Annotated in this window: 57 protein-coding genes and 3 tRNA genes (2 of these 60 only partly in view); 44 read left to right on the top strand and 16 right to left on the bottom strand. The window is 66.9% G+C overall.

From position 1 onward, the window contains the following. On the bottom strand, positions 1-97 hold the start of the coding sequence (gene hrpB, locus IHE57_RS04805) for an ATP-dependent helicase HrpB (RefSeq protein ID WP_209371237.1). Its footprint begins 2,579 nt before the window's first position; only the first 97 of its 2,676 coding nucleotides appear in the window; it begins with the start codon at positions 95-97; its stop codon lies beyond the left edge, outside the window. Between the two features lie 130 nt (positions 98-227). Between hrpB and IHE57_RS04800 the strand changes: the two genes are divergently transcribed. The 6 genes from IHE57_RS04800 to IHE57_RS04775 all read left to right on the top strand — a co-directional run bounded on the left by IHE57_RS04800 (position 228) and on the right by IHE57_RS04775 (position 4,964). Next, a complete protein-coding gene (locus tag IHE57_RS04800; RefSeq protein ID WP_366933852.1) occupies positions 228-803 on the top strand; it encodes an NADPH-dependent FMN reductase in 576 nt (191 codons plus the stop codon). 14 nt (positions 804-817) lie between these two features. Beyond that, positions 818-1,624: a fumarylacetoacetate hydrolase family protein gene (locus tag IHE57_RS04795; RefSeq protein ID WP_209371235.1), complete on the top strand. Its 807-nt coding sequence runs from the start codon at positions 818-820 to the stop codon at positions 1,622-1,624. Positions 1,625-1,861: 237 nt separating this feature from the next. Beyond that, positions 1,862-3,274 carry a glutamate--tRNA ligase gene (gene gltX / locus IHE57_RS04790; RefSeq protein WP_253719922.1) on the top strand — a complete coding sequence of 471 codons (1,413 nt, stop codon included), beginning with the start codon at positions 1,862-1,864 and terminating at the stop codon, positions 3,272-3,274. After that, positions 3,271-4,557 carry an alpha/beta fold hydrolase gene (locus IHE57_RS04785; protein ID WP_209371225.1) on the top strand — a complete coding sequence of 429 codons (1,287 nt, stop codon included), beginning with the start codon at positions 3,271-3,273 and terminating at the stop codon, positions 4,555-4,557. The genes gltX and IHE57_RS04785 overlap by 4 nt, the downstream gene beginning before the upstream one ends. A 221-nt stretch (positions 4,558-4,778) precedes the next feature. Further along, positions 4,779-4,850: transfer RNA gene (locus IHE57_RS04780), tRNA-Gln, on the top strand. Between the two features lie 41 nt (positions 4,851-4,891). Then, positions 4,892-4,964: transfer RNA gene (locus IHE57_RS04775), tRNA-Glu, on the top strand. Positions 4,965-5,118: 154 nt separating this feature from the next. On the opposite strand, the gene IHE57_RS04770 is transcribed toward IHE57_RS04775, so the two are convergent. Next, positions 5,119-5,961: a DUF4282 domain-containing protein gene (locus IHE57_RS04770; protein ID WP_209371223.1), complete on the bottom strand. Its 843-nt coding sequence runs from the start codon at positions 5,959-5,961 to the stop codon at positions 5,119-5,121. Between the two features lie 91 nt (positions 5,962-6,052). Then, positions 6,053-7,099: an aldose 1-epimerase family protein gene (locus IHE57_RS04765; RefSeq protein WP_209371221.1), complete on the bottom strand. Its 1,047-nt coding sequence runs from the start codon at positions 7,097-7,099 to the stop codon at positions 6,053-6,055. Positions 7,100-7,216: 117 nt separating this feature from the next. Between IHE57_RS04765 and galT the strand changes: the two genes are divergently transcribed. Both galT and galK read left to right on the top strand, forming a co-directional pair. Continuing rightward, positions 7,217-8,383 carry a galactose-1-phosphate uridylyltransferase gene (gene galT / locus IHE57_RS04760; RefSeq protein WP_209371219.1) on the top strand — a complete coding sequence of 389 codons (1,167 nt, stop codon included), beginning with the start codon at positions 7,217-7,219 and terminating at the stop codon, positions 8,381-8,383. Next, positions 8,380-9,690, top strand: a complete 1,311-nt coding sequence (gene galK / locus IHE57_RS04755) for a galactokinase (protein WP_209371217.1) — start codon at positions 8,380-8,382, stop codon at positions 9,688-9,690. The genes galT and galK overlap by 4 nt, the downstream gene beginning before the upstream one ends. Before the next feature lie 96 nt (positions 9,691-9,786). Here galK and IHE57_RS04750 read toward each other — a convergent pair whose 3' ends face one another. The 4 genes from IHE57_RS04750 to IHE57_RS04735 all read right to left on the bottom strand — a co-directional run bounded on the left by IHE57_RS04750 (position 9,787) and on the right by IHE57_RS04735 (position 13,488). Continuing rightward, positions 9,787-10,071: a hypothetical protein gene (locus IHE57_RS04750; protein ID WP_209371215.1), complete on the bottom strand. Its 285-nt coding sequence runs from the start codon at positions 10,069-10,071 to the stop codon at positions 9,787-9,789. A 17-nt stretch (positions 10,072-10,088) separates the two neighbouring features. Beyond that, on the bottom strand, positions 10,089-11,786 hold the full coding sequence (locus IHE57_RS04745) for a sodium:solute symporter family protein (RefSeq protein ID WP_209323333.1): 1,698 nt from the start codon (positions 11,784-11,786) through the stop codon (positions 10,089-10,091). Between the two features lie 150 nt (positions 11,787-11,936). Continuing rightward, complete coding sequence (locus IHE57_RS04740) at positions 11,937-12,695, bottom strand: DeoR/GlpR family DNA-binding transcription regulator (RefSeq protein ID WP_209371213.1); 759 nt, start codon at positions 12,693-12,695, stop codon at positions 11,937-11,939. Positions 12,696-12,771: 76 nt separating this feature from the next. Beyond that, positions 12,772-13,488, bottom strand: coding sequence for an IclR family transcriptional regulator (locus IHE57_RS04735; RefSeq protein WP_166972796.1), 717 nt, complete (start codon positions 13,486-13,488; stop codon positions 12,772-12,774). A 175-nt stretch (positions 13,489-13,663) separates the two neighbouring features. Between IHE57_RS04735 and leuC the strand changes: the two genes are divergently transcribed. From leuC to IHE57_RS04700, 7 genes are all read left to right on the top strand, one after another. Beyond that, on the top strand, positions 13,664-15,148 hold the full coding sequence (gene leuC / locus IHE57_RS04730; RefSeq protein WP_209371205.1) for a 3-isopropylmalate dehydratase large subunit: 1,485 nt from the start codon (positions 13,664-13,666) through the stop codon (positions 15,146-15,148). A 16-nt stretch (positions 15,149-15,164) separates the two neighbouring features. Next, entirely contained in the window at positions 15,165-15,764 is a 600-nt protein-coding gene (gene leuD / locus IHE57_RS04725) for a 3-isopropylmalate dehydratase small subunit (protein ID WP_209371203.1), read from the top strand. A gap of 180 nt (positions 15,765-15,944) precedes the next feature. Continuing rightward, positions 15,945-17,261, top strand: a complete 1,317-nt coding sequence (gene murA / locus IHE57_RS04720) for a UDP-N-acetylglucosamine 1-carboxyvinyltransferase (RefSeq protein WP_209323329.1) — start codon at positions 15,945-15,947, stop codon at positions 17,259-17,261. Next, positions 17,258-18,031, top strand: coding sequence for a lysophospholipid acyltransferase family protein (locus IHE57_RS04715; RefSeq protein ID WP_209371201.1), 774 nt, complete (start codon positions 17,258-17,260; stop codon positions 18,029-18,031). The genes murA and IHE57_RS04715 overlap by 4 nt, the downstream gene beginning before the upstream one ends. After that, positions 18,028-19,041 (top strand): NAD(P)H-dependent glycerol-3-phosphate dehydrogenase, encoded by a 1,014-nt coding sequence (locus tag IHE57_RS04710; RefSeq protein WP_209371199.1) that lies wholly within the window; start codon positions 18,028-18,030, stop codon positions 19,039-19,041. The genes IHE57_RS04715 and IHE57_RS04710 overlap by 4 nt, the downstream gene beginning before the upstream one ends. 9 nt (positions 19,042-19,050) lie before the next feature. Beyond that, on the top strand, positions 19,051-19,584 hold the full coding sequence (locus tag IHE57_RS04705) for a YbhB/YbcL family Raf kinase inhibitor-like protein (RefSeq protein WP_209371197.1): 534 nt from the start codon (positions 19,051-19,053) through the stop codon (positions 19,582-19,584). 92 nt (positions 19,585-19,676) lie between these two features. Beyond that, a complete protein-coding gene (locus IHE57_RS04700) occupies positions 19,677-20,792 on the top strand; it encodes a D-alanine--D-alanine ligase family protein (RefSeq protein WP_209371195.1) in 1,116 nt (371 codons plus the stop codon). 29 nt (positions 20,793-20,821) lie between these two features. Here IHE57_RS04700 and IHE57_RS04695 read toward each other — a convergent pair whose 3' ends face one another. Beyond that, the gene (locus IHE57_RS04695) at positions 20,822-21,346 is read right to left on the bottom strand and encodes a DUF3515 domain-containing protein (RefSeq protein ID WP_209323324.1); all 525 of its coding nucleotides are present in this window, start codon (positions 21,344-21,346) and stop codon (positions 20,822-20,824) included. A gap of 32 nt (positions 21,347-21,378) precedes the next feature. On the opposite strand from IHE57_RS04695, the gene IHE57_RS04690 reads away from it, so the two are divergent. Genes IHE57_RS04690 through rsmD form a run of 4 tightly spaced genes read left to right on the top strand, consistent with a single transcriptional unit; the run spans position 21,379 to position 26,935 of the window. Beyond that, positions 21,379-22,509, top strand: coding sequence for a thiamine-phosphate kinase (locus IHE57_RS04690; protein WP_209371193.1), 1,131 nt, complete (start codon positions 21,379-21,381; stop codon positions 22,507-22,509). A 1-nt stretch (position 22,510) separates the two neighbouring features. Continuing rightward, positions 22,511-24,196, top strand: coding sequence for a DAK2 domain-containing protein (locus IHE57_RS04685; protein ID WP_209371192.1), 1,686 nt, complete (start codon positions 22,511-22,513; stop codon positions 24,194-24,196). Then, entirely contained in the window at positions 24,193-26,340 is a 2,148-nt protein-coding gene (locus IHE57_RS04680) for an ATP-dependent DNA helicase RecG (RefSeq protein ID WP_209371191.1), read from the top strand. Before IHE57_RS04685 ends, IHE57_RS04680 begins: the two co-directional genes overlap by 4 nt. Before the next feature lie 10 nt (positions 26,341-26,350). Next, a complete protein-coding gene (gene rsmD, locus IHE57_RS04675) occupies positions 26,351-26,935 on the top strand; it encodes a 16S rRNA (guanine(966)-N(2))-methyltransferase RsmD (protein WP_209323320.1) in 585 nt (194 codons plus the stop codon). Positions 26,936-26,967: 32 nt separating this feature from the next. Here rsmD and ehuA read toward each other — a convergent pair whose 3' ends face one another. The 4 genes from ehuA to ehuB are packed head-to-tail and all read right to left on the bottom strand — an operon-like array spanning position 26,968 to position 30,127. Next, on the bottom strand, positions 26,968-27,789 hold the full coding sequence (ehuA, locus tag IHE57_RS04670) for an ectoine/hydroxyectoine ABC transporter ATP-binding protein EhuA (protein WP_216629904.1): 822 nt from the start codon (positions 27,787-27,789) through the stop codon (positions 26,968-26,970). Next, on the bottom strand, positions 27,776-28,435 hold the full coding sequence (ehuD, locus tag IHE57_RS04665; RefSeq protein WP_209323319.1) for an ectoine/hydroxyectoine ABC transporter permease subunit EhuD: 660 nt from the start codon (positions 28,433-28,435) through the stop codon (positions 27,776-27,778). Before ehuD ends, ehuA begins: the two co-directional genes overlap by 14 nt. Further along, on the bottom strand, positions 28,432-29,229 hold the full coding sequence (ehuC, locus tag IHE57_RS04660; protein ID WP_209371190.1) for an ectoine/hydroxyectoine ABC transporter permease subunit EhuC: 798 nt from the start codon (positions 29,227-29,229) through the stop codon (positions 28,432-28,434). Before ehuC ends, ehuD begins: the two co-directional genes overlap by 4 nt. A gap of 19 nt (positions 29,230-29,248) precedes the next feature. After that, complete coding sequence (gene ehuB, locus IHE57_RS04655; protein ID WP_209371189.1) at positions 29,249-30,127, bottom strand: ectoine/hydroxyectoine ABC transporter substrate-binding protein EhuB; 879 nt, start codon at positions 30,125-30,127, stop codon at positions 29,249-29,251. Between the two features lie 116 nt (positions 30,128-30,243). Here ehuB and IHE57_RS04650 point away from each other — a divergent pair, with 116 nt between their 5' ends. The 8 genes from IHE57_RS04650 (at position 30,244) to mutM (ending at position 35,800) form a co-directional block, all read left to right on the top strand. Next, the gene (locus IHE57_RS04650; protein ID WP_209371184.1) at positions 30,244-30,999 is read left to right on the top strand and encodes a GntR family transcriptional regulator; all 756 of its coding nucleotides are present in this window, start codon (positions 30,244-30,246) and stop codon (positions 30,997-30,999) included. Positions 31,000-31,083: 84 nt separating this feature from the next. Continuing rightward, complete coding sequence (locus IHE57_RS04645) at positions 31,084-31,545, top strand: hypothetical protein (RefSeq protein ID WP_209371183.1); 462 nt, start codon at positions 31,084-31,086, stop codon at positions 31,543-31,545. 26 nt (positions 31,546-31,571) lie between these two features. Beyond that, positions 31,572-32,081 carry a pantetheine-phosphate adenylyltransferase gene (gene coaD, locus IHE57_RS04640; RefSeq protein WP_209371180.1) on the top strand — a complete coding sequence of 170 codons (510 nt, stop codon included), beginning with the start codon at positions 31,572-31,574 and terminating at the stop codon, positions 32,079-32,081. A gap of 3 nt (positions 32,082-32,084) precedes the next feature. Beyond that, complete coding sequence (locus IHE57_RS04635; RefSeq protein WP_209371178.1) at positions 32,085-33,272, top strand: MFS transporter; 1,188 nt, start codon at positions 32,085-32,087, stop codon at positions 33,270-33,272. A gap of 119 nt (positions 33,273-33,391) precedes the next feature. Further along, the gene (locus IHE57_RS04630; protein ID WP_209323312.1) at positions 33,392-33,910 is read left to right on the top strand and encodes a YceD family protein; all 519 of its coding nucleotides are present in this window, start codon (positions 33,392-33,394) and stop codon (positions 33,908-33,910) included. Positions 33,911-33,912: 2 nt separating this feature from the next. After that, positions 33,913-34,116: a 50S ribosomal protein L32 gene (rpmF, locus tag IHE57_RS04625; RefSeq protein WP_025777330.1), complete on the top strand. Its 204-nt coding sequence runs from the start codon at positions 33,913-33,915 to the stop codon at positions 34,114-34,116. 4 nt (positions 34,117-34,120) lie between these two features. Continuing rightward, positions 34,121-34,828: a ribonuclease III gene (gene rnc / locus IHE57_RS04620; RefSeq protein WP_209371170.1), complete on the top strand. Its 708-nt coding sequence runs from the start codon at positions 34,121-34,123 to the stop codon at positions 34,826-34,828. Positions 34,829-34,861: 33 nt separating this feature from the next. After that, on the top strand, positions 34,862-35,800 hold the full coding sequence (gene mutM, locus IHE57_RS04615) for a bifunctional DNA-formamidopyrimidine glycosylase/DNA-(apurinic or apyrimidinic site) lyase (protein WP_209371168.1): 939 nt from the start codon (positions 34,862-34,864) through the stop codon (positions 35,798-35,800). A gap of 246 nt (positions 35,801-36,046) precedes the next feature. On the opposite strand, the gene IHE57_RS04610 is transcribed toward mutM, so the two are convergent. The 3 genes from IHE57_RS04610 to IHE57_RS04600 form a co-directional block, all read right to left on the bottom strand. Beyond that, positions 36,047-36,544 (bottom strand): hypothetical protein, encoded by a 498-nt coding sequence (locus IHE57_RS04610; RefSeq protein WP_209371166.1) that lies wholly within the window; start codon positions 36,542-36,544, stop codon positions 36,047-36,049. 82 nt (positions 36,545-36,626) lie between these two features. After that, positions 36,627-38,438 carry a BCCT family transporter gene (locus IHE57_RS04605; protein WP_253719908.1) on the bottom strand — a complete coding sequence of 604 codons (1,812 nt, stop codon included), beginning with the start codon at positions 38,436-38,438 and terminating at the stop codon, positions 36,627-36,629. 281 nt (positions 38,439-38,719) lie between these two features. Further along, positions 38,720-38,792, bottom strand: a tRNA-Asn gene (locus IHE57_RS04600). An 86-nt stretch (positions 38,793-38,878) separates the two neighbouring features. Between IHE57_RS04600 and smc the strand changes: the two genes are divergently transcribed. The 17 genes from smc to IHE57_RS04515 all read left to right on the top strand — a co-directional run bounded on the left by smc (position 38,879) and on the right by IHE57_RS04515 (position 56,268). Then, complete coding sequence (gene smc, locus IHE57_RS04595) at positions 38,879-42,469, top strand: chromosome segregation protein SMC (protein WP_209371164.1); 3,591 nt, start codon at positions 38,879-38,881, stop codon at positions 42,467-42,469. 219 nt (positions 42,470-42,688) lie between these two features. After that, positions 42,689-43,090 carry a hypothetical protein gene (locus IHE57_RS04590; protein ID WP_209371162.1) on the top strand — a complete coding sequence of 134 codons (402 nt, stop codon included), beginning with the start codon at positions 42,689-42,691 and terminating at the stop codon, positions 43,088-43,090. Positions 43,091-43,251: 161 nt separating this feature from the next. Then, a complete protein-coding gene (gene ftsY / locus IHE57_RS04585) occupies positions 43,252-44,394 on the top strand; it encodes a signal recognition particle-docking protein FtsY (RefSeq protein WP_209371160.1) in 1,143 nt (380 codons plus the stop codon). A 382-nt stretch (positions 44,395-44,776) separates the two neighbouring features. Then, positions 44,777-46,387 carry a signal recognition particle protein gene (gene ffh, locus IHE57_RS04580; RefSeq protein ID WP_209371158.1) on the top strand — a complete coding sequence of 537 codons (1,611 nt, stop codon included), beginning with the start codon at positions 44,777-44,779 and terminating at the stop codon, positions 46,385-46,387. A gap of 182 nt (positions 46,388-46,569) precedes the next feature. Continuing rightward, a complete protein-coding gene (gene rpsP, locus IHE57_RS04575) occupies positions 46,570-46,992 on the top strand; it encodes a 30S ribosomal protein S16 (RefSeq protein ID WP_209371156.1) in 423 nt (140 codons plus the stop codon). Between the two features lies 1 nt (position 46,993). Further along, positions 46,994-47,224: an RNA-binding protein gene (locus tag IHE57_RS04570; protein ID WP_025777320.1), complete on the top strand. Its 231-nt coding sequence runs from the start codon at positions 46,994-46,996 to the stop codon at positions 47,222-47,224. Between the two features lie 178 nt (positions 47,225-47,402). Further along, positions 47,403-47,903, top strand: a complete 501-nt coding sequence (gene rimM, locus IHE57_RS04565; protein WP_209371155.1) for a ribosome maturation factor RimM — start codon at positions 47,403-47,405, stop codon at positions 47,901-47,903. Between the two features lie 53 nt (positions 47,904-47,956). Then, complete coding sequence (gene trmD / locus IHE57_RS04560) at positions 47,957-48,721, top strand: tRNA (guanosine(37)-N1)-methyltransferase TrmD (RefSeq protein ID WP_209371328.1); 765 nt, start codon at positions 47,957-47,959, stop codon at positions 48,719-48,721. A 188-nt stretch (positions 48,722-48,909) separates the two neighbouring features. Continuing rightward, the gene (gene rplS, locus IHE57_RS04555; RefSeq protein ID WP_209323302.1) at positions 48,910-49,251 is read left to right on the top strand and encodes a 50S ribosomal protein L19; all 342 of its coding nucleotides are present in this window, start codon (positions 48,910-48,912) and stop codon (positions 49,249-49,251) included. Between the two features lie 31 nt (positions 49,252-49,282). After that, complete coding sequence (lepB, locus tag IHE57_RS04550) at positions 49,283-49,906, top strand: signal peptidase I (RefSeq protein WP_209371153.1); 624 nt, start codon at positions 49,283-49,285, stop codon at positions 49,904-49,906. A 141-nt stretch (positions 49,907-50,047) separates the two neighbouring features. Then, positions 50,048-50,752 (top strand): signal peptidase I, encoded by a 705-nt coding sequence (lepB, locus tag IHE57_RS04545; protein WP_209323300.1) that lies wholly within the window; start codon positions 50,048-50,050, stop codon positions 50,750-50,752. After that, the gene (gene rnhB, locus IHE57_RS04540; RefSeq protein ID WP_209371144.1) at positions 50,752-51,483 is read left to right on the top strand and encodes a ribonuclease HII; all 732 of its coding nucleotides are present in this window, start codon (positions 50,752-50,754) and stop codon (positions 51,481-51,483) included. Before lepB (IHE57_RS04545) ends, rnhB begins: the two co-directional genes overlap by 1 nt. Then, a complete protein-coding gene (locus IHE57_RS04535) occupies positions 51,480-51,797 on the top strand; it encodes a DUF2469 domain-containing protein (protein WP_209371142.1) in 318 nt (105 codons plus the stop codon). The genes rnhB and IHE57_RS04535 overlap by 4 nt, the downstream gene beginning before the upstream one ends. A gap of 196 nt (positions 51,798-51,993) precedes the next feature. Further along, positions 51,994-52,395, top strand: a complete 402-nt coding sequence (locus tag IHE57_RS04530) for a YraN family protein (protein ID WP_253719907.1) — start codon at positions 51,994-51,996, stop codon at positions 52,393-52,395. Then, on the top strand, positions 52,392-53,942 hold the full coding sequence (locus tag IHE57_RS04525) for a YifB family Mg chelatase-like AAA ATPase (RefSeq protein ID WP_209371140.1): 1,551 nt from the start codon (positions 52,392-52,394) through the stop codon (positions 53,940-53,942). Before IHE57_RS04530 ends, IHE57_RS04525 begins: the two co-directional genes overlap by 4 nt. Further along, on the top strand, positions 53,939-55,198 hold the full coding sequence (gene dprA, locus IHE57_RS04520) for a DNA-processing protein DprA (RefSeq protein ID WP_209371138.1): 1,260 nt from the start codon (positions 53,939-53,941) through the stop codon (positions 55,196-55,198). Before IHE57_RS04525 ends, dprA begins: the two co-directional genes overlap by 4 nt. A 32-nt stretch (positions 55,199-55,230) precedes the next feature. Continuing rightward, positions 55,231-56,268: a tyrosine recombinase XerC gene (locus tag IHE57_RS04515; RefSeq protein WP_209371137.1), complete on the top strand. Its 1,038-nt coding sequence runs from the start codon at positions 55,231-55,233 to the stop codon at positions 56,266-56,268. Between the two features lie 34 nt (positions 56,269-56,302). Here the strand turns inward: IHE57_RS04515 and IHE57_RS04510 are convergent, their stop codons facing one another. Next, positions 56,303-56,377, bottom strand: the 3' portion of a protein-coding gene (locus IHE57_RS04510; RefSeq protein WP_253719906.1) for a D-alanyl-D-alanine carboxypeptidase family protein. The gene runs 1,014 nt beyond the window's last position; 75 of the gene's 1,089 nt are visible here — the last part of the coding sequence; the start codon falls outside the window, past its right edge; its stop codon occupies positions 56,303-56,305.

The raw sequence follows: 56,377 nt of genomic DNA, 5'->3' as shown, positions 1-56,377 counted from the left end.
CACCGATGGCCGCGAGATCGAAGGTCCCGGAGGCCTCGGTCGTGGCAGGAACTCCCTCGGGGCGAGGGGGAGGAGACACATGCGACGGATTGTGCATGGTTCCAGTGTCGCAGGTGGGAGCGGACGCCCCGCGGAATAGTTCAAGATTCAACTGTGTTGGGCGAATGCCCAGCGCATCGGGACTCTGCACCCTGCAGCCTGATGCCCGACAAACAGGAGGATCTATCGTGTCGCACACCCGCCCCCGCATCAGCATCATCGTCGGCAGCACCCGAACGGTGCGCATCGGCCGGCAGCTCGCCGATTCCATCGCCGCCGTCATGTCCGAGGCCGTCGACGCGGACGTCCGGATCCTCGATCTGCGCGAGCTCGCTCTGCCGCTGCTCGACGAACCGCGGATGGCGGCTCTGCACGACTACGAGCACGCCCACACCCTGGCCTGGGCCGAGGAGATCCTCGCCTCCGATGGGCTCGTCTTCCTCACACCGCAGTACAACAGCGGCTATCCGGCGGGCCTGAAGAACGCCATCGACTACCTCTTCGTCGAATGGAAGGACCGTCCCGCGACGATCGTCAGCTACGGCGGTCACGGCGGTGCGCAGGCGGCCGCGCAGCTCGATCAGATCCTCCGCTTCGTGGGCATGGAGGTCACCGACGAACAGCCTCAGCTGCTCATCGCGCCGGACGACTACGCACCCAGCGGGTCCCTCAGCCGCCCCGCCGAGGTGGTCGCCCGCAGCCGCGAGGAACTCGAGTCCGCAGCACGCGCATTGGCCGCGGTGATCGGCGCGCCGACGCACTGACTAGACTGGGGCACATGCGTATTGCCAGATTTGTGCATCAGGATGAACCCAAGTACGGAGTCGTCGAGGGTGAGGTGCCGCCGATCACCGACGGGACCTGGGACACCTCCGGCCTCGAACTCGCCGTTCTCGACTCGGACCCGTTCTTCTCGCCGGCCCAATCGACGGGGGAGAGGCTCAAGCTCGACGATGTGCGTCTGGTCAGTCCCATCCTGCCGCGCTCGAAGGTCATCGGCGTCGGCCGCAACTTCGCCGATCACGCCGCTGAACTCGGCAATGAGGTGCCGGCCTCTCCGCTGACCTTCTTCAAGCCGAACACCTCGGTCATCGGTCCCGGCGACCCCATCCGACTGCCCGCCATCAGCGAATACGTCTCCTATGAGGCCGAGCTCGCCGTGATCATCGGACGCGTGGCCAAGGGGGTGAGGGCCGAGAACGCCATGGACCACGTCCTCGGCTTCACGGCCAGCAACGACGTCACCCTCCGCGACATCCAGAAGGCCGACAAGCAGTGGTCCAGGGCCAAGGGCTTCGACACCTCCTGCCCGCTGGGGCCCTGGATCGAAACCGACCTCGACGTCGACGATGTCAGCATCCGGTCCTGGGTCGACGGGGATCAGAAGCAGGACGGCACCACCGCTGACTTCATCTTCGACATCCCGACCCTCATCGAGCACCTGTCCGAGACGATCACGCTGCTGCCCGGCGATGTCATCCTCACCGGGACGCCGGCCGGAGTCGGCCAGATCGTCGCGGGCAACCGCGTCGACATCGCCATCGAGGGCCTCGGGGTTCTGTCGAACCCGGTCATGGACGCCTGAGGCAGGACCGCCTCGGCGAATCCGCTCCCGGCGGCACCGGCGCGGCCCGCGGCACCGGCTCGATCCGCGCCGCCGCATCCCGCCGGCTCCCATACCACGCACCACAGACTCACACAGCACACATCACAGACTCACACAGCACACATCACAGACTCACACAGCACACATCACAGAAGGACAATCGTGAGCGTCAAAGTTCGTTTCTGCCCATCACCCACCGGCACCCCTCACGTCGGCATGGTCCGCACGGCCCTGTTCAACTGGGCCTACGCCAAGCACACCGGCGGGAAGTTCGTCTTCCGCATCGAGGACACCGACGCCGCCCGCGACTCCGAGGAGAGCTTCGGGCAGGTCGTCGAAGCCCTCAAATGGCTGGGACTGGACTGGGATGAAGGCATCGAGGTCGGCGGTGACAACGGTCCCTACCGTCAGTCCCAGCGCAGTGAGATCTACGCCGAGGTCATCGAGAAGCTCAAGGCCGGCGGGCACATCTACGAGTCCTACTCGACGAACGAAGAGGTCGAAGCCCGTCACCGGGCAGCCGGGCGCGACCCGAAGCTCGGCTACGACGGGTTCGATCGCGATCTGAGCGAGGAGCAGAAAGCCGCCTTCCGCGCCGAGGGCCGCGAGCCCGTATGGCGGGTGCGCATGCCCGATGAGGACATCACCTTCACCGACCTGGTCCGCGGAGAGATCACGTTCAAGGCCGGCTCCGTACCCGACTACGTCGTCGTCCGCGCGAACGGCCAGCCGCTGTACACCCTGGTCAACCCCGTCGACGATGCGCTCATGGGCATCACCCATGTGCTGCGCGGTGAGGACATCCTGTCCTCCACCCCGCGTCAGATCGCCCTCTACGAATCACTCAAGGCCATCGGAGTCGCCGAGGCGACGCCCGAGTTCGGTCACCTGCCCTATGTCATGGGGGCAGGGAACAAGAAGCTGTCGAAGCGCGATCCCGAATCGAACCTGTTCCTCCACCGCGAGAACGGGTTCATCCCCGAGGGGCTCATCAACTACCTCGCGCTGCTGGGCTGGTCCATCGCACCTGACCGCGACGTCTTCAGCGTCGCGGAATTCACCGAGGCGTTCGACATCCACGATGTCCTGCCCAACCCGGCCCGCTTCGATGTGAAGAAGGCCACCGCCATCAATGCCGACCACATCCGCCTCCTCGAGCCCACCGACTTCCGCGACCGCCTCGTGCCCTATCTCCAGGCCGCCGAGGTGCTGCCCGCCGAACCGACGGACGCTCAGCTGGCCGTGCTCGACCAGGCGGCACCGCTCGTGCAGACCCGGATGAAGCTGCTCGCCGAAGCCCCCGATCTGCTGGCGTTCCTCTTCACCTCCGACGCGGATCTGGTCATAGCCGAGGACGGGATGAAGACGCTCAAGGACTCCGCGCCCGAGGTACTCGCCGCCTCGATCGACGTCCTCGAAGGACTGGAGGAGTGGACGACGGCGAAGCTCGAGGAGGTGCTCTCGGCGAAGCTCGTGACCGAAATGGAGATCAAACCGCGACTTGCCTACGGTCCGCTGCGCGTCGCCGTCTCCGGCCGCAAGGTCTCCCCGCCGCTGTTCGAGTCGATGGAGATCCTCGGCAAGGACTCCTCACTCAAGCGCCTCAGAGCCCTGGCCGCACAGCTGTGAGCGCGGTCGACCAGCACTCCTGGACACGCGGGGGCCTGCACTTCCGCGACGTGACCTTCGACGCCGGGTTCGACCACTTCGGACGTGCGCAGGTGAGCCTGCCGGAGACGCTCAACGTCTTCGCGCGGATCATCGCCACCGAGGCGGACAGTCAGAAGCCCTGCCTCGTCTTCCTGCAGGGCGGGCCGGGAGTCGAGGCCCCGCGTCCGGTCACGCCGGTGAGCCCCGGCAGTTGGCTCGCGCGTGCGCTCGAGGACTTCCAGGTCATCATGCTCGACCAGCGCGGCACCGGCCGGTCGAGCCCCATCGGCTCCACAGCCGGTTCCATCACCGGTCTCGAAGCGGTGGGGGAGGACCCGTCCGCGATCGCCGAGGCGCTCGCATGCTTCCGGGCCGACTCGATCGTCGAGGACGCGGAGATCCTGCGGAACCACCTCGGCGTGGACTCCTGGTCCCTGCTGGGGCAGTCCTTCGGCGGCTTCACCGCCCTGCGCTATGTCTCCGCCCATGCCTCCTCGCTCGACGAGGTGTACTTCACCGGCGGTCTGCCGGCGATCGGCATCGACCCGGCCGCCATCTACGGGCGGACCTGGCAGGGGATGATCCGCAAATCCGAGCAGCACTACCGTGCGTTCCCCGGAGACCGGGAGAGGATGGCACGACTGATCGACCTCGCCGAATCCGGAGACGGGATCGCCCTGCCCGGCGGAGCACGGGCGACCGGGGAGCGCATCCGCCTCCTCGGTCACTACCTCGGTTCCTCGGACGGGCCCGAGAAGCTGCACTACCTGCTCGACCTGGACCCGGCCTCGGCGGCGTTCCGGCACGACCTGGCGGCGGCGCTGCCGTTCTCGGGGCGAAATCCGCTCTATGCGATCGTGCACGAGTCCTGCTGGGCCGATGGGTCGACGACGAACTGGGCGGCCCGACGCGCCATGCCCGACCAGGTGCGCGAGGACCTCACCCTGCTGGCGGGAGAGCATGCGGGACCGGAGTCCCTGCACGAGGATCCCGAGCTGACTCCCTTCGCCGAGGTGGCCGAGCTCGTGGCCGGGCGTCAGTGGCCGCAGCTGTACGATGTCGCTGCGCTGCAGGCGGCCGATGTGCGCGGCGCGGCGGCAGTGTACTTCGAGGACGCCTATGTGCCCGTGGAGCATTCGCTGGCCACGGTCGAGCACCTCGGCGGGGTCGAACCGTGGGTGACGAACGAATACGAGCACAACGGCCTGCGCGCCGACGGATACCGGGTGCTCGACCGGCTCATCGGCCTCGCGCGAGGCTGAGGGGCGTGCCGACGCCGGTGATCGGCAGCCGTGCGGCTGCTGGTCACCGGCGGTTCCGGGCCTGCGCGGCTGCTGGTCACCGGCGGTTCCGGGCCCGCGCCGCGGTGTTAAGAAGGTCACACCGAAAAAGGGCTCTGGGATTTGTCGTCGGGCGGGGTGCTTGTGTAGAGTTATATCTCGTTGCTCAGGGAAATCTCCACGGGGATGGCCTTGAAAGACAGTGGGCTATGGTGTAATTGGCAGCACGAGTGATTCTGGTTCATTTAGTCTAGGTTCAAGTCCTGGTAGCCCAGCGGACATCATCCGGAGGTCGCTCCAGGTGTGTTGTTCCTAAGCCCCCGTCGTCTAGTGGCCTAGGACGCCGCCCTCTCAAGGCGGTAACGGCAGTTCGAATCTGCTCGGGGGTACGGCAGAGCCCTGCATCGATACGTCGATGTGGGGCTCGCTCTAATTCACGGGTGCTCTCCCGCGGCGGATCCGTCGACGGCCCCATCTGCGACAGACAGCTCTGGGTACATCTCGAGCTGTCTGTCGCAGACCGAGCTCTCGGCCGCAAGGGCCTCAGCGGGCGACGGAGTCGGCGATCCTCTTCGTGTTCTCGGCGGTCTTGATGTTCGAGACGATGAGTTCGAGGACGAGGCGGACTCCGATGACCCACAGTGCCGGGATGATCCAGCCGAAGAGGATCGACAGGATCAGCGGCAGCACATTGAAGCTCGGGCCGTCGGTGAAATAGCTAGCGGCGGAGCCGGCTGCGATGCCCGCGCTGATGCCGGCGACGATGGTGCCCAGGTAGGAGAGCGCGGCGACGATGATCGCGATGATGTAGATGAAGCCCGCCCACTTGACCGCGATGAAGCTGTCGAAGCGGATATCGAACAGCGACTTGAAGAAGCCCTTCTCGCCCGTCGTCGCGCCGTGGGGCTGACCATAGGCGGCTTGAGGATAGCCCTGCGGGTAGGCTGCTCCCGGCTGATAGGGACCGGGCTGAGAATAGGCACCCGGTTGGGAATAGTCCCCTAGCTGCGAATAGGCGCCTGGCTGCGAATAGGCGCCTGGCTGCGAATAGGCGCCTGGCTGGTCGTAGCCCGGGTTCTGCGCCGTCTGGCCCGGCTGGTCGTAGCCCGGGTCCTGCGCCGCCTGGCCCGGCTGGTCGTAGCCGGGGCCCTGTGCCGCCTGGCCGGGCTGATCGTAGTCGGGCTGTGCGGCCCCCGGCTGGTAGGAGCCATGGGCGTTCGGGTCATAGGTGCCCTGCTGGAAGCCGGCCTGCGGATCCTGCATGGTCGGATGCTCCTGTCCCTGGTCGCCGGAGTCGGGCTCCTGGCCGTTCGGGATCGGGTCGGCAGGATTCTGATCCTGTGCCTGGCCGTTGTCCGGGTCGTTCGGGTTCTGCGGTGTCGACATGATCGTCCCTCTCGCGGATTGGATGCAGTCACTGGCAATCTGCCTGTAACCGCAACTTATCAGGGCACCCTTGTGCGAGGAAGGATCGCTGTCAGGCGGAAGGGGGACTCGCGACTCCGTCGGCCGATGGTGAGGCGTTGCCGTCCGGTGCCAGGGAGATGCTCCACTCGACGGTCAGCGTGCCGCCGGGTTCGACGACATCGAAGTCCTCGCCCTCGACGCCGGATGCGAAGGCATTCGGCGGGCAGGTCATCGGCTCGATCGCAATCGCCCGGCGGGCCAGAGCGGCCTCGAGGCCGTCACCGGTGTACACCTGCCACGTTCGGAAACCCGGACCGATGCCGATGACGATCTCGCGGTCATCGGTGCCCCTCACACGCGCCCGCGACCAGCCGTCGACGTCGCGCCTCGGTGCGCTGAAGGAGTCATCGAGCTGCGTGGCGCCGATCGTGCGCAGCGCTCGGAAGTCCTTGCAGACGATGCAGTCGGATTCCTCGACGCCGTGGTCGACGGGGACGACCGTGCCGTCGTCGAAGGGGCGGACGCCGGTCGGGATGAGACGCTCATCGGTCTCGAGCCAGGCCGCGGCAGGAACGACCAGTTGAGCGTCGTCGACTCTATCGCAGGAATCGTCGACTCTGTCGCAGGAATCGTCGACTCTGTCAGAGGAGCCTGCATGCGCGCCGGGTGCGAACCACGGATGGAAGCCGAAGCCGAACGGGGCCCGGTGCGATCCCGTGTTGCGCGCCTCGGCGCGGATCCGCAGGCCGTCGTCGCGAAGGTCGTAAGCCATACTCAGTGCGAACGGGAATGGATGCCCCTGAGTCGGCTCCAGTGCGAGTTCGAGCCTCACCGAGGACTCATCCGCCTCGACCACGGTCCAGTCGGCTTCGGCGACGAGGCCGTGCAGGGCTGTGCGGCGTGCGGGCTCGGTGATCGGCAGCTGATGGCTGCGGCCTTCGAAGTCGTATCGGCCATCGGCGATCCGGTTGGGCCAGGGGGCGAGCACCGCGCCGTCGAAGGTGCCCATCGAAACCACAACCGCACGCTCGCCCACGGTGTAGCGGTGCAGGCTCGCGCCAGTGGGGGAGACGAGCACCGAAGAGTCCTCGCAGATGAGTTCGATGCTGGCAGTCATGCGGCTCCGGAATCGGCGGCGGTTGGGATGTCGGTTCCGAATATCCTACGCCCAGGCCCCGCTGAGGACACCAGGTGTTAGCATTATGATCGAAAATGATCAGTTTTGGGAGGTCTGATGACATCGCCACATCATCGAGCGACACTGTCCGACGGCCGTGAGGTTCTGTTCTTCCAGGACCCGGACTCGTCCGCTCCGGCGATCTTCGACGATCCCCGCCCCGGCGCACCCAGGCCCGACAGCGGCACGCTTCGCTTCGATGCGCTGACCGGCGAATGGGTGGCCGTGGCCACTCATCGGCAGACGCGCACGCATCTGCCCGCTGCTGCCGAGTGCCCGCTGTGTCCCACCTCCGACCACCGTCCCACCGAGATCCCGGCCGCCGACTTCGACGTCGTGGTCTTCGAGAACCGGTTCCCCTCGCTCGGGCCCGACCTCGGCGAGGTCCCTCCGGTCTCGGCCGAGGCTCTGTCCAGCGCTTCGCTGTCGGCGCCGGCCTTCGGTCGCTGCGAAGTCGTCGTCTTCTCCTCCCAGCACGACGGCTCCTTCGCCGGGCTCGGTCGGGTCCGTGCCCGCACCGTCATCGACGCCTGGGCGAACCGGACTGCCGAACTCTCGGCACTGCCCGGCATCGAGCAGGTCTTCGTGTTCGAGAATCGCGGCGAGGAGATCGGTGTGACGATGAACCACCCGCACGGGCAGATCTATGCTTATCCCTATGTCACCCCACACACCGCGATCACGACGGCCAGGGCGCAGCGGCATCGACGCGAGACCGGCAGGCCCCTGATGGGGGACATCCTCTCCTTCGAACGCGATTCGGGGGAGCGGATGGTCCTCGGATCCGAGCACTTCTCCGCCTTCGTGCCCTTCGCCGCGCGCTGGCCGATCGAGGTCCACATCGTCCCCCATCGGCAGGTGGCCGGCCTCGACGAACTCGACGCGGCCGAACGGGATGATCTCGCTCGTGTCTACCCCGAGGTGCTGCAGCGCATCGACGGTCTCTACCCGACGCCCACTCCCTATATCGCGGCCTGGCATCAGGCGCCGGTCAACTGCGAGGACCGGTCGGCCGAATGGATGCATCTCGAGATCACCAGCCCCAGGCGAGCCGAGAACAAGCTCAAGTTCCTCGCCGGATCCGAAGCAGCCATGGGTGCCTTCGTCGGAGACGTCTCGGCCGAGGAGACCGCGGCGAGACTCCGCGCAGTCACCCCTGCTCGAACTGCGGGAGCTTCCGTGCCAGGGTCGGCGACGTCCGCACACGAGCAGGCACAGCGATGAGCGCGGCATCGACCCCGACTGCCGCGAGCCTGGCCGACGAATTCGTCGCGCTGTTCGGCTATCCGCCGCTGGGTTGCTTTCGTGCCCCCGGACGGGTCAACCTCATCGGTGAGCATACGGATTACAACAACGGACTCGTCCTGCCGATCGCCATCGACAGGGCAGTGCATGTGGCCATCGGCCGTCGGCCCCGGAGGCAGACGCATGCCGGGGCTGCCGACGACGTTTGGGAACCGGCGATCGCGGAGCCGCCTCGGTGCGAGGAGAGCATCCGCATCGTCTCCGACCACCGGGACGGCTCCGGTCAGCGGCTGTGCGGCCAGTTCACGGCAGAGGAGCTCGTGCCCGGAGAGCTCCGCGGCTGGCTCAGCCATCCCGCGGGCGTCGTCGACGAGATCGCCAAGACGACAGGCAACGTCATCGGCGGCGTCGACCTCTACATCGAGTCGACCGTGCCCGTCGGAGCCGGACTGTCCTCTTCCCATGCCCTCGAGGTGGCGGTCCTCATCGCCCTCGACGAAGTCTTCGATCTCGGTCTCAGCCACCGGGAGAAGGTGCTGCTGACCCAGCGGGCCGAGAACGACTTCGTCGGCGCACCGACCGGCATCGTCGACCAGGCCGCCTCCATCATGACCGAAGCCGGGCATGCGCTCTTCCTCGACTGCCAAGATCTCAGCATCCGGCACGTCCCCTTCGACCTCGACGCCGAAGGGCTGCGGCTGCTCGTCATCGACACTCGTGTCTCCCACTCCCACAGCGAGAGCGGCTACGGCGACCGGAGACGGACCTGCGAGGAAGCCGCGGGGCTCTTCGGCGTCGAGAGCCTGCGCGAAGTCGACGAGGGAACCGACCTCGGCCGACTCACGGAGGAACAGCGGAAACGGGTGCGGCATGTGATGGGCGAGAACGCCCGCGTCCGGACCACAGTCGAACTCCTGGAAAGTGCCGGCGAACTCCTGGAAGGCGCCGGCGAACGTCTGGAAGGCGCCGGCGAACTCCTGGAAGGCGCCGGCGACAGGATCCGGGGGATCGGCGAGCTCCTGTGCGCCTCCCACGATTCGCTGGCCCGTGACTACGAGGTCTCATGCGCCGAGCTCGACACCGCGGTCGAGGCGGCGATGGCGGCCGGGGCGATCGGTGCCCGGATGATCGGCGGCGGCTTCGGAGGTTCGGCGATCGCCCTCATCGACGCAGACGATGCCGATGTGGTGGGTGCGGCCGTGACCGCGGCGTTCGCCGAGACCGGTTTCGCGGCCCCCGACATCTTCGCCGTCAGCGCCGGCCGCGGCGCCGGCCGAATCGGCTGAGCGCTGTCCGGCGCTGCTCAGGCCTCTCGGGCGCGGAACTTCCCGATCTCAGGCCCCTAGGGTGCTGTCCGGGGCTGCTCAGGCCTCCGGGAGGCGCTAGGCTTCCTGATCGCCGTCCAGCTCCGAAGTCGGCCCCTGAGTGTCGACGATGCGGAGCGGGCGCAGCTTGGCCCAGCCGAGGAAGGCGATCGCTGCGAGGACGAGACCGACACCGGTCCAGAGGTTCGCATCGATTCCGCCGGTCCGCCGAGCCTCGTCGGGGGTGAAGTCGACGAGGCCCGCAATCGCGAGGATGATCCCGAAGATCCCCAGCAGCACTCCGATGAAATTGCGGATGTCGAAGGCGCCCGCAGTCTTGGTCAGTTCGTTCGCATTGCTCATTGTTCTCACTTGCTCCTTCACCCGAAGCTGACGTTGAGGATGATGACCAGCACCAGTGCGAGACCCGCCACGGGCACCGGACGCTTCCAGATCGGCGGCTTCGGTTCGCCCAGATCCTCGAAGTCGGCCTTCGGCGTCTCGGAGTACACGAGCCCGCGCAGCTCATGGGCCGGCTTCGGTGCGGTCCGGAACGTGACGATCACCGAGAGGACGATGTCGACGACGAAGGCCGTGCTGGCGGCCAGGAACGCCGCGCCCTGGCCGGGCAGATCGAAGACCCCGGTCTCGGCGAGGATGAAGACGGCCACGGCCGAGAGCGTGCCTCCGACGAGACCGACCCAACCGGCGGTCGCGCTCATGCGCTTCCAGAACATGCCGAGGATGAACGTCGCGAACAGCGGGGCGTTGAAGAAGCCGAACAGCGTCTGCAGGTAGTCCATCAGGTTGGAGAAGTTGCCGGCGATGAGCGCGGTGAAGATCGCGACGACGCAGGCGCCGATGGTGGCGATGCGGCCGACCTTGAGGTAGTAGTCGTCCTCGCGGTCCTTGACCACGTACTGCTGCCACAGGTCGTAGCTGAAGACCGTGTTGAAGGCGGAGATGTTGGCGGCCATTCCGGCCATGAACGCCGCGAGGAGGCCGGCGATCGCAACTCCCAGCAGTCCGTTGGGCAGGACCTCGCGCATGAGCAGCAGGAGCGCATCGTTGTAGGTCACACCGGTCTGCGCCTGCGCGCTCGCCTCGCCGACGGACGCCGAGATCTGCTTGAACTGCGTCAGCTGGGTCACGAGCACTGCCGCGATCATTCCCGGCACGACGACGATGAACGGGATGAGCATCTTCGGGAAGGCGCCGAGGATCGGCGTCAGCCGCGCGGCGGTGATGCTCTTCGAGGCCATGGCCCGCTGGACCTCGACGAAGTTCGTCGTCCAGTAGCCGAAGGAGAGCACGAACCCGAGACCGAAGACGATCCCGACCACCGAGAGCACGGGGTTGTCGAACCCGGAGAGCTGTTCGCCCGGCCAGCTGCTCAGCTGCTCCGCGCCGAGCATCCCGTCATTGCTCACCTTCTCCACGAGGCCGTCCCACCCGCCGACGCGGTTGAGGCCGATGATCGTCAGCGGCAGCAGCGCCGCGACGATGACGAAGAACTGGAGCACCTCGTTGTAGATCGCAGCGGTCAGCCCGCCGAGCGTGATGTAGGACAGGACGATGGCGGCGGCGACGACGAGGGCGATCCACAGCGGCCAGCCGAGCAGGCGATTGACGATCGTGCCGAGCAGGAAGAGGTTGACGCCGGCGATGAGGATCTGCGCGATCGCAAACGACAGCGCATTGACGAGGTGGGCGCCGGTGCCGAAGCGCTTGCGCATGAACTCCGGCACGGATCTGACCTTCGAACCGTAGTAGAAGGGCATCATGACGACACCGAGGAAGAGCATGGCCGGGACCGCGCCGATCCAGAAATAGTGCATCGTCGGCATGCCGTACTGCGCGCCGGTGGCCGACATCCCCATGATCTCCACGGCGCCGAGGTTGGCCGAGACGAAGGCCAGCGCCGTCACCCAGGCCGGAAGGCTGCGCCCGGAGAGGAGGAACTCGATGCTCGATGAGATCCCGCGCTTGGCGAACCAGCCGATTCCGAGGACGAAGATGAAGTAGATCGCTATGAGCAGATAGTCGATCCACTGCGCGTCCAGGCGGATGTCTTCCACAGTTCCTCCAACAGCTTCGGTGAATGGCCCTTGTGGTGTGAGCCACCTCAAAGCGACACTTTAGAGGACTGAGCGTCTGATCGCCAGTGAGCGAATATGAAAAGTTTTGATCGTTTCGCGATTCTCCGGTGAGGCCGGATCGCCCGAGGCTCAGACGGCTTCGACCTCGACTCCCGCCTCGCGCAGGGCCTCGAGCTCCTTCTTCTCGCTCTTCGAGTCCGTGATCAGGTGCTGGATCTCTTCGATCGGGACCGTGAGCACGGACGAGCGGTGACCGACCTTCGTGTGGTCGACGACGGCGATGACCCGATCGGCGCCGGCGGCCATGGCGCGGTCCGTATCGGCCACGGGGAAGGCCGGAGTCGACAGGCCGAAGTCCGCGGCCAGCCCATTCCCCGACAGGAACACGGTGTCGGCGCGCAGTCCGAGGAGCTGGGAGACGGTGCCGCCGCCGACGAAGGCGCGGATGGAGTGCCTGAGGATGCCCCCGACGACGATGACCTCGTTCTCGGGGGAGGAGACCATGGCCTCGGCGACGAGGAGGGAGTTCGTGACCACTCTCAGGCCCGAGCGGGTGACGAGCTCCTTGGCCAGCAGTTCGGTCGTCGTGCCCGGCCCGAGTGCCACGACATCGCCGTTGCGCACACGTGTGGCCGCAGCGCGGGCGATCGCGGTCTTCTCGGCCAGGGCCTGTTCGAGCTTCTCCGCATAGCTCGATTCGCGAGCGCTCGAGGCCAGCACGGCACCGCCGTGGGTGCGCACGAGGCGGCCCTCATCGGCGAGCTGGTCGAGATCGCGCCGAATCGTCACTGCCGAGGTGTCGAGCTCCTCGGTCAGGGCGGTGATGGAGACGGCGCCGTCTCTCTCGATCGTGTCGAGGATGATATTGCGTCTTTGGGCGGCGATCATGGGGCCATAGTACAGACCGCGGGCGGCGGGGAAGAGGTCCCCGCCGCCCGCGGTCGCGGCCGTGATGTGCCGGAGCTCAGCCGCGCACGAGCGCTTCCGTCAGCGTCCTGGCGGCGTCGATGACGGACTTCGCGTGCAGACGTCCCGGCTGCCGGGTGAGTCGGTCGACCGGTCCGGAGATCGAGACGGCCGCCACCACGCGATTGCTCGGCCCGCGCACGGGCGCCGAGACCGAGGCGACTCCGCGCTCGCGTTCGGCGATCGACTGGGCCCAGCCTCGGCGGCGGACGCCGGAGAGCATGGTCGCGGAGAAGCGTGCACCCCGCAGACCCGTGTGCAGACGGTCGGGCTCCTCCCAGGCCAGCAGCACCTGAGCGGCCGAGCCGGCGCGCATGGACAGGGTCGCCCCGATGGGAACGGAGTCGCGCAGGCCCACGGGCCGTTCGGCCGCGGCCACGCACAGGCGCAGATCGCCCTGGCGGCGGAAGAGCTGCGCGGACTCGCCCGTCTGGTCGCGCAGCTGCCCGAGCACGGGTCCGGCGGCGGCGAGCAGGCGGTCTTCGCCGGCGGCCGAGGACAGCTCGGCCAGGCGCGGCCCCAGGACGAAGCGGCCCTGGAGGTCTCGCCCGACGATACGATGGAATTCGAGGGCGACAGCCAGGCGGTGGGCAGTGGGGCGTGCCAGTCCGGTCAGCGTCACCAGTTCGGCGAGAGAGGCGGGTCCGGCCTCAAGCGCGGAGAGAACCATTGCGGCCTTGTCGATGACCCCGACGCCGCTACCATTGCTTGTCATAGACACCATTGTGCGCGTCTCAGTGGGCGAGATGCAAGTTCGCAATGCGATACGGCCGAGTAGATTCTGACTACGCACTCACTCCAGTGCGCACAAAGCAGTTCACGGACGCACCGAACCTCGGGCGTCAGGTCTACATCGGGTGCGGGGAATCCCCGCACCGGCGGGAGGAACCATGCCACGCACATTGGCCGAGAAGGTCTGGGCCGATCACGTCGTCTCACGAGGTGAAGACGGTGCGCCGGACCTCATCTACATCGACCTCCACCTCGTCCACGAGGTCACGAGCCCGCAGGCCTTCGACGGGCTCCGACTCGCCGGGCGCCCCGTGCGCCGCCCCGACCTCACCATCGCCACCGAGGACCACAACACCCCGACCTGGGACATCGACAAGCCGATCGCCGAGCCCACTTCGCGCACGCAGATCGACACGCTGCGCAGGAACACCGAGGAATTCGGGGTCCGACTGCACAGCCTCGGCGACGCCGATCAGGGCATCGTCCACGTCGTGGGACCGCAGCTGGGACTGACCCAGCCGGGCATGACCGTCGTCTGCGGCGACTCGCACACCTCCACCCACGGGGCCTTCGGAGCTCTCGCTCTGGGCATCGGCACCTCCGAGGTCGAGCACGTGCTCGCCACTCAGACACTCAGCCTCAAGCCCTTCAAGACGATGTCGATCACCGTCGACGGCGACCTGCCCGAGGGTTCGAGCGCGAAGGACATCATCCTCGCCATCATCGCGAAGATCGGCACCGGCGGCGGACAGGGCTACGTCCTCGAATACCGCGGCTCGGCGATCCGTCAGCTGTCCATGGAGGCACGCATGACGATCTGCAATATGTCGATCGAGGCCGGCGCCCGAGCGGGCATGGTCGCCCCTGACGAGACGACCTTCGACTACGTCAAGGGCCGCCCGCACGCTCCGGAGGGCGCGGACTGGGATGCCGCAGTCGAGTACTGGAAGACCCTCTACACCGACGAGGGTGCCGAATTCGACGCCGAGGTGGTCCTCGAGGCCGCCGACATCGAACCCTTCGTCACCTGGGGCACGAACCCCGGACAGGGTCTGCCGCTGTCGGCCTCGGTGCCCAGCCCCGACGACTTCACCGACGAGAACGACAAGACCGCAGCGGCCAACGCTCTGGCCTACATGGGGCTGACCCCGGGCACTCCGCTGCGGGAGATCGCCGTCGACACCGTCTTCCTCGGCTCGTGCACGAACTCGCGCATCGAGGATCTGCGAGCCGCCGCCGAGGTGATCCGCGGTCGGAGGAAAGCCGAGAACGTCCGCTTCATGGTCGTCCCCGGATCCGCGAAGGTCCGCCTCCAGGCCGAGGACGAGGGCCTCGACCGGATCTTCAAGGACTTCGGCGGCGAATGGCGCTTCGCCGGCTGCTCGATGTGCCTGGGCATGAACCCCGACCAGCTGGCCGAAGGCGAACGCTGCGCCTCGACCTCGAACCGCAACTTCGAGGGCCGTCAGGGCAAGGGCGGACGCACCCACCTCGTCTCCCCGCTCGTGGCCGCGGCCACCGCGGTGCGAGGAACCCTGTCCTCACCCGGCGACGTCGCCGATCTGCCGCGGGATGCCGAACCCGTGGAATGGGCCGACGAGCGTCTCAGCCTCAATCTGACACCCGTCTCGGCGAACGACTGAACCAGGAGGACGAGCCATGGAAGCTTTCAGCACCCACACCGGCGTCGGCGTTCCTCTGCGCCGCTCCAATATCGACACCGACCAGATCATCCCCGCGAAGTTCCTCAAGCGGGTCACTCGCACCGGCTTCGAAGACGCGCTCTTCTACCGGTGGCGGTCCAATGACGACTTCGTGCTCAACGACCCCGACTACTCAGCCGGCTCCGTGCTCGTGGCCGGACCGGACTTCGGCACGGGGTCCTCGCGTGAGCATGCCGTCTGGGCGCTCAAGGACTTCGGCTTCCGCGTCGTGCTGTCCTCGCGCTTCGGCGACATCTTCCGCGGCAACTCCGGCAAGGAGGGGCTGCTGGCCGCGCAGCTGAGCCAAGACGACATCGAGCTGATCTGGAAGATCCTCGAGAACCATCCCGGCACCTCGATCACCGTCGATCTGAACGAGAAGACCGTGACCTGCGATACGGTCACCGTGCCCTTCCAGATCGACGACTACACGCGCTGGCGCCTGCTCGAAGGCCACGACGACATCAGTCTCACCCTGGCCAAGGAGGATGAGATCGTCACCTACGAGTCCTCGCGCTTCGGCTTCAAGCCGAAGACCCTGCCGGCGAAGGTCTGAGACCCTCCGAGGCGGCTCCGGGACACGGAACGGCCCTGCCCGGGGCTGCTCCCACTGACCCCGTCGAATCGGTGGGAGCCGACCTTCTGCGATAGTCTTAGACGGTGCCCGGACCGCCGTTCGGACACCGTCTCCGGGCATCGCAGTGCCCGGATCCGATCGTCGGAGTCAGGGAGGAACATGCTCGAAGTACGTGGGGGAAACCCGCTGGACGGCACCGTCCGAGTCCGCGGCGCCAAGAACCTGGTGCCCAAGGCGATGGTCGCCTCTCTGCTGGGAGAGACCCCGTCCGTGCTCCGGGGCGTCCCCAAGATCCGCGACGTCGAGATCGTCACCGGACTGCTCGAACTCCACGGTGTGCGGGTCAGCTCCGCCCCCGACGGGGACCAGCCCGATGGAGAACTCCATCTCGATCCTGCCGATGTCGCACAGGGATCGATCGTCGACATCGACGCCCACGCCGGGTCCTCGCGCATCCCGATCCTGTTCTGCGGGCCGCTGCTGCACAGTCTCGGGCAGGCCTTCATCCCCGACCTCGGCGGCTGCCACATCGGGGATCGCCCCATCAATTTCCATCTCGATGTGCTCCGCCAGTTCGGTGCCGAGGTCGACAAGACTCCCGGCGGCATCATGCTCAAGGCCACCAGCCGCCTGCAGGGCACGAAGGTGGAACTGCCCTATCCTTCGGTCGGAGCCACCGAACAGGTGCTGCTGACAGCCGTACGCGCCGAGGGCGTGACCGAGCTGCGCAATGCGGCCATCGAACCCGAGATCATGGATCTCATCGCGCTGCTGCAGAAGATGGGCGCGATCATCACCGTCGACACCGACCGCGTGGTCCGCATCGAGGGTGTGGACACCCTGCGCGGCTTCATCCACCGGGCTCTGCCCGATCGCAATGAGACCGCCTCCTGGGCCTCGGCGGCGCTGGCCACCGGCGGAGACATCTTCGTCGCCGGCGCCAGCCAGCCCGAACTCATCACCTTCCTCAACATCTTCCGCAAGATCGGCGGCGAGTTCGACGTCCAGGAATCCGGCATCCGCTTCCGCCACCCCGGGGGCAAGCTCAAGTCCTTCGCCCTCGAGACCGATGTCCACCCGGGCTTCATGACCGACTGGCAGCAGCCGCTGGTGGTGGCGATGACCCAGGCCGAGGGGCTGTCGATCATCCACGAGACCGTCTACGAGAACCGCTTCGGCTTCACCGATGCGCTGCGCTCCATGGGGGCGAAGATCCAGCTCTACCGCGAATGCCTGGGCGGCACCCCCTGCCGCTTCGGACGCCGCAACTACCTGCACTCGGCCGTGGTGTCCGGGCCGACTGCGCTCAAGGGCACCCGCATCGACGTGCCGGACCTGCGCGGCGGCTTCAGCCACCTGATCGCGGCGCTGGCCGCGCAGGGCACGAGCGAAGTCCACGGCATCGAGCTGATCAACCGCGGCTACGAGAACTTCCTCGACAAGCTCGTCGGTCTCGGCGCCGAGGTGACCGCATGAGGGCCGTACCCTCACCCGGGGCAGGCTCCGAGTCGAAACCCCTGGTCGCCTTCGATCCCGCCTCGGTGCGTTCGCAGAACCGGGCGGGCACGGTCGCGGCGACAGCGGCCTATGGGCTCATGCGCACGGCCACGAAGATGACCGTCCGCGGCCTCGAGCATCTCCCGCCGCAGGGCACCGGGATCATCGTCGCGGCCTACCACGCGAACCACCTCGATCCGATCCTCGTGGGCCTGGCACTCAAGCGCAACGGGCGGATGCCGCACTTCCTCGCGAAGTCCACCCTGTTCTCAGGGGCTCTCGGCGTCATCCTCAAACGCATCGGACAGATCCCCGTGCTGCGTGCCTCGGCGCAGGCCGGGGACTCCCTGGCCTATGCGAAACAGGCCCTGGCCAAGGGGCAGACCGTCGTCATCTACCCCGAGGGCACTCTGACGAAGGACCCGGAGCTGTGGCCCCAGCATTTCAAGACCGGCACCGCGCGGTTGGCCCTGGAGACCGGGGCTCCGATCATCCCCGCCGCCCACTGGGGCCTGAACACGATCTTTCCGCGGGGGCAGAAGCGCCTGCGCTTCCGACCGTGGAGCCACGATTCGACCGTGGTCTTCGGACCCCCGGTCGACTACTCCGACCTCTGGGCCCACCGGGAGGAGAGGGCGACCATGGGAGAGCTGTCCCAAAGGCTGAAGAGCACGATCGCCGCGATGGTCGCCGACCTCTCCGGCCGTGAGCTGCCGCAGCGTTTCGAACAGAAGGAGACGGGTGAATGAGTGTGGACAGGATCGCAGTCCTCGGCGCCGGTTCGTGGGGGACGACCTACGCCGCCGTCATCGCCGACGCCGGGTTCCCCGTCATCCTCTGGGCCCGCCGACCCGAGGTCGCCGCGGAGATCAACTCCTCACACACCAATGAGCGCTACCTCGGTGAGCGCGTCCTGCCCGAGGGTCTGAGCGCCACCGACGACGACATCGCCGCCGTGACCGACGCCGAGGTGATCGTGCTGGCCGTGCCCGCGCAGACTCTGCGTGAGAATCTCTCGAGATGGAAGCCGCACCTGCGCCCCGGGGTCAGACTCGTGAGCCTGATGAAGGGCATCGAGGTCGACACCGGCAAACGCATGTCCGAGGTCATCGCCGAGGTCGCCGAGGTCCCCGAGGGACAGATCGCCGTCGTCTCCGGCCCGAACCTGGCTCGCGAGATCGCCGACCGGCAGCCCACCGCCACCGTCGTCGCCTCCTCCGACATCAGCACCGCCGAGGCGGTCGCCGAGATCAGTGCGAACGGCTACTTCCGCCCGTATACGAACACCGACGTCGTCGGGGTCGAGGTCGGCGGAGCGATCAAGAACATCATCGCGCTGTCCGTGGGCATCGCCGACGGACAGAAGCTCGGTGACAACTCGAAGGCCTCGATCATCACCCGGGGATTGGCCGAGACCTCCCGCCTGGCCGCGGCGATGGGAGCCGAGGCGCACACTCTGTCGGGACTCGCCGGGCTCGGCGATCTCGTCGCCACCTGTGCCTCCCCGCTCTCGCGCAATCGCACCTTCGGGCGCCACCTCGGTGAGGGCATGAGCCTCGAGGACGTCATCGCCCACACCTCGCAGACGGCAGAGGGCGTGAAATCGGCCCCGGCGGTCCTCGCCCTCGGCCGCCGCTTCGGTGTCGATCTGCCGATCACGGAAGCGGTGTGCGCGGTGCTCTCCGGTCGGCTGCGGGTTGACGAACTCGCCGGATTGCTGTTGTCTCGGAAGCGTAAGCACGAAGGGCCACCGGCTTAAGGAGCATCCATGAGCGCCAACTCACCGTTCTTCAACCTTCCCGAACTTCCGACCTTCACCCTGACCAGCACCGACATCGAGGACGGCGGCGTGCTCAGCGGCCCCCAGCTCTCGGGTGCCATGGGCATCGACGGGGGCGAGGACAAGTCGCCGCAGCTGAGCTGGTCGGGCTTCCCGGCCGAGACCAAGGCCTTCGCGGTGACCTGCTATGACCCCGATGCCCCGACAGGATCGGGTTTCTGGCATTGGGTCGTCACCGACCTCGACGCCTCGACCACGAGCCTTGAGGCCAACGCCGGGGACCCGGCGGCCGACCTGCTGCCGTCCGGTGCCGTGACCCTGCGCAACGATGCCGGCGAACCCCGCTTCGTCGGTGCCGCCCCACCGGCCGGCCATGGCCCGCACCGCTACTTCTTCATCGTCACGGCCCTCGCCGAGCCCCTGGGCGTCGACGAATCCGCCTCACCCGCCTTCGCCGGCTTCAACATGTTCTTCAAGGGCATCGGACGGGCGTGGCTGGAGTGCACCTACGAGGCCGAGTGAGCTAGAGTTCTTCCGTCCGCGCACACGCTTCAGGCGGTGCGCACCCCGTGTCCGGTCCCAGTTCGCGGGAGTTTCGCACAGCAAGGAAACGCATGGCAGACAACGATCACCGGCCCCTCGTCGCAGTCCTCTTCGGCGGCCGTTCGAGCGAGCATTCGGTCAGCTGCGTCACCGCGGCCGGAGTGATCGGCGCCATCGATGCGCAGGCCTTCGACGTCCTGCCGATCGGCATCACGAAGACCGGCGTGTGGCGGGTCGTCGAGGACTGGGCGAGCATGCGCTTCGATCCGGACGCCATGCCGGAGGTCACCGACAACGGCACCGAGGTGATCCCGCCGATCTCCGCCGACGGGGCACCGCTGCTGCAGCGGGACGCCGAGGGCGCCTGTACGGAGCTCGGTGCCGTGGACGTCTACTTCCCGCTCCTGCACGGTCGCTTCGGCGAGGACGGGACCGTGCAGGGGCTGTTCGAACTCAGCGACACCGCATTCGTCGGCTCCGGGGTCTTCTCCTCGGCCGCGAGCATGGACAAGCACTATACGAAGTCCCTCATGGCCCAGGCCGGCATCCCGACCTGCCCCTGGGAGCTCGTCACCGAGACGATGTGGGAGACCGACCGCGCCTCGGTCGAATCCCGCGTGGCCGAACTCGGCCTGCCCGTGTTCGTCAAGCCGGCCCGAGCCGGTTCCTCGATGGGTGTGAGCCGGGTCGCCGAGGCCGCCGAACTCGAGGCGGCGCTGGCCGGGGCCTTCGCCCACGACTCCAAGGCCATCGTCGAACCGCAGGTGATCGGCCGTGAGGTCGAATGCGCCGTACTCGGATCGCTGTACGACGCCACGCTGCGCACGTCCTCACCGGGGGAGATCAGCGTCAGCGGCGACCACGCGTTCTACGACTTCGATGCCAAGTACCTCGACCTGGCCGACGCCGAGGTGACGTGCCCGGCCGTCCTCGACGAGGCGACGACGGCACGCGTTCAGGAACTGGCCGCCTCGGTGTTCCGCCTCTTCGACTGCACCGGCCTGGCCCGCGTCGACACCTTCGTCACGGACACCGGCGAGGTGCTCATCAACGAACTCAACACCCTGCCCGGGTTCACCCCCACCTCGGCGTATCCGTTCATGTGGGCGCAGTCCGGACTCGAGTACTCCGAGCTCATCAGCGAGCTCATCTCCATCGCCCTGGTCGATCACGCCCGCGCGAAGTGAGCGGGCCGGCGCCGGGGCGGTCGGCCACCTCAGCCCTCGAGGTCCTCGGAGCCCACGCACTCGGTCTCGGGCTTGATCTTCGCCAGCGCCGGTGAGACCGCGGCGAGCACGTCATTGCCGGACTCGGCCTTCCGGTTGACGAGCACCTCGACGGCCGGTGTGCGACCGTAGCTGGTGAACTTCCAGGTCGTGTCGTCGTCATCGGCCGGCTGCGAGATCCAATCGACGCCGCTCACGCTCACGCAGCGATCGGTCGTCGGCCCGGGCGGGGTCACGCCGCAGCGCAGCACCGCGATGTTCGGATCACCCCAGGCCTTCGTGCCCTGCGAGGACGTGGTGCGCGCCTGCTCACCGGAGATCTGATCGGGCAGAGTGAGCATGATGTCCGCGCACTTCGGATTGGCCGCGTCCTTGGCCGGTTCGACGATCACCGTGCGTTCGCAGCCGGCCAGGCTGACCCCTGCGAGCACGGCGGCGACGGAGGCCAGGGCGAGAGTGCGACGGCGTTGCGGCGACCGCTCGCGGCGGCGCGTCGAGGCAGGACGAGATCTCATACAACTACCGTATCTCCCGATAGCCTTGAGCCATGACCCGACTGTCCGAACTTGGCGAAGCACACGTCCTCGACCGCATCCTCACCCACCAGCGCAGCGGGGCACAGGTGATCGTCGGACCCGGGGACGATGCGGCGGTGACCGCACCCGAGGGCAGGCTCGTGTCCACGGCTGACATGCTCGTCGAGAACGAGGACTTCACCCGCGAATGGCTGGACTGGTCACGGCTGGGGCGCAAGGCCGCGGCGCAGAACCTCGCCGACGTCTGCGCCATGGGGGCGAAGCCGCACGGTCTGCTCGTGTCCCTGGCCCTGCCCGATGACACCGACATCGCCGATCTCGAGGCACTCTTCACCGGCATCATCGCCGAGGCGGGGCGGGCCGGTGCCGAACTCGGCTGCCAGGTGCCGATCATCGGCGGCGACCTGTCCTCCTCGGGCCTCGTCGTCGTCGCGATCACCGCTCTGGGCACCGTGGAGGAGGGGCCGGCCGGCGGCGCGGAGGGCAACGAGCGCAGCCCAGGTGCGCTGGGTGCGGGACCGGCAGTTCTGCGCTCGGGGGCGCGAACCGGTGACGGCCTGTATCTGGCCGGGACCGTGGGGCGGGCCGCCGCGGGTCTCGAGCTGCTCTTCGCCGGGCTGCGTCCGGAGACCGCGGCACCCGAGCTCGCCGCTCTCATCGAGACCCAGCTGGCGCCCCGCCCGGACTATGCGGCGATGCTCACGCTGCCGGCCGCCTCGGCGATGATCGACGTCTCCGACGGGCTGAGCACGGACCTCGGACGGATCGCCGCCGCCTCGGGGGTCGCCGTCGACCTCGACCGGGCAGCGCTCCAGGAGCTCATCACGCCGCTGCTGCCGGCGGCCCGACACCTGGTCCGGTCTGCGCCGGCCGGCACCGGTGGTGCGGCAGCCGGCGGTGGAGGTGCGGCAGCCGGCACCGGGAGCACGGGAGCGACCGGCGAGGCCGCCCGGACCCCGGAGGAGGTCGCTCTGCACTGGGTCCTCGACGGGGGAGAGGACCACGGCTTCGTCGCGTCGGCGGCCGACTCGGTCCAGCCTGGAGTAGGCTGGCGGAGAATCGGTCGGATCCGCACCGGTCGCGACGTCAGCCTCGACGGCACACCCGTGCCGACGAGCGGTTTCAGCCATTTCGGGAAGTGACATGAGCAACGCCATCAGCCTCAATGGCCGCCTCGCAGCCCGCTGGGCGCGCCGGGCGGTCGACCGGCTGCGCAAGGAGCGCACCGAGATCGACGAGCTCAACGTCTTCCCCGTCCCCGACGGCGACACCGGCACGAACATGTACCACACCCTGCGCAGCGCGTATCTGGCCGTCGAACAGCTCACCGGACCCGTCACCCTCCCGCAGGTCGTCGCTGCGCTGGCCGACGGTGCCGGCCGAGGCGCGCGCGGCAACTCCGGCCTCATCCTCGCCGTCGCCCTCCAGGGCGTCGCCGACGCGCTCGAGGGGATCACCGTCGCCACCGCCGATGCCATGGCCACAGCACTCGAGACCGCCTCCGACCGGGCCCGTGCCGCCGTGGCCCGCCCCGTCGACGGCACCATGCTCACCGTCCTCGACGCGATGGCCGCCGAGGCTCGGGAGTGCGCTGACGACGGGGCGGACCTGCTCGATGTCATCGCGGCCGTGCGCGAACGCTCCCGCACCGCCCTGCGCGAGACCACGGGCCAACTCACCGTTCTGCGCGAGGCCGAGGTCGTCGATGCCGGTTCGACCGGGATCGTCGAGCTCTTCGACCTCCTCTACGCCACCGTCACAGGGCGGACCCCGCAGGACTCGATGCTCAGCGAGGTGGCCCGGACCCCGACGATCGTGCACGAGGCCACGGCCGAGGAGCTCGAGATCGTCGCGATCCTCGCAGCCGATCCTGCGAGCGGACTCGCCGCGGAACTCGAAGGGCTGGGCGGGACGTCGATCGTCGTCAACGCCCGTAAGGTCCACGTCCACGTCGATGACGAAACGGCCGCCGCCGTCGTCCTCGACCACCTCGGCGCCTACGGCATCGCCCGGCTGGACATGGAGGATCTGCGTCTGCACGAACAGGAGGGGCAGACGAAGCTCATCGCCGTCGTCCAGGGCACCGGCCTGCTCATGCACGCCGCCCTCAACGGAGCCACGGCACTGACTCCGGACCACGGCGACCTCGGCGCAGCGATGAGCGAACTCATCGCGGCCGAGGACCGTGAGGTCATCGTCATCCCCAGCTCCGCCTCGGCGCTCCGGGCACTGGCCGGCCTGCCGGGGGTCGTCGATCAGGCCGCGGCCGGGGCCGGGCGGGCCCAGGTCGTGCGCTCGCGCAATGTCGCCACCATGCTCTCGGCGCTGGCCGTCTACGACCCCTTCGCCCCGGCCACGGAGATCTTCGCGGACATGAGCGAAGCCGCCGCCGGCACCCGGGTCGGCACGATCTTCTCGGCCGAGCAGCTCGCTGCGAACCCGCCCACCGGGATCCTGCCGATCATCGGAGAGGACCGGGAGCCGAGCGAAGCCGCGCACCGCGAGGCAGGCTCGGCACGGGAGGCGACGACCGCGCGGGAACACGATGTGGCCGCGGCGGCAGCGGCCCATCCGGCACAGTTCTACCGGGTGTTCATCGAAGGCAGAGCGAAGACGCAGAGCACGGAACTGACCACCCTGGTCGAGAAGCTCGCCGACCGGCTGCTCGGGGCCGGGGGAGAGCTGCTGACCGTCGTCCACGGACCCGACTGCGTCCCTGAGGTGCTCGACCATCTCCGGGAGTGGATCGCGAAATCCCACGACAGCGTCCACTTCCAGGACATCGACGCCAGAGATCCCGGGGTGCTCGTCATCATGGGGGTCGAATGACCACCCGGCTCGAGGACAATTTCGGCAAGAAGGACCGCAACGCGCTGGCCAAGCGCGGAGTGCACTCGGTGACCGACCTGTTCCGGTTCTTCCCCCGCCGCTACCTCGTCCCCGGCGAGAGCACCCGGCTGGGAGACCTGCCGCTGGGGGAGACCGCGATCATCCAGGCCGAGGTGATCAAGGTGGGCACCCGGCGCATGAAGCAGCGGCGCGGCACCATCACCGAGGTCATCGTCCACGACGGCGAGCGGTCGATGAAGATCGCCTTCTTCAACCAGCACTGGCTCGACGGTCTGCTCACCCCCGGGCTGACGGTCGTCTTCGGCGGGAAGGTCGAGTCCTACCGCGGGCAGCTGACGCTGAGCTCGCCGGTGTGGCTCAACCGCACCGAGGACGACCACGAGTGGACCCCCGACGACCTCAACTCTCCCTTCCCGATCTACCCGGCGGTCAGGGGCATCGCGCAGTCCCGGCTGTGGAATGCGATCAAGACGCTGCTGCGCGTGGCGGGATCCGATCAGTTCGAGGACCCGCTGCCCAAAGGCATGCGCGAGCAGTTCGACCTGCCGGACCTGCGGACGGCGTTCGAGGACATGCACAAGCCGCGCAGGATCGAGGACGTCGAACGGGCCCGCCTGCGGTGGAAGTGGGAGGAGGCGCTGGCGCTGCAGACCGAGTTCGCCTCGCGCAAGGCCACCTACTCCCGGCTCCAGGCGCCCCCGCTGCTGACCGTGGGAGCGAAGAGCCGCCGCTTCGACGAGTCCATGCCCTTCACGCTCACCCCGTCGCAGACTGCGGTCGGTGAGGAGATCGCCGCGGACCTGGCCGGTTCCGCGCCCATGCATCGTCTCCTCCACGGCGACGTCGGCTCCGGGAAGACCGTGGTCGCCCTGCGGGCCATGCTCACCGCCGTCGATTCGGGCTCCCAGGCCGCCATGCTCGCCCCCACCGAGGTGCTCGCGACTCAGCACTTCCACTCGATCGAGCGCCTCCTCGGCGAGCAGATGGCGCTCTCACCCCTGCTCGCCGGAGACGATCAGGTGACGGTGGCGCTGATGACCGGGTCGATGCCGGCCCGGGAGCGCCGGGAGCTCGCGCTCGACCTGGCGACCGGGAACATCGACATCGTCGTCGGCACGCACGCGCTGCTGTCGGAATCGACGATCTTCGAGAACCTCGGCCTCATCGTCGTCGACGAACAGCATCGCTTCGGCGTCGAGCAGCGTGAGGCGATGCGGGCCAAGGGGGGCGTCAACACCCCGCACACGCTCGTGATGTCGGCGACCCCGATTCCGCGCACGGTGGCGATGACGGTCTTCGCCGACCTCGACGTCTCGACCCTGACCGAGATGCCCGCCGGGCCGAAGGACATCGCCACCCACGTGGTGCCCATCGCCGACCAGCCCACCTGGTACACCCGCGTGCGGGAGCTGATGGACCAGACCGCCGAGGCGGGGCGCGGGGTCTTCGTCGTCTTCCCCCGGATCGAACCGATGGACGTCGAGGACCCCGAATCCGGCGCCGTCATCGGCCAGAAGCAGGGCATCGAGGAGATCAGCGAGAAGCTGCGCGAGGCCCCGGAACTGTCCGAGCGGAGATTCGGGCTGCTGCACGGGCGGATGCCCACGGCGGAGAAGGATCGGGTGCTCGCGGATTTCGTGTCCGGTCATATCGAGATCCTCGTCTCGACGACCGTCATCGAGGTCGGCGTCGATGTGGCGCGGGCGACCATGATGGTCATCGTCGAGGCTGAGAACTTCGGCGTCGCCCAACTCCACCAGCTGCGCGGCCGAGTCGGCCGTGACGGCAGCCCGGCGACCTGCTTCCTGCTCACCGAACTGAGTGAGACCGATGAGAGCTATGGGCGCCTGCAGGCGGTGGCCGCCACACTCGACGGGTTCGAACTGGCCGAATACGATCTCGATTCCAGGGGCGAGGGCGATGTGCTCAGCGCCTCGCAGTGGGGCGGATCCTCACTGCGGCATCTGTCGATCCTGCGCGATTCGCACATCGTCGCCGAGGCGAAGAAGATCGCCGAGCACATCGTCGCCGTCGATCCCGCACTCGAAGCCGTGCCCGCCCTGCGCGCCTTCATCAGGCGCGTCCTGCCCGAGGACGACGCCCACTTCATCGAAGCAGGCTGAGGAGGCACTCATGAGAATCATCGCCGGAGCGCACAAGGGCGCGAGGCTGAGTTCCCCGTCGGGGCCGAACACCCGGCCGACGGCCGACCGGGTCAAGGAATCGCTGTTCTCCATGCTCGACGGCTACGGAGTCTTGCCGGCCGCGAACGTCCTCGACCTCTTCGCCGGGTCCGGCGGGCTCGGCTTCGAAGCCATGTCGCGGGGAGCCGCACAGGTCGACTTCGTGGATTCCTCGCTGGCCGCGATCCGCGCGCTGCAGGCCAACGCGAAGAAACTCGGGCTCGAGCATTCGGCGACGGCGCATCCCGGTGATGTGCTCCAGTTCCTGGCCGGCTTGCCCGATCACGACGATCCCGAGTCCCGTGTCTTCGATCTCGTGTTCATGGACCCGCCCTATCCGCTGGGCGATGACGCCGTCACGCAGATCCTGCGCAGGCTCGCCGGTCATCTCGACATGGAGTCGATCGTCATCGTCGAACGCGCTTCGCGCTCGCCCGAACCGTCAATGCCCGCCGGCCTCGAGATCTTCCGGTCGAAGACCTTCGGTGAGACCGCGGTCCACTTCGTCCAGCTGGCGGGTGAGCCTGAGGGCTGACGCTGGCGGGTGAGCCCGAGGGCTGACGCGATTCAGAGCACGCTGGAGAGGAACGAACGGGTGCGCTCGTGTTCCGGGTTGTTGAAGATCTGATCCGGCGGTCCCTCTTCGAGGACCTGACCGCCGTCGAACATCATCACCCTGTGGGAGACATCGCGGGCGAACTGCATCTCGTGGGTGACCAGCAGCATCGTGATGTCCGTCGTCTCCGCGATGTCGCGCAGAACGGCGAGCACATCGCCGACCAGCTCCGGGTCGAGCGCCGAGGTGACCTCGTCGAGGAGGAGGATCTCCGGGCTCATCGCCAGCGCGCGGGCGATCGCCACACGCTGCTGCTGACCGCCGGAGAGCCGGGTCGGGTGCTCATCGGCCTTCTCTGCCAGACCGACCTTCTCCAGCAGCGCCTTCGCCTCCTTGCTCGCCTCGGCCTTGGACTTGCCGAGCACGTGCACGGGCGCCTCGATGATGTTCTCGAGCACGGTCATGTTCGGGAACAGGTTGAACTGCTGGAAGACCATCCCGATGCGCGTGGTCATCGATCGAGTGACTTTCGACGGCAGTTCGACGCGTTTTCCGTCGCGCTCGGTATGGGTCAGCGGTTTGCCGTCGATGTAGATATAGCCGCCGGTGAGCTCCTCGAGCGTCATGACGAGACGCAGGATCGTCGTCTTGCCCGAACCGCTGGGACCGATGAGCGTGACGCGCTCACCGGGTGCGACGGAGAAGTTGAGGTCCTTGAGCACCGTGGTCTTGCCGAAGCTCTTCTCGACGTCCTTGAACTCGATCGCAGGAGTCGCCGAGGCGGATGGGGCAGTCTCACCTGTGGCAGATGGAATGTTCTCAGTAGGTGGCAAGGCGCTTCTCCATTCGTTGGATGAGCAGGGACGTCGGATAGCTGGCGGCGAGGAAGATGATGCCGGCCAATGTGAAGGCTTCCGTATAGGCGAACTTCGCAGCTCCGAACTGCTGGGCGGAGGTGACGAGTTCGACCACGGAGATCGCGAAGAGGAAAGGCGTGTCCTTGAACATCGCGACCGCGTAGTTGCCCAGAGACGGAACCGTCGCACGCAGAGCCTGCGGCAGGACGACGGCGGTGAACTTGCGCACCGGCGGAAGAGACAGCGCGGTGGCGGCCTCGTGCTGGCCGGGTGGAACCGCGTCGATACCGGCCCGATAGCTTTCGGACATGTACGTCGAATAGTGGATGCCGATGACGATGAAGCCGACGACGAGTGCCGGGATGTCCACAAGACCGGGGATGCCGGCGAAGATGAAGTAGACGAACATCAGCTGCATGATCAGAGGCGTGTTGCGGACGAAGGCGACCAGCAGGCGGATGAGCCAGTTGATCCACCGCGGCAGTCCGCGGATGGCGACGGCGATGATGAGGCCGAGCACGACGGCGATGAGGGTGCCGACGGCAGTGGCGATGAGCGTGTTGACGAATCCGCGGAGCAGGATCGGCAGCGCTTCGGCGGCGAATTCCCAATTCCAGATCACAGGCCTCCTCCCGCGTTGCCGGATCCCGGTCCAGCACCGGCACCTCTGAGACGAGAATTCAGGCGATCCTGGCGAAGTGCTTCACGCGCATCTCGACGCGTCGCACGCCGATCGGTTCTGGAGTTCGGGCGCCTGCGACCCAGGCGTGCGGTGGCTCTGCGCTCGAGGAAGTTCATGAACTCCTGGAGCAGCCACGCGATGACGAAGTAGATGATGAGTCCGATGGTGAAGGAGAAGTAGGTGTCGTTCGTCGATTGGCGCAGCTGGTCGATCTTCTCCGTGAGGTCTTGGAGGGTGATGAAGGAGACGACGGCAGAGCCTTTGAGCAGCTGGATGAGCAGGGTCGCCAGCGAGGGGATCATCAGAGCCCAGGCCTGCGGGAAGATGACTCGGGTCATGCGTCTGGTGGGAGAGAGGCTGAGTGCGATCGCGCCTTCCCACTGCCCCTTGTCGACGGTGATGATCGAAGAGCGGACCACCTCGGCGGAATAGGCACCGTAGTTGAGTGCCAATGCGCCGATGCCGCAGACCATCGGATCGAGGTCGACTCCGAGGAGCGGGAAGACATAGAAGAGCCAGAACAGCTGCACCAGCAGCGAGGTGCCGCGGAAGAATTCGACGATGATGCGTGCGGGCACCCTCAGCCAACGGTGGGTCGATGTCATCGCCAGGCCGAGGACGAGAGCGATGACGACTGCCCCGATGCTTCCGAGGACGGTGAGGATGAGCGTCGTCTGAACTCCCTCCCACAGCTGTGGGAGGAAGTTCAGAAGTGTCTGGATGTTATCGGTCATGGTGCTTCAGTGCGCGGGCTCAGGAGTCCGCAGTCGGCAGCTCGCCCTTGCACAGCTGATCAGTGGTGATCTCGCCGTCGGGGCGCTCTTCCTTCGTGAAGCCGTAGTCGCCGACGATGTCGAGGTAGGCGTCCTCGTCGGAGACGATCTTCTCCAGTTCCTTGTTCCACGCGTCACGGAGCTCGTCGTCACCGGTGCGGAAGACCGTGGCTCCTGCACCGACCTGGGGGACACCGTCGATCTCCTGGACGAAGGACTCGCTGACTTCGACGTCTGCGTCCTTGTTGTTCTTCGCCATCCAGTTGAGCGAGATTCCGGTGAGCGCGAAGACATCGGCCCGTCCCGTGGTGACGGCGTCCATGCCGTCCTGAGGTGTGCCGACTTCCTGACTCTTGATGCCGAGGTCCTTGGCGTAATCGGACTCGATCGCGCCGGTCATCGTGGCGAGTTTGGCGCCCTTCTTCTTGACATCATCGAGGGTCTTCATGCCGTCCTGCTTGCCCTTCTTCGTCATCAGGGCCGTGGTGTACATGAACTCGGGATCACCGAAGGACGCCTGCTTGCAGCGGTCGGGCAGGATGGACATTCCGGCGGAGATCGCGTCGAAGCGTTCGGCGTTGAGCCCCGGGATCAGGGAGCCGAATTCTGTGTTGACACCTTCGACATCGTCGACGCCGAGCTCCTTGAATACGGCCTTAGCCAGCGCCACGGACGCTCCCTGGAGCTCTCCGCCCTTCTCGAAGCTGTACGGGGCCTCGCCGGCGAAGCCGACGGTGATCTTTCCGTCGTCGATGGCCTTCTGCAGTGTCGACTTGTCCGAGTCGCTTCCTCCGCATGCACCGAGGATGAGCGTCAGCGCGAGGATCGATGTCGCGGCGGCCAGTCCTTTGAGTTTCATGTGCTGTTCCTTCCTTGAACGTCGACACATCGTCGTGACGTGCGTCTCTTGGACAGTATTCAATACTGATGTTGTCCGGATGTCACACTGTCTGACAACGTTATATGATCGTAACTGTGACGAATCCTCCTACTTCCGAGCTCCCGGTGCTGCGCAAAGTGGTCCGCTCGTCGACGATCGACCTCATCGCCGACGAGATCCGCAACGCCATCTACAGCGGATCGCTCGAACCCGGGCAGTCGATCAACGAAGTGCGCACGGCCGAGCTCCTCGCCGTGTCCCGGCCGTCCCTGCGTGAGGCGCTGCAACGGCTGATCAGCGAAGGGGTGATGACGCATGCGCCCGGACGCGGCGTGCACGTGAGGCGGATGCGCGTCACCGACATCGACGACGTCTATGCCGTGCGCGAGGCGATCGAATCCCAGGCGATCAGGATCATCGTCCGCCGCCGGCGTGGGACGGCCGGGATCGAGCAGGCGCTGAAGGAGCTGGAGCGGGCCATCGAGGACAACATCGCCCGCACGATCGGAGATGCCGACCTGACCTTCCACCACGCACTCGTCGCCTGCTCGGGATCGGCCCGGCTGTCCGATCTGATGAAGGTCTCGATGGTCCACACCCGCCTGCTGTCCCTGTCCGATAAGAGCGGCTACGAGGTTCGGTGCGACCTCATCGACAGCCACCGGGAGCTCGCCGAGGCGGTCGCCTCAGGCGATGAGCTCCGATCCCTCGATGTCCTCTCCCGAATCATGACCGAAGCGGCCTCCCGGCTGCACGGCGCCGTCGTCGGCTTCGATGCCCAGGTGCTCAGAGGCCGCGACGACGGATTCGCCGATGACCAGTGGTCGCGGCTGCGGGAGGGCGTGCAGTAACGTCGCGGAGGCTGAAGACAGCTCGGGCCGTGAGGTAGCGTGAGAGCGAGGAAGGTCGGTTCGTCCCGGACGGAGGCACCCATCATGACCGAGCAGTCGAGTTCGGGCTCCTGGCGTTTTGCCAAGCAGTCGTGGCTGCTGACGGCAGCGACAACCGGACTCGTGATCATCGCCTCTGTTGCGATCATGCCTGCCTGGGGCGTGTTCGCGGCCTGGTTCGGGTTCGTCTACCTGGTCGCGTTCACGTTGGCTCTGCTCGTTCTGCTCGTGACTTCGGCGAAGAGCCTCGATGCCCTCGGCCCTGCGAGACGGTTCGGCCGGCACACTGCGGCCGGAGCCGTCGCGGTGGTGCTGACCCTCATCTATGCGGTCGTGAACGGTGCGCTGTTCAGCGGCACTCCGACCGGAACCGTGGTCGAGATCCAGCTCGTTCATTCCGCACTCTTCTTCGTTCCGTCCCTTCTGATCGCCGGCGTCCGCGCAGCCGTCCAAGCGCGGAAGGATGCTCGGGCCCGCAGTCGGGAAGACGAGTCCGCCCGCATCTGATGCCGCCATGCCGATACGATGAGAGCATGAAGGTCGTCTGCCCCGGTTCCTATGATCCGCTCACCATGGGTCATCTCGATATCATCGCCCGCAGCTCGCGTCTGTTCGAGGAGGTGGTCGTCGCCGTCGTCCACAATCCTTCGAAGTCCGGTCGTTTCGCCCCGGACGACCGCGCGACACTCATCCGGCGTTCCCTGGACGAAGACGAGCGCACGCGAGGCGCTGAGAACGTGAGCATCGACATCGTCTCCGGTGGCCTCCTCGTCGACTACTGCAGCCGCATCGGGGCCCCGGCCGTGGTCAAGGGACTGCGCTCGGGCACGGACTTCGCCTACGAACTGCCGATGGCGCTGATGAACCGGCATCTGTCCGAGCTCGAGACGATCTTCGTTCCCGGCAACCCGCGCTTCGAGCACGTCTCCTCCTCCCTCATCAAGGAAGTCCACGCCGGCGGTGGCGACATCACGGGCCTCGTCCCTGCCGCTGTCCTCGAAGCCCTCCACGGCGAGGGCGACCACGACGGCGCCGCTGACTGAGGGATGAGCGCAGCCGCTTCAGCCAACCGGGCCTGGTTCCCAGGCCTCGTCCTCCACACCATCATCGCCCAGGCGACCTACAACGGTGTGCGGGTGCTCATCTCGTACCGCACCCTCGAACTCGGCGGTTCGGGATTCGTCCTCGGACTGATGACCGCCTGCTATTCGCTCGTCCCGCTCTTCCTCGCACTCTTCATCGGCCGCCTCGTCGACCGCGGATATGCGACCGCAGTGCTGTGGATCGGCACCGCATTGTCGATCCTGCCCGTCGCGCTCGCCGCGATCGCACCGAATCTCGCGGTGCTGCTCGTCGCCACGATGAGCCTGGGGCTCGGCCAGCTGCTGACGACGGTGGCCTCCCAGGCGCTGATCCCGCAGAGCTTCCCGGCCTCGCAGATGACCGCGAAGTTCGGCCACCTCACCCTCGGCGTGTCCATCGGGCAGACGATCGGCCTGCCCATGGCCGGCATGGTCGCCGACGCCACCTCGGGGAACACGGCGATCACGAACGCCCTGTGGTTCATGACCGCCGTCTCCGCGCTCACCCTCATCGCCGCCGTGATCGTCATGCTCCGCGGACGGACCCCGCACGTCTCCCGCGCCGAGGCGGCCGAAGGTGCACAGACGCCGTGGACGCTGCTGGCGCTGCGGGGGATGAAGCCCGCGATCTTCTCGTCGATGGCGACCCTGGCCGCCGTCGACCTGATGACCGCGTACCTGCCGCTCATCGGTGAGCAGAACGGATTGTCCGTGACCACGGTGACCTGGCTGCTGACCCTGCGGACCCTGGCGTCGGTGGTCTCCCGGCTCTTCATCGGCAGCCTCACGGCCAGGTGGCGGAACCTCTCCCTGCTGTGGACCGCCTCGGCGGTGGCCGGCGTGAGCGTGGTGCTCATTCCGGTCTTCTCCCAGCCGTGGGTGCTCGGGGTGCTGCTCACGGTTGCGGGCTTCTGCTTCGGCCTGACCCAGCCGCTGACGATGTCCTGGGTCTCGGCCCTGGCCGACCCGGCGAACCGGGCAGCGGTGCTCTCCATCCGCTTGGCGGGCAATCGGCTCAGCCAGGTCGCGATCCCCTCGGCCGCCTCGGCGCTGACCATCGTCGCCGGCTCAGGGATCGTGTTCACGATCGCCGGCGCACTGCTCGTGCTCGCCGGGGGAGTGACCTGGCGCAACGAACACGAGCGGTGGTGACGAGGAACACCTCGAGGGGGCAACGGCATCGATTGGTAATGACCGCCGATGATGATTAGAATGGTGAGTCGCGTGTGAACGCAGGAGCGACATCCTCAAACGCACCGGGAGGACAGGGCATGAAGCAGCGATCTGAATTCGTCTTCGATCTCAGATCGATGGGCCTGCTCGGGAATCCGGGCGAATGGGAACGGGTGAACACCACCTTGTCGGCTCCAGCGGATCTCAAGATCGAAGTGATCGGGGTTGCTCAAGGTTCACCTCTGACGCTCGAGCTGATGTTCGAGAGTGTGTCGGAGGGGATCTACGTGTCGGGGACTGTCTCGGCGACGGCCCGTGGCGAAGACGCGAGGACACTCGAGCCGATCGAGCTGCCGATAGATGTCGACATCCAGGAGATGTACGTCTATGAGCAGGTCGAAGGCGACGAGGACTCCTACGTCATCGACCGGGATCAGCTCGACCTCGAGCCCGCGATCAGAGACGCCGTCGTGATGGCTCTGCCGTTCAGTCCCTCGCGGGATGAGAGCGAGGAGTTCAGCTACACCCTGGGGGAGGACCTCGAGGTGGACGATGACGAATCCGAATCGCCGTTCGCATCATTGAAGAATCTGTTGGATGAGAAGAAAGAGAGCTAGACGTGGCTGTTCCGAAGCGTAAACTGTCGCGCAGCAACACCCGCCACCGTCGTTCGCAGTGGAAGGCCAAGGCTCCGAACCTGGTCAAGACTGTGGAGAACGGTCGCGTTGTGTACTCGCGCCCCCACCAGGCCAAGGTCGTCGAAGACGCCGCCGGCACCCCGCTGTACCTCGAGTACAAGGGCCGCAAGGTCGCTGACGTCTGAGACTGTGGAAACTGACACCACAGCAGCAGAACTGAAGAAGAGTCTCGGGATCGATATCGATCCCGAGACTTTTCGTCTCGCGCTGACACACCGTTCCTTCGCCTTCGAGGCCGGTGGGATCCCCACCAACGAGCGCCTCGAATTCCTCGGCGACTCCGTGCTCGGGCTCGTGGCCACCGAATCGCTGTTCTACGACAACCCGGATCTGCCGGAAGGCCAGCTGGCCAAGATGCGTTCGGCCGTGGTCAACACGCGTGCTCTGGCAGCGATCGCCCGCCGGTACGGCATCGGCGAGCACATTCTGCTGGGCAAGGGCGAAGAGCTGACCGGGGGCCGGAACAAGGACTCGATCCTCGCCGACACCGTCGAAGCTCTCATCGGTGCCACCTTCGTCTCCCTCGGACGGGAGGCGGCCTTCTCCTTCGTCCACCGCCTCATCGACGGCATGCTCGACGATGCGGTCAACCTCGGCGCGGGGATGGACTTCAAGACCACCCTGCAGGAGGCCGCGGCCGACCTCGACCTCGGTGCCGTGAGCTATGAGATCACCTCGGCGGGTCCCGATCACGCGATGGTCTTCACCGCCACTGCGATGCTCGGCGTCAACAGCTGGGGCTCCGGTGACGGTTCCTCGAAGAAGGCGGCCGAGGCTGCCGCCGCGGAAGTCGCCGTCAAGGCCATCCGCACGATCTACCCGGACTACCGACGCTGAGAGTGTTCTCATTGCTGGTGAGCAGGTGGCCAGATGCCTGAACTTCCCGAGGTCGAAAGCGTCCGCGTGGGCGTCCACGAGTGGACTGCCGGAGCGACCATCACCGACGTCGAGGTGCTCGACTCCCGAATACTGGGCACAACGTCGGCCCGGAGCATCGACCCTGCCGCCGTCGACGGCTTCACCACCGCGGTGACGGGACGCCGGATCATCGGTGCCGAGCGGCGGGGGAAGTTCATGTGGCTCAGCCTCGGGCAGGAAGGCGGGCTTCCGGACGAGCCTTCGCCACCGCCCGAGCTCAGCCTGCTCATCCATCTGGGGATGAGCGGTCAGCTGCGCATCCACCGCGCGGACGATCCGATCCACCGCCACACGCGAGCCATCCTCCGGCTGGAGCGGGGCAGTGACGTGCCGGAAGGGAGCGGACCCACTGAACTGCGCTTCGTCGATCAGCGGATCTTCGGCCACCTCGGCGTGCAGCCGCTCGTCCACGCATTCGGTCGCCTCGTCCCGGCCTCGGCGAATCACATCGCCGCCGACCCTCTGGAGCCGGAGTTCGAACCCGGCCTGACGATCACCGCGCTGTCGCAGAAGCGCACTGCGATCAAATCAGCCCTGCTCGATCAGACGCTGGTCAGCGGGATCGGCAACATCTATGCCGATGAGGCGCTGTTCCGCGCCGGCGTGCACCCTTTGGCCAATCCCGCTCGGACGCTGAAATCACGGCTGGCGGCCGTGCTCGAATCGGCGACGGCCGTGATGAGCGATGCCCTTGCGGTGGGCGGCACGAGCTTCGACTCCCTCTATGTGAACGTCAACGGGGAGTCCGGCTACTTCGACCGGGCACTGCTCGTCTACGGACGCGGCGGTCAGGAATGCGTGCGCTGCGGAACCGAGATCCAGCGTCTGACGGTCGGCGGTCGCAGCAGCCACTTCTGCCCCGTGTGCCAGAAGCCGCCGCGGTACCGCTAGTCCCATCAGACCCACGCAGGGATTCCCGCCAGAACCATCGGGGGCGCGCACTTCGGGGGCTGATCCCTGATGTCGGCAGCTCTCGCTGCGCATCGACCACGCTCAGCAGCACCTCCCACGGCTGGCCGCACCTCCTACAGTTGCCAGCGCATCAGTCACTGTTCGTGCCACACTGCGTCGGCAGCCCTGCGCCGCAACCGACCGCGCCGGCAAGCTACCGCGCGGTCAATCCATCGGACCGAGCAGTCAGGACCCGTGGGAGCCCGGGTTCGCAGAAGCCCCGGCCAGATATGCTCGGTGCCCGTCGATGAGGGCTCTCTGCGCTGGCGAGTGATCAGGAGTGCCGAGGAGGTTCGCGGGGGACGTCGGTGAGCTCCACACAGCATCGATCTCCACGATGGATCCGTCCTTCAACCGGGCAGCCGCCACAAGTCTCGGACGGGACCCCGGCGTCGGGACGAGGACGCGGTCGAGGTCCTGCCACGCAATGCTGCGAGCACGTCCGACGAAGCTGCACCAGATGAACGAATCGGGCGTGATCTCCAAGCGAGCCCGAGACCCGATCCAGAAATTCACACCCGCTCCGAGCAGCAGGAGGACCGGAGCGAAGAGGAAGATCAGGAACATCGCATCGATGACGATCGCCAAGACGATGAACGTGACCAGTGCCAGGAACGCCATGACGACGAGCATCCAGCCGACGACGACGGAGACCCTTCCCTCACGCCTGATGATCGTGTTCATCCGATGACACTCTGCTCTCCGTACGGATCGATGCGGACCGGGTTCGCGCAGGCCAGGCTCGACCGTGCCCCCGTGCCTTCTGTCACTTCTCGCTGGTGCCCTTGTCGGCGGAAGTCGCGTCCGCCCCGTCCGCCTCGGTGTCGGGGTCTTCCTCGACGGGCAGCTCAGAGGTTTCGAGGCTGAAGAGCTCGCCGTCGTAGGCGTCGACGGCCGTGGCCACCGTCTGCTCGAGGACATGGTTGGCCAGCTGCTCCTGGATGACGAGCGGGTCCCGCGACAGGTCCTTCCACACCGCCACGCAGAGCAGGAGCATGACGATGACGAAGGGCAGGGCGGACACGATCGTGATGTTCTTCAGCCCGTCGAGCGCCTCGGCGGGGTCGGAGCCGCCTGCCAACAGCATGACCGCGGCGACGGCACCGGTCGCTGTTCCCCAGAAGATCACGAGCCCCTTGCCGGGCTCCTGCATGCCGTTGGCGCTCAGAGTGCCCATGACGATCGAGGCCGAGTCCGCACCGGTGACGAAGAAGATCGCGATGAGGACGACCGTGACGATCATGAGGATGATCGCAATGAGGTTCGGCAGGGGAAGGGCATCGAGCAGGTCGAAGAGGATCGTGTCCATGTTGATGTCGGGTTCGCCGTCGACGACCTTGGCCAGAGCCTTGACGGTGCCCTCGCCGCGTTCGGCGCGCTCCTGGATGCCGATGGCGCCGCCCCCGAAGATCGCGAACCAGATGGTCGAGACGACGGAGGGGACGATGAGCACACCGGTGACGAACTGGCGCACCGTGCGACCACGGGAGATGCGGGCGATGAACAGACCGACGAAGGGCGACCATGACACCCACCAGGCCCAGTAGAAGACCGTCCAGGACGACAGCCAGTCATTGACGCCCTGGCCGTCGGCCGCGGTCCGCGAGGCCAGCTGCGGCAGGTCCTGGATGAACGAACCCACCGAGGAGGGGATGACGTTGAGGATGAACAGCGTCGGTCCGCCGATGAAGACGATGAGAGCGACGATGACGGCGAGCACCATGTTGATGTTCGACAGCCACTGGATGCCCTTCTCCACTCCGGACACGGCCGAGGCGACGAAGGCAGCGGTGAGGATGGCGATGATGATGACGAGCACCGGCGAGGAGACATCGGCCATGATGCCCGCGGACTCGATGCCGCCGCCGATCTGGATTGCGCCCAGACCCAGCGAACAGGCCGAACCGAACAGGGTCGCGAGGATCGCGAGGATATTGATGACCTTGCCGCCGAAGCCGTTGACGGCGCGTTCGCCGAACAGCGGAGTGAACATCGACGAGAACAGCTGCGAGCGGCCCAGACGGAACGAACCATAGGCCACGCCGAGGCCGACGATCGCGTACATCGCCCACGGGTAGAGCGTCCAGTGGAACAGCGTCGTGCCCATGGAGGTGCCCATCGCCTCGGCGGAGGAGCCGTCGACCGTGTTCGGGGGAGGGGACATGTAGAAGAACAGGGGCTCTCCGACTGCGGAGAACACGAGCCCGATGCCCATGCCCGTGGCGAACATCATCGCGATCCACGAGGAGGTCTTGAACTCCGGCTTCTCATCGTCGCGGCCCAGCGGGATCCGTCCGAAACGGCTGACGGCGATGACGATGACGAAGATCGTGAAGATCGTGGCGGCGATGACGAAGAGCCATCCGAAGTTGTCCATCACGCCGGCCAGCAGCGTGCCCGCCACCGAGCCGAGGCTGTTGGGGGAGACGAAGCCCCATACGACGAAGGCGACGGCGAGGATGCCGGCGGCGAAGAAGACGATCTTGTCCAGTCCCTCACGTTTGAAGGGTCTGAGCTTGGTCGTCGGATTCTTCAGATGGTGGATCAGTTCCTGAGTCTTGCTGTGTTCACTGCTCATACTCGATCTGGCCGATCGGGAGCGGGTCCTCGGTGATGCGGATGAGGGCGGGCTTCCTCCTCGGCGTTCCTTCCTTGAATGGACGGCATCGGACTGGCGCCGAAACGATCCGAGCGGAATGCACTCGAACGCCTCTCGCTTATGATCTTTGCAGACATCGGGTCGCGAAGGCGGGAATCGCATGGTCGCGGACCGGCATCACTCGCCTGCACCGTGCTCTACCGCGGGATGCGGGCGGCGAGAAAGACAGGGCCCCGTCGCGCACGACAGGGCCCATTCAGCTCCCCCGGCTGGGCTCGAACCAGCGACCCTTCGATTAACAGTCGAATGCTCTGCCAACTGAGCTACGGAGGAAAACGGCGCAGTCGCCTGCGCACGAGGAGAAACTCTATCAAAATATTCCGGGACTCGCCGACTCGACGGATATGCTGGGTGCCAATATGCATCTCAAAAGCCTGACACTGCGGGGATTCAAGTCCTTTGCCTCGGCGACGACTCTCAGATTCGAGCCGGGCATCACCTGCGTCGTCGGACCCAATGGATCGGGCAAGTCCAATGTCGTCGACGCCCTGTCCTGGGTGATGGGCGAACAGGGGGCGAAGAACCTGCGCGGCGGGAAGATGGACGATGTCATCTTCGCCGGCACTTCGAAGAGGCAGGCGCTGGGCCGCGCCGAGGTGAGTCTGACCATCGACAATTCCGACGGGGCCATCCCCGTCGACTACACCGAGGTGACGATCTCAAGGACCCTGTTCCGCACGGGCGGTTCCGAATACGCCGTCAACGGGGCGCCCGCCAGACTGCTGGACATCCAGGAGCTGCTCAACGACTCCGGGCTCGGCAAGGAGATGCACGTCATCGTCGGGCAGGGCCGCCTCGACGCGATCCTCCACGCCGACCCGCTCGAGCGCCGCAGCTTCATCGAGGAGGCCGCCGGGGTGCTCAAACACCGCAGGCGCAAGGACAAGGCGGTGCGCAAACTCACCGGGCTGCAGACGAACCTCGACCGCCTGACCGACCTGAGAGGCGAACTCAACCGGCAGCTCGGGCCGCTGGGGCGCCAGGCCGAAGCGGCGGCGAAGGCCGCGACCGTCCAGGCCACGCTCCGCGACGCGACCGCGCGGCTGCTCGCCGACGACGCCGTGCGCATGCAGTCCTCCCTGGCCCAGACAAGTGAGGACGAGGGCCACGGCGACCGCATCGCCGACCTCGACCATCGCCGCACCCGCGCCGAGGCGAGACTGGCCGAGATCGAGACCCGGCTGTCCGGTCTCGACGCCGAACTCGAAGCCCAGCGGACCGCCGAATCGCGGACGCAGACCCAGATCGTGCGCGCCCAGGGGCTGACCCAGCGAGCCGAGGACAAACGCTCCCACCTGCTGTCCGAGGTCACGAGCCTGGGCCGCCGCGAATCCAAATCGCCCGACGAGCTGCGCGCGCAAGCCGGACACTTCAAGGACGAGCTCGCCGACGCCGAGGCGACCGTGACCGACACGACCGCCGCGCTCGAAGCCAGCCAGGAGCGGAAGGAAGAGCTGACGCGGGCGCTGCGCATCGCGGAGGACGAGGTCAAGGCCGCACAGGTCGCCATCACCGAGGCAGTGAAGAACCGGTCGGCCCTGCAGTCGAAGCAGACCCAGGCCGCCGAGAGGATCACCGACCTGAAGACGCGGATCGAGGCCAATCGCACCGAGATCGAAACCGTGCAGGCTCGCATCGCCGAACGCAGCGCCGAACTCGAGCAGGCAGAGACCGGGGTCGAGGACGTCGAAGCCGGGGAGACCGAACTCGACTCCGCCTATGAGAAGGCCAAAGAAGCGCAGGAGAAGTGTGAGGCCGAACGCACCGAGCTGCAGGAACAGCTGGCGCAGACGGCGACCGAACTGTCCTCGGCCAGGGCCCGAGCCGAAGCCCTGACCATGGGCACCGCACTCGAAGCCGACCTCGAGGACATCGTCAACGCGGGCCTGCCCGGAGTCGGCTCGGCCGTGACCGAACGGCTGAGCGTGACCACCGGCTACGAGATGGCTGCGGCAGCGGCACTGTCGACCACGGTCTCCGGCGTCATCGTCGACAGCGGTGAGGTCGCACTCAGCGTGCTCGACCACCTCGGCGAGGACACGAACGTGTCCCTGACGATCCCGACCGGCGCTGCTGTCGGCTCTGCGACCGGCGGGGCGGGCGCTCAGGCTGTAGCGGGCAAGGGCGGCAACGTCGCGCCCGCACTGCCGGACCCGGCATCTCTGCCCGGGGCCGACGCGGATGCCGGTCCGCTGCGATGGCTCAGCGAGCTCGTCGGCAGCGACGTTCCCGAGCTGCGCGCCCTGCTCGACGAGGCCCTGCGCTCGGTGGTCTGCGTCCCCGATGCCCGGACGGGGATCGCACTGACCGAAGCACGCCCCGAACTCACTGCCGTCACCGTCCACGGCGAAGTGCTCTCGACGACCCGTATCAGCCGGGTCCGCACCGCCTCGGGCACACGCCTGGCCTCACAGACCGCGCTCGAGGACACGCAGACAGCAATCGCCGAACTCGAGAGCCGGGCCGAGGCCATCGAATCCGCGCTCGGCGCTCTCGAACCGCGGCTGACCGCCGCCCGCGAGGAGGCGGCGACCGCACTCGACGCCCTCCACTCCTCGGATGCGAAGATCATGGCAGCCGCCGAGGAGGTCTCGCGCATCACCGGCGAGATCGACGTCTCCCGCACGCGGCTGCAGCGGGCCGAGGACAACGCGACGGAACTTCAGTCCCGTCTCGAGGCGGCCGAACGCGAGGCCGAGGCCGCGCAGGCGGCCCTGGCCGGCGCCGCCGAAGTCGACGAAGTCGTCGACACCTCGCACCGGGACGAACTCAGTGCCCAGGTCTCCCAGTCCTCCGAGGCCCTCGTCGAGGCCCGCATCAGCCACAAATCAGCGACCGACCGGGCCCGGTTCCTGACCGACCGGGTCGACTCCCTGCTGCGCGCGGCGAAGGCCGAAGAGGCCGCGCGGGAGCAGACGCAGCGCGCGATCGCGAAGAAGCAGCGTGCGGCCGCCTCCGCGCGTCTCATCGCCGACACCGCCTCCGAGGCCGTCGCGCTCGCCCAGGCCACGGTCGCCGAACTGGCCGAGACGATCCAGGTCCTCGTCGACGAGCGCGGGGGACTGCGGGAGGAGAAGAACCGCCTCGGCAAGGAGCTGGGCACAACACGGACAGAGTTGCAGAAGCTCAAGGACGCCGCGGCCGAGGCGGAGCTGGCCAAGGAGCGGTTCCGGCTCAAGCTCGAGGAGATCGCCCATCGCTCGCAGGAGGAGACGGGGCTGGGCATCGAGAGGCTCATCGACGAATTCGGTCCCCACCTGCCCGTTCCCTCGTTCGAAGAGGGTGTCGAGGACCGCCCCTATGTGCGCTCCGAGGTCGAGAAGCGGCAGAAGCAGGCTGCCGCCTCCCTCAAGCGCATCGGCACGGTCAATCCGCTCGCGCTCGAGGAGTACGAGGCGCTGAAGGAACGCCACCAGTTCCTCGAGAAGCAGATCGCCGACATCGAAGCCTCGCGCAAGGACCTCATGCAGCTCGTCGAGGAGGTCGACCGTCACGTCGAACGCGTCTTCGCCGAAGCCTATGCGGACACGGCAAGGGAGTTCGAGGACATCTTCTCCCGACTCTTCCCGGGCGGCGAGGGCGCGCTCAGCCTCACCGACCCCGATGACATGCTCACCACCGGCGTCGATGTCCATGCCCGGCCGGCAGGCAAGAAGGTCAAGCGCCTCTCCCTCCTCTCCGGCGGGGAGCGGTCACTCGTGGCCGTGGCCATGCTGGTGGCGATCTTCAAGGCCCGACCGAGCCCGTTCTACGTCATGGACGAGGTCGAGGCGGCTCTCGACGACCTCAACCTCTCACGCCTGCTCACCGTGTTCACGGAGCTGCAGAACTCCTCCCAGCTCATCGTCATCACCCACCAGAAGCGGACGATGGAGATCGCCGATGCGCTCTACGGCGTGACGATGCACGGAGACGGGGTGTCGAAGGTCATATCGCAGCGCATCCCGTGAGCCCGCCGCACCGATCGGGCCCGTGCGGCCTCGGTCGCAGGCCGGTTCGTCGGCGATGCCCAGAACAGTCCCAGGGAATTCTCCAACCGCCATGCGGCCCCGAAGCACAATTGTCGTGGGCAGGGAATATAGACTTGCCTGAGGAGACAGGTATTCGACGAATGTGAGGAGCGGGACGTCCATGGCCGAGGCTGCTGATCTGCGAGGTGGCTCGAGGGCATGAACGCGGTACTCGTCATCATCGTCGGACTGGCGATCTCCTTCGCTCTGGCTCTCGTCGTCGTCCTCCTCGTGGCCCTGCCCGGCCTGCGCGCGGAAGGCCGACTGAAGTACTCCTCGGACGTGCAGCGGTTCCGCCTGCCTGCCGAATGGACCGGATACGACGACGAAGTCCACGAGTTCTTCGGCCACGACGACGGCACTTCGCACTTGGCGACCAGGGTGCAGGCAGCAGTGACCGCCATCCGTGATCACTCCTATGTGCTCCGGCCGCAGCCACGGCGCCATGCGGCCCCCTCACTCATCACCGTGCGTCCGCGCACACGTCATTGGAAGATCCCGGAGTCGGGAACCGGATGGAGGACCACCGCCGGACTGCTCTTCGGCAGCCGCGGCTCCTGAGCCGAGACGAACCGGGTCCCGAACGGTCGGGGCCCACCCCAGCGGGGACCGCGCCGACTGATTCCGGCGTGTGAACCGAAAAGAAGACACGAGCCCGGCAGAATCCGGGGACTCGAGTGCCGCCGGCCCGCCCGGAGGTGCTCAAAGGAGGCGGAAGAACAATGGATCAGCCGATCATCCTGCTCATCGTCGCGACCATCGTCTTCATTCTCGTCGTCGCGCTGGGCATCACCCTGCGCGTCAACGCACAGAAGAAGGGACTGCGCGACAAGCACAGCATCGATGCTGACGTCACCGGCGAGCTGAGCATCGACGAGGTCGCCGAGGCGGTCGAGAAGGAGAAGGCCGAGGCCCGCGGCTCCGAAGTGCCCACGGAGCCGGCCAGCCGCCTCGTGCGTCTGCGCGAACGGCTCGCGAAGTCGAACTCCGGGCTCGGGCGCGGACTGCTCAACCTCCTGTCGCGGGACAACCTCGACGAATCGGCGTGGGAGGAGATCGAGGACACGCTCATCCTCGCCGACGTCGGTGTCGAACCGACCACGGAACTCGTCGACCGTCTGCGCGAACGTGTCAAAGTGCTCGGCACCAGAGACCCCGACGAGGTGCGCGGACTGCTGCGCGAAGAGCTCGTCACCCTCGTCGATCCGACCATGGACCGGTCCCTGGCCGACACCGGCGCCGGAGACGATCCCGCGGTCATCCTCGTCGTCGGAGTCAACGGCTCCGGGAAGACGACGACCGTGGGCAAGATCGCCCGCGTGCTGGTCGCCGAGGACAAGACCGTGCTGCTGGGCGCCGCGGACACCTTCCGTGCCGCTGCCGCCGAACAGCTGGCCACTTGGGGTGAACGCGTCGGCGTCGAAACCGTGCGCAAGGACGAAGGCGCCGATCCCGCCTCGGTGGCCTATTCGGCGGTCGAGAAGGGACAGGCCGACGGAGCCGATGTCGTCCTCATCGACACGGCCGGACGCCTCCAGAACAAGGTCGGCCTCATGGACGAGCTCGGCAAGGTCAAGCGCGTGGCCACCCGCCCGCTGGGGGAGGGCCACGAGATCGACGAGGTGCTCCTCGTCCTCGACGCGACTACCGGGCAGAACGGCATGCAGCAGGCGAAGGTCTTCGCCGAGGCGGTCGACATCACCGGCATCGTGCTCACGAAGCTCGACGGCACGGCCAAGGGCGGCATCGTCGTCGCCGTCCAGCGCGAACTCGGGGTGCCGGTCAAGCTCATCGGACTGGGAGAGGGCGCCGACGACCTCGCCCCCTTCACCGCCGAGGGCTTCGTCGACGCCCTGCTCGACTGAACCGCCGCCGACGCACTGCTCGACTGACGTCCCGGCGCGGAAGTCGTCGCTGAACCGTCGCCGCGCTGCTCCCGGATCGCGGCATCTCCTACACTCCGCGGCATCTCCTACCGTTGGCAAAGCATCTGTCACCGCTGCTCTCACGCCCTCCCGCTGCAGCACGTGGGTATGAGAGCGGCGGTGACAGATGCTCTTCTGCGGCAGAGCCTCGAGGGCTCCGCCGCCTCAGCGGGTCCGGCAATCGGGTCCCGGCCGCCTCGGCGAGGGATCTCACCTCGGCGAGGGATCTCACGGGGCATTCCCAGCGGCTGCGGTTTCAGCCGGGCACGGGTGAGTTGCTAGTCTAGAGAGTCGACCGAACCATCGTGAAGAAGGCTTGTACGTGTTTAATTCCCTGTCCGACAGGCTCACCGCGACTTTCAAGAATCTGCGCGGGAAGGGCCGGCTGTCCGAAGCGGACGTCGATGCCACCATCCGTGAGATCCGGCGAGCCCTGCTCGATGCCGACGTCGCGCTGCCTGTCGTGCGTGCCTTCACCGGCCGGATCCGCGAACGCGCCCTGTCCGAGGAGGTCTCGGGCGCGCTCAACCCCGGCCAGCAGGTCGTCAAGATCGTCAATGACGAGCTCGTGGGCATCCTCGGCGGTCAGACCCGGCGACTGAACTTCGCCAAGCGTCCGCCGACGGTCATCATGCTCGCCGGACTCCAGGGCGCCGGCAAGACCACGCTGGCCGGCAAGCTCGCCCACTGGCTGAAGTCCGAGGGCCACCGTCCGATGCTCGTCGCCGCCGATCTGCAGCGACCCAACGCCGTCAACCAGCTCCAGATCGTCGGCGAACGCGCCGGAGCCGTCGTCTACGCTCCCGAGCCGGGCAATGGAGTCGGCGATCCGATCCAGGTCGCCACCGACTCGATCGAGGTCGCGAAGTCGAAGCTCCACGATGTCGTCATCGTCGACACCGCCGGACGCCTCGGCATCGACGAGGAGCTCATGCAGCAGGCCGCCGACATCCGCTCGGCCGTCAGCCCCGACGAGGTCCTCTTCGTCATCGACGCGATGATCGGTCAGGACGCGGTGAGGACAGCCGAGGCGTTCCTCGACGGCGTCGACTTCACCGGTGTCGTGCTCTCGAAGCTCGACGGCGACTCCCGCGGCGGTGCCGCGCTGTCCGTCGCCGAGGTGACCGGCAAGCCGATCATGTTCGCCTCGACCGGCGAGTCGATGAAGGACTTCGAGCAGTTCCACCCCGATCGGATGGCTGACCGGATCCTCGACATGGGCGACATCATGACGCTCATCGAGCAGGCCGAGAAGAACTTCGACGAGAAGGAGACCGAGAAGCTCAAGAAGAAGGTCGAAGCCGGCGAAGACTTCGACCTCAACGACTTCCTCACGCAGATGGCGGGCCTGAAGAAGATGGGCTCGATGAAGAAGATGCTGGGCATGATGCCCGGGATGAGCCAGTACAAGGAGCAGCTGGCGAACTTCGACGAACGTGAGGTCGACCGGGTCGAAGCGATTGTGAGATCGATGACACCGACCGAGCGGTCGAATCCGAAGATCCTCAACGGCTCCCGCCGCGCCCGCATCGCCAAGGGCGCCGGCACCACCGTCGCCGCGGTCAACCAGCTCATGGAGCGCTTCACGCAGGCGCAGAAGATGATGCGATCGATGACTCGCGGCGGCGGAATGCCGGGAATGCCCGGTGGCGGCGGCATGCCCCAGATGCCCGGAATGGGCGGCGCGGCCGGTGGCGCCGGAAATCGCAAGAAGAAGGCGGCAGGGAAGAAGAAGGGCCGCAAGGGCGGCCAGTCCGGCAACCCGGCCAAGCGTGCGCAGGAGGCGCAGGAGCTGGCCGACAGGAAGGCCGGCAAGACCAAGGACCCGGTCGGCTCGGCCTTCGGCGGCGTCGATCTGGACAAGGACGAGGAATTCGATCCGGCGAACCTGCCGAAGGGCTTCGGCGGAATCTTCCCAGGTGGAAAGAAGTAGAGTCTTCCCAGGTGGCAAGAAGTAGAGGCTTCTGGCACAATTGACTCTTGTACTTTTGCTCTCGGTCCGGGCCCTCTCAACCGCACCGAGGCGATAGTCCGAGCCGCGGCTTCCAGCAGGTCAACCCCACGATTCTTCTGGATCAGCTGTGCACACAGAACACAAAAGGAGACACCACTAAAGTGGCAGTCAAAATTCGTCTGACCCGCATGGGCAAGATCCGTGCACCCTTCTACCGCGTCGTCGTCATGGATTCGCGCACGCGTCGTGACGGCAAGGCAAAAGAGCAGATCGGCATCTACCACCCGACGCGCGAGCCCTCGGTCGTGGAGATCGACTCCGAGCGCGCCCAGTACTGGCTCTCGGTGGGCGCCCAGCCCACTGATCAGGTGCGTGCACTGCTCAAGCTCACCGGTGACTGGCAGAAGTTCACCGGCGAGGGCGAAGCGGTCAACACCGTCAAGCCGCAGCAGGAGAAGGAAGCCTATGTGGCTCCCAACGCCGACTCGGTGATCAAGGAAGCCATCACCCAGAAGGGCGGCAAGTCCGAGGCTCCTGCCGAGGAAGCCGCACCCGAGGCTGCGGAAGAAAGTGCTGAAGCCTGAGATGTTGCCTGATTCGCTCGAACATCTGGTCCGCGGAATCGTCGATCATCCCGACGACGTCTCCGTTCGTTCGCGTTCTTCGCAGCGCGGCACGACCCTCGAGGTCCGGGTTCACCCCGACGATCTCGGCCGGGTCATCGGCCGTGCAGGCAGGACCGCCAAGGCCCTGCGCACCGTGATGAACTCGCTGGCCGGCCGTGAGTCGGTGCGAGTGGACCTCATCGAGGCGTAATCCGAACATCCGAGAGGGGATGCAGTGCATATGCGCTGCATCCCCTCTCGTGCATTCACGCACCGGTCGCCGACTACACTGGAGCCAGAACACGGCGGTCGGCCGACTGACCGCAAGTGCAGTCACCGATGCGCATGGTCGGCCGGACAGACATCGACAGCAATCTTCGAGGAGCAGTATGGACACGGTGATCGCCCGGCTGGGCAAGCCGCACGGAATCAAGGGCGAGTTCACCGTCGAGGTGCGCACCGACCGACCTGAGGACCGGCTGACTCCCGGAGCGAGCTTCGCCACCGATCCCGATATCGGACCGCTGACGCTGAAGTCGGCGAGGTGGCACCGCGATCGCCTGCTCCTGGCCTTCGACGAGGTCCCCGACCGCAACCGCGCCGAGGAGATCCGCAACACCCTCATCCTCGCCGAACAAGACGAGGAGGATGAGGACTCCGACGCCTGGTACCTCGACGACCTCATCGGACTCAAGGTCTATGAGAACGACGAGATCGTCGGAGAGATCGTCGACGTCACCAACGGCATCGCCCAGGACCTGCTGCACATGAAGCACACGCTCGGGCATGTGGTGCTCATCCCGTTCGTCACCGCGATCGTGCCCGAGGTCGACATCGAAGCCGGGCGCCTCGAAGTCACCCCGCCCGCCGGCCTCTTCGACGCCGAATGATGAGTCCGATGAGCGAACCGAATCCCGCCCCCACCGAGGCGACGGTCCCGCAGATGGCGATCGACGTCGTCTCGATCTTCCCCGAGTACCTCGCCGGACTGCAGCTGTCCCTCATCGGCAAGGCCGTCGACCGCGGGCAGCTGAGGCTCAACGTCCACGACCTCCGTGACTTCACCTTCGACCGGCACAGCACTGTCGACGACTCACCCTACGGAGGGGGAGCCGGCATGGTCATGAAGGCCGAGCCCTGGGCGCTGGCGCTCGAACACGTCCTCGCCGATCGTGCCGGGCACGGCGGTGGCTCCGCCAAGCCGACGCTCATCGTTCCCAGCCCCGCCGGCGCCGTGTTCGACCAGCGCATCGCTGAGGACCTCGCCGGCGTCGACCATCTGGTGTTCGCCTGCGGCCGCTACGAGGGCATCGACCAGAGAGTCATCGATTGGGCCGCAGAGCACTTCGAACTGCGGCCCATGAGCATCGGCGACTATGTCCTCAACGGCGGAGAGGTCGCCTCGATGGTGATGATCGAAGCCATCAGCCGCCTCATCCCCGGGGTCATCGGCAATCCCGAGTCCCTGACCGAGGAGAGCCACGAAGACGGTCTGCTCGAGTATCCGATCTATACGAAACCGTCGAACTGGCGCGGACGTGAGGTGCCCGAGATCCTGCTCAGCGGCAACCACGCAGCGATCGCCAGGTGGCGACGTGACCGACGTCTCGAACGCACGGCCGAGGTCAGACCGGATCTGCTCGCTCGGCTCGCGGACCTGAGTGAGGAGGACCTGACCGCGCTGGAGCGGTTTGAGTCCCAGCGCTGAAACGTGGCAGAATGAACCGTCGCGTTTGTTGGCCCTCACCTGCTTCAGGGGGATGAGTGCCCACAGCGGACCGCCGGATCCGAACCGACGGTCTCCGGGGAGAGATCCCGACAGACGATCCAGTCACCGGTACACCGGTCCGATATGCGTGTCCTCGACCTGAAGCTGGGGCCACAGGAGAAACCACAATGCAGAAGCTCGATGTTGTTGATGCAGCCTCGCTGAAGTCCGACGTTCCCGAATTCCGCGCCGGCGACACCCTCAACGTTCACGTCAAGGTGATCGAGGGCTCGCGCTCGCGTATCCAGGTCTTCAAGGGAATCGTCATCCGCCGCCAGGGCGACGGAGTCCGCGAGACCTTCACCGTCCGTAAGATCAGCTTCGGCGTCGGTGTGGAGCGCACCTTCCCGGTGCACTCGCCCAACGTCGACAAGATCGAGGTGCTCGCCCGCGGCGACGTCCGTCGCGCGAAGCTCTACTACCTGCGCGAACTGCGCGGCAAGGCTGCTCGCATCCGCGAAAAGGCCTGATTTGGCCGGCACCGTGGGAGACGATCACACCGTGCCGAACAGACATGAAGACGCGACCTTCGGGTCGCGTCTTCTGTCTTCGGCCCGGTTCTGGAAGACGGTCGGGATCATCGCGGTCGTCATCGTCGTCCTCGGCGGGGCGATCCGCGGTTTCGTCATCCAGCGCTTCACCATTCCCAGCGCATCGATGCAGCCGACCCTCGAAGTCGATGACTCGATCACGGTGTGGCGGCCGGATGCGCTGAGCGGTGACATCCAACGCGGCGACATCGTCGTCTTCGACGGGCGCGGCTCCTTCGTCGACGACGCGCTGCCGACCCCGCTGCAGAAGGTCGGCTCCTGGGTCGGACTCGGCCCCCGCGACGTCTACTACGTCAAACGCGTGATCGCCCTCGGCGGCGACACCCTCCAGTGCTGCGATGCGAAGGGCCGCCTCCTGCTCAACGGCGAGCCCCTGGACGAGGACTATGCCCCGAACCCCGCCTCGGCGGTCGAATTCTCCGTCGCAGTCCCCGCCGACACCATGTGGGTGATGGGCGACAACCGCAGCGACTCCGCCGACTCGCGTTCCCTGCTGGGCCGTCCCGGCGGCGGATTCATCCCCACCGATCGGGTCATCGGGCCCGTGATCGGGCACGGCTCCTCGGTCGACTGAGCCCCGCCTCGGCGAGGCGGAAAACACACCGGCTGAGCGTTCGCACGGAACCCCGCGCAGGCTGAGCGCCGAAGCAGTGTCGTGCTGGTACGCTCATTTCAGTCCCCAGCGGAAACCGTGGTCCGATGTGAAAGCGAATGAATGTCAAGCGAATCCGAAGCGTCCCCGCCCCCAGCCTCGAAGCGCTTCGCTCGCGGGCTGCTCGAGACCCTGGCGATCATCGTCATCGCCCTGCTCATCTCCACCGCGCTGAAGACGTGGGTCGTCCGCTCGTTCTACATTCCCTCGGAATCCATGATGACCACCCTGCAGGTCGATGACCGCGTGCTCGTCAACCAACTCGCCCCGCGCTTCGGACCTGCCGATCGCGGCGACATCATCGTCTTCGATGATCCCGATCACTGGCTCTCGGCTGCCGAGACCTCTCAGTACACGCCCAACCCGATCCTCGAGTTCATCGGCCTGGCGCCCTCGGACGCCGGGAAACAGCTCATCAAACGCGTCATCGGCGTCGGCGGCGACACCATAGAATGCTGCGATTCCCAGGGACGTCTCATGGTCAACGGCGAATCCATCGACGAAACCTACCTCGACGAGGGGACCGCCCCTTCGGAGGTCGATTTCGAGGTCACCGTGCCCGAGGGCCACTACTGGGTGATGGGCGACAATCGCAGCAACTCCGCCGACTCCCGCTACCACATGGACTCCGATCCCTTCGTCTCGCAGGACGACGTGGTGGGCACCGTGTTCCTCATCAACTGGCCGTTCAAGCACTTCAGCTGGGTGAGCACCCCCGAAGACGTGTTCGCCGAAGTGCCGGCATCGGCAGGAATCACCGGGGACTGATGGGGGCACGAGGACTGACCGACCTCAGCGTCGAACGCGGACTGCTGAGCGAAGGCTTCGATTTCGTCATCGGCGTCGACGAGGTGGGCCGCGGCGCACTGGCCGGCCCCGTCAGCGTAGGCGTCGCGGTCTTCGATCTCCGCACGCTCACCGCCGCCGAGGTGCCCGACGGAATCCATGACTCGAAGCAGCTGAGCGCACGCACCAGGCAGGAGGCCACAGACCGAGTGCGGACCTGGGCGACGGCTGCGGCGGTGGGGTCGACGAGCCCGGGCGAACTCGATGACATCGGCATGACCATGGCGCTCAACCTCGCCGGACGGCGCGCCATGCTCGAGGTGCTCACGGATCTGGGGCCGACGCCGGTTCTCCCCGAACGCACGATGGTCCTCCTCGACGGCAGACACGATTGGCTCTCGGCCCCACTCACCCTCGACTGCCTGGGGATATTCGGCGACTGCGCCGAACTGGAGCTGCCGCCGGTGCGCACCGTCATCAAGGGAGACGGGTGCGTGCCCACGATCGCTGCGGCGAGCATCGTCGCGAAAGTCCGACGCGACGAGGCGATGATCGCACTCGCGACGGACCATCCCCACTATGGTTGGGAATCGAACGTCGGATATGGGACGGCGAAGCACCGGCAGGGCATCGTCGACTTCGGTCTCAGCATCCACCACCGGAGAAGCTTCCGCTTGCAAGCGGTTTCAGAAGCGAAGGAGGGCGTATCATGAGCGCCGATGATCTGGACGACTACGAAGCTGAGCTCGAGCTCCAGCTGTACAAGGAATACCGTGATGTCGTCGGTCTCTTCGCCTATGTCGTCGAGACCGAACGACGCTTCTACCTCGCCAACCACGTCGATCTCAAGGCCCACAACGACGCCGGCGACGTTTACTTCGAACTGACCCTGCGCGATGCCTGGGTCTGGGACAGCTACCGTTCGGCACGATTCATCAAGACCGTGCACGTGCTGACCTTCAAGGACGTCAACATCGAGGAGATCGCCAAATCCGATCTCGAGCCGCCGACCGCGATCCGCGGCTGACCGAGCCTCGGCCGGGTGAGCCGGTTGAGCCGGCCGGTTGAGCCGGCCGGTTGAGCGCGCCGGCATCGACTTGAGCGCCCCGCGCGGTGGATGAGTCGCTGACTTCGGCGTGAGGGGCTGTGGATTCCCGAGTCCCATCCACAGGCAGAGAACCTGCTCTTCCCACTGCTGTCCCGCACATGGTCATCTGACCGACATGGGACCGAAACGAACAACAGGCCGGACACGCACTGCCGCAGGCATGCGCCGACAGGCTCTGGGCGGCAGGGGCGAGGATCTGGCGGCCGCGTTCTTGGAAGACGCCGGCCTCGTGATCATCGAACGCAATTTCAGATGCCCCCGCGGGGAACTCGACATCATCGCCCGCGACGGTGAGACCGCGGTCTTCGTCGAAGTCAAGACCCGCCGCACCGCCGCCCTCGGCTCTCCGCTGGAGGCTGTGACCGCGACGAAGCTCGCCCGCATCCGCATGCTGGCCGGCATCTGGCTGAGCGGGCAGCGCGAATACTTCCCCGCCACCCGGATCGATGCTCTCGGCATCATCACCGAGCCGCGCCTGCAGTACTTCCACTGCCCGAACATCCAGGTCGACTCATGAGCAGCGAGTCCTCCGCCGAAGTCATCGGACGAGCCTCGGCCGTCGCCCTGTGGGGACTGAGCGGGAAGATCGTGTCCATCGAGGCAGGCGTCAGCGCCGGACTGCCGGGCATCGACATCGTCGGACTGCCGGACACCTCCGTGAGCGAATCCCGCAAACGGCTGCGCGCGGCACTGGCCTACCTCGGCGCTCCCGTGGCGACCCAGCATCTGACGATCAACCTCACCCCGGGCACGGTGCCGAAGATCGGCACCGGATTCGACCTCGGGATCGCAGTTGCCGTGCTCAAGGCTCTGGGCCTGATCGCCAACGACGACACCGGTGACATCATCCACTGCGGAGAGATCGGCCTCGACGGCAGGATCCGGCCCGTCACCGGAGTGCTGCCGGCCCTGCACACCGGCATGCAGTCGGGCTTCGACCGCTTCGTCGTCCCCATCGGCAACGCCTCCGAGGCGTCTCTGCTGGGACGTGCCAGGGTCCACGCCGTGGCCTCCCTGGCCGAGCTCGTCAACAGCTACGGCGGATCACTGGCGGTGCCGCCGCTGCCGGCCGTGCTCGACATGGACCGTCCTGTTCCCCTCTCCCCGGAACTCCACGATCTCGCCGAGGTCCAAGGCCAAGCCGAGGGCCGTTTCGGACTCGAAGTCGCCGCCGCGGGCGGCCACAACCTGCTCATGCGCGGCAGTCCGGGAGCTGGAAAGACGCTGCTCGCCCAATGTCTGCCGGGCATCCTTCCGCCGCTGAATGACGATGAAGCCGTCGAAGTGGCCACGGTGCGATCCCTGCGCGGAGAACTCGACGGCAGCGAAGGACTCGATCACCGGCCGCCGTTCGAGGCACCCCACCATCGCAGCACCGCCTCGGCGCTGCTCGGCGGCAGACGGCCCGGCACCGTCGGCATACTCAGCCGGGCACACCGCGGCGTGCTGTTCATGGACGAAGCCCCCGAGTTCTCCCGGGACGTGCTCGAAGCGCTGCGGCAGCCGATGGAGGCCCGTCGGGTCCACATCCACCGTGCCTGGGGGTCCATGGTGCTGCCGGCGTCGTTCCAGCTCGTCATGGCCGCGAACCCGTGCCCCTGCGGAGTCGGGATGGCCGGAGCCGGAACGGACTGTCGGTGCACGCCATTGGACAAACGGCGCTACCGCAACCGGCTGTCCGGGCCCCTGCTCGACCGGGTCGACCTGCAGCTCGAACTCCTTCCCGTCTCTCCGGCCGATCTCCGCCTCGGCGGCGACCAGGAGACCAGCGAGTGCGTGGCCGCCCGCGTTCGCGAGGCCCGCAGCCGACAGTCCGAGCGCTTCGCCGACTGTCGGTGGCGTCTCAACGCCGAGGCGCCGGGAGCCTGGCTGCGTGACCACTTCGCCCTCACCCCTGCCGCACTTGCCGACCTCGACCGGGCCCTCGATACGGGGCGGATCACGATGCGCGGGTACGACCGGGTGCTGCGGGTGGCGACCACTCTGGCCGACCTCGCGGGAAAGTGCGGCCCCGACCCGGACACGATGCGAACGGCGCTCGCCCTGAGGACACAGGAGTCATGAACGTGGATGCACTCGATGCAGGGACGACGGATTCGGTCCGCGCTGCGATCGCGGCCTTGCTGCGGATCGGCGAACCCGGCGACGGGCTGCTCAAACGAATGGTCGAGGAGATCGGACCGATCGCGACGCACTCGGTCATCACGGCCGTCGCCGACGGCGAGGCGACCGCGGGTGAGGCGGTCACCGGACTCGCCTCGAGCGGCGCCGAGGCGGCCGGGCACGGGCAGCTGGCCGATGCGATCGACCGATGGGCGGTGCGTGCCGGCGAACAGCCCGACGGACGTGACCTCGAGCGCGTCGCACGGATCGGCGGACGGCTCGTCATCCCCGGCGATGAGGAATGGCCGAACGCGCTCGACGACCTGGGTCCGGCCGCACCGCTGGGCCTGTGGGTGCGCGGAGCCGTCGGCCTGGACGCCGTGCTCAGGCGCGCCGTCGCCGTCGTCGGGGCCCGCGCCGCGAGCAGCTATGGGACCAAGTGCGCCTCCGACCTCGCCTGGGACCTCGCGGCCCGCGGCATCACCGTCGTCTCCGGCGGAGCATTCGGCATCGATGCGGCTGCACATCGGGCCGCGATCGCCCGTGAGGCGCCGACGCTCGCCTTCATGGCCGGGGGAGTGGACCGCTTCTATCCGGCCGCGAACGCCGAACTCTTCGAACAGATACTCGCCACCGGCGCCATCGTGTCCGAAACCGCTCCGGGAATGACCCCGATGCGGCACCGTTTCCTGCTGCGCAACCGACTCATCGCTGCCTCTGCCCAGGTGAGCGTCGTCGTCGAGGCCGGATGGAGAAGCGGTGCGCTCAACACCGCTCGGCACGCCCTCGAACTCTCCCGGCAGGTGGCCGCCTTCCCCGGATCCGTCTATTCGGCCTCCTCGACCGGGGCCCACCGGCTCGTGCGTGAGCACGAGGCCGAACTCGTGACCTGCAGCGATGATGTCGTGGCGCTCATGGACGAAGACGCCCCGAGACTGTTCGATGAGGCCGATGCCGACCGCTCACGACCCAGCGGCGCGCCCAACGGGGCACAGCGCGGGGCGCACACGAGGCCCGATCCGACCGATGCGCTCGACGAGAGGGAGAAGATCTGCCTCAACGCGCTGTCCGCGACCAAGGCACTCGACGTCGGAACGCTCGCGTCCCGAGCGGGACTGACCGTTGCCGATGTGCTCAACGGCCTGGCCGCACTCGACCTGGCAGGTCTGGCGACACGACGCGACAACGGGTGGGTGAAACTGCGGAAACCGGTGTGAATCCTGGTCGTCCCTCCGCGTATCCTGGGCATGTGAGCACATCAACGACCGTCGCCGAGGTGGTGTCCGGCTATGCCGACCACCTGAGGTCGCGTGACGTCTCCGAACACACCGCCAGAGCCTACGTCTCCGATGTCACCGATTTCCTCGACCACGCCGTGCACTCGACGAAGGTGCGGCTCGGGAAACGCGCCGAAGAGCAGAAGCGCCCATCACAGATGGAGACAGCGCGCATCGATGTCGCTGCGATCGAACTCGACGATCTGCGGTCCTGGCTGATCGCTCTCGACGATGCCGGAGCCGCGAAGTCCACGGTGGCACGCAAGATCGCAGCCGTCAGATCCTTCTTCGCCTTTGGCGTGAACAGACTGGGGCTGTCGAACAATCCGGCGGCGCGTCTGCGGACTCCGAAGAAGGACTCCCGCCTGCCCACGGTGCTCAAACCGCATCAGGCGGCCGAACTCATCTCCGCTGCGGAGGCTCCGCCATCGGACGGTTCCGCGGCCGGAGGTCCTGCGGCAGAGGGCCGGTCGCCCGGGGGGAGCGACGACGATCCGCTCGACGCCGCCAAGCGTCTCAGGGACGCGGCGATCCTCGAGATGCTCTACGCCACTGCGGTGCGCGTATCCGAGCTGACCGACCTCGACCGCAGCGACGTCGACCACCGCTCTGCGATGATCACAGTGCTCGGCAAGGGCAACAAGGAACGGCGCGTGCCCTTCGGCGCACCCGCCCAGCGAGCATTGGACGCCTGGCTCAGCGTCCGTCACCTCTTCGCCGGACCCGACAGCGGGGAGGCGCTGTTCCTCGGAGTCCGCGGCCGACGCATCGGAGCCAGACAGGTGCGCGAACTCGTGCACAGGTACGGCACCGATGATCCGAGCGCACCCGACATCGGCCCGCACGGCCTGCGCCACTCGGCGGCCACGCATATGCTCGACCGCGGTGCCGACCTGCGTCAGATCCAGGAGCTGCTCGGCCACTCCACCATGAGCAGCACCCAGATCTACACGCATGTCTCGATGCAGCGTCTGCAGGAGACCTACCGCCGGGCGCATCCTCGCGCCTGAACGCGCTGCCCGCGCCGCCAGACAGCGACGTCGCTCATTTGCGGAACTCCCAGTGCCAGGGTTCGGGCAGCGAACCCGACTGCCGGGCCCACCCGGGATGGATCCATCC

This window comes from Brevibacterium renqingii (assembly GCF_017808105.1).
Taxonomy (GTDB): domain Bacteria; phylum Actinomycetota; class Actinomycetes; order Actinomycetales; family Brevibacteriaceae; genus Brevibacterium; species Brevibacterium renqingii.
The sequence above is the reverse complement of the archived record's forward strand: the minus strand, read 5'-3'. Positions and strand labels throughout refer to the sequence as shown.

Coding starts and splice junctions, on each gene's coding strand:
- IHE57_RS04795 (WP_209371235.1), top strand. CDS start 818: ATGCGTATTGCCAGATTTGTGCATCAGGATGAACCCAAGTACGGAGTC.
- gltX (WP_253719922.1), top strand. CDS start 1,862: ATGGTCCGCACGGCCCTGTTCAACTGGGCCTACGCCAAGCACACCGGC.
- IHE57_RS04770 (WP_209371223.1), bottom strand. CDS start 5,961: ATGTCGACACCGCAGAACCCGAACGACCCGGACAACGGCCAGGCACAG.
- IHE57_RS04765 (WP_209371221.1), bottom strand. CDS start 7,099: ATGACTGCCAGCATCGAACTCATCTGCGAGGACTCTTCGGTGCTCGTC.
- galT (WP_209371219.1), top strand. CDS start 7,217: ATGACATCGCCACATCATCGAGCGACACTGTCCGACGGCCGTGAGGTT.
- galK (WP_209371217.1), top strand. CDS start 8,380: ATGAGCGCGGCATCGACCCCGACTGCCGCGAGCCTGGCCGACGAATTC.
- IHE57_RS04750 (WP_209371215.1), bottom strand. CDS start 10,071: ATGAGCAATGCGAACGAACTGACCAAGACTGCGGGCGCCTTCGACATC.
- IHE57_RS04740 (WP_209371213.1), bottom strand. CDS start 12,695: ATGATCGCCGCCCAAAGACGCAATATCATCCTCGACACGATCGAGAGA.
- IHE57_RS04735 (WP_166972796.1), bottom strand. CDS start 13,488: ATGACAAGCAATGGTAGCGGCGTCGGGGTCATCGACAAGGCCGCAATG.
- leuC (WP_209371205.1), top strand. CDS start 13,664: ATGCCACGCACATTGGCCGAGAAGGTCTGGGCCGATCACGTCGTCTCA.
- leuD (WP_209371203.1), top strand. CDS start 15,165: ATGGAAGCTTTCAGCACCCACACCGGCGTCGGCGTTCCTCTGCGCCGC.
- murA (WP_209323329.1), top strand. CDS start 15,945: ATGCTCGAAGTACGTGGGGGAAACCCGCTGGACGGCACCGTCCGAGTC.
- IHE57_RS04715 (WP_209371201.1), top strand. CDS start 17,258: ATGAGGGCCGTACCCTCACCCGGGGCAGGCTCCGAGTCGAAACCCCTG.
- IHE57_RS04710 (WP_209371199.1), top strand. CDS start 18,028: ATGAGTGTGGACAGGATCGCAGTCCTCGGCGCCGGTTCGTGGGGGACG.
- IHE57_RS04705 (WP_209371197.1), top strand. CDS start 19,051: ATGAGCGCCAACTCACCGTTCTTCAACCTTCCCGAACTTCCGACCTTC.
- IHE57_RS04700 (WP_209371195.1), top strand. CDS start 19,677: ATGGCAGACAACGATCACCGGCCCCTCGTCGCAGTCCTCTTCGGCGGC.
- IHE57_RS04695 (WP_209323324.1), bottom strand. CDS start 21,346: ATGAGATCTCGTCCTGCCTCGACGCGCCGCCGCGAGCGGTCGCCGCAA.
- IHE57_RS04690 (WP_209371193.1), top strand. CDS start 21,379: ATGACCCGACTGTCCGAACTTGGCGAAGCACACGTCCTCGACCGCATC.
- IHE57_RS04685 (WP_209371192.1), top strand. CDS start 22,511: ATGAGCAACGCCATCAGCCTCAATGGCCGCCTCGCAGCCCGCTGGGCG.
- IHE57_RS04680 (WP_209371191.1), top strand. CDS start 24,193: ATGACCACCCGGCTCGAGGACAATTTCGGCAAGAAGGACCGCAACGCG.
- rsmD (WP_209323320.1), top strand. CDS start 26,351: ATGAGAATCATCGCCGGAGCGCACAAGGGCGCGAGGCTGAGTTCCCCG.
- ehuC (WP_209371190.1), bottom strand. CDS start 29,229: ATGACCGATAACATCCAGACACTTCTGAACTTCCTCCCACAGCTGTGG.
- ehuB (WP_209371189.1), bottom strand. CDS start 30,127: ATGAAACTCAAAGGACTGGCCGCCGCGACATCGATCCTCGCGCTGACG.
- IHE57_RS04645 (WP_209371183.1), top strand. CDS start 31,084: ATGACCGAGCAGTCGAGTTCGGGCTCCTGGCGTTTTGCCAAGCAGTCG.
- coaD (WP_209371180.1), top strand. CDS start 31,572: ATGAAGGTCGTCTGCCCCGGTTCCTATGATCCGCTCACCATGGGTCAT.
- IHE57_RS04635 (WP_209371178.1), top strand. CDS start 32,085: ATGAGCGCAGCCGCTTCAGCCAACCGGGCCTGGTTCCCAGGCCTCGTC.
- IHE57_RS04630 (WP_209323312.1), top strand. CDS start 33,392: ATGAAGCAGCGATCTGAATTCGTCTTCGATCTCAGATCGATGGGCCTG.
- mutM (WP_209371168.1), top strand. CDS start 34,862: ATGCCTGAACTTCCCGAGGTCGAAAGCGTCCGCGTGGGCGTCCACGAG.
- IHE57_RS04610 (WP_209371166.1), bottom strand. CDS start 36,544: ATGAACACGATCATCAGGCGTGAGGGAAGGGTCTCCGTCGTCGTCGGC.
- IHE57_RS04605 (WP_253719908.1), bottom strand. CDS start 38,438: ATGAGCAGTGAACACAGCAAGACTCAGGAACTGATCCACCATCTGAAG.
- smc (WP_209371164.1), top strand. CDS start 38,879: ATGCATCTCAAAAGCCTGACACTGCGGGGATTCAAGTCCTTTGCCTCG.
- IHE57_RS04590 (WP_209371162.1), top strand. CDS start 42,689: ATGAACGCGGTACTCGTCATCATCGTCGGACTGGCGATCTCCTTCGCT.
- ftsY (WP_209371160.1), top strand. CDS start 43,252: ATGGATCAGCCGATCATCCTGCTCATCGTCGCGACCATCGTCTTCATT.
- IHE57_RS04570 (WP_025777320.1), top strand. CDS start 46,994: ATGTTGCCTGATTCGCTCGAACATCTGGTCCGCGGAATCGTCGATCAT.
- rimM (WP_209371155.1), top strand. CDS start 47,403: ATGGACACGGTGATCGCCCGGCTGGGCAAGCCGCACGGAATCAAGGGC.
- trmD (WP_209371328.1), top strand. CDS start 47,957: ATGGCGATCGACGTCGTCTCGATCTTCCCCGAGTACCTCGCCGGACTG.
- rplS (WP_209323302.1), top strand. CDS start 48,910: ATGCAGAAGCTCGATGTTGTTGATGCAGCCTCGCTGAAGTCCGACGTT.
- lepB (WP_209323300.1), top strand. CDS start 50,048: ATGTCAAGCGAATCCGAAGCGTCCCCGCCCCCAGCCTCGAAGCGCTTC.
- rnhB (WP_209371144.1), top strand. CDS start 50,752: ATGGGGGCACGAGGACTGACCGACCTCAGCGTCGAACGCGGACTGCTG.
- IHE57_RS04535 (WP_209371142.1), top strand. CDS start 51,480: ATGAGCGCCGATGATCTGGACGACTACGAAGCTGAGCTCGAGCTCCAG.
- IHE57_RS04530 (WP_253719907.1), top strand. CDS start 51,994: ATGGGACCGAAACGAACAACAGGCCGGACACGCACTGCCGCAGGCATG.
- IHE57_RS04525 (WP_209371140.1), top strand. CDS start 52,392: ATGAGCAGCGAGTCCTCCGCCGAAGTCATCGGACGAGCCTCGGCCGTC.
- dprA (WP_209371138.1), top strand. CDS start 53,939: ATGAACGTGGATGCACTCGATGCAGGGACGACGGATTCGGTCCGCGCT.